General features: G+C 70.1%; 42 protein-coding genes and 2 tRNA genes (1 of these 44 only partly in view). 38 read left to right on the forward strand and 6 right to left on the reverse strand.

Annotated elements, in window-relative coordinates; translation table 11 throughout:
- From ACFYXM_RS14745 to ACFYXM_RS14775, 7 genes are all read left to right on the forward strand, one after another.
- The coding region (locus ACFYXM_RS14745) for an Rne/Rng family ribonuclease (protein WP_389289491.1) at nucleotides 1-3,718 on the forward strand (3,718 nt) is incomplete at its 5' end.
- A 398-nt stretch (nucleotides 3,719-4,116) separates the two neighbouring features.
- Entirely contained in the window at nucleotides 4,117-5,235 is a 1,119-nt protein-coding gene (locus tag ACFYXM_RS14750; protein WP_389289377.1) for a DegT/DnrJ/EryC1/StrS family aminotransferase, read from the forward strand.
- Nucleotides 5,232-6,245, forward strand: a complete 1,014-nt coding sequence (locus ACFYXM_RS14755) for a Gfo/Idh/MocA family protein (protein ID WP_389289378.1) — start codon at nucleotides 5,232-5,234, stop codon at nucleotides 6,243-6,245. The genes ACFYXM_RS14750 and ACFYXM_RS14755 overlap by 4 nt, the downstream gene beginning before the upstream one ends.
- A gap of 105 nt (nucleotides 6,246-6,350) precedes the next feature.
- A complete protein-coding gene (locus tag ACFYXM_RS14760; RefSeq protein ID WP_389289379.1) occupies nucleotides 6,351-8,939 on the forward strand; it encodes a glycosyltransferase family 4 protein in 2,589 nt (862 codons plus the stop codon).
- Between the two features lie 23 nt (nucleotides 8,940-8,962).
- Nucleotides 8,963-10,549, forward strand: coding sequence for a glycosyltransferase family 4 protein (locus ACFYXM_RS14765; protein WP_389289380.1), 1,587 nt, complete (start codon nucleotides 8,963-8,965; stop codon nucleotides 10,547-10,549).
- A complete protein-coding gene (locus tag ACFYXM_RS14770; protein ID WP_389289381.1) occupies nucleotides 10,546-12,180 on the forward strand; it encodes a glycosyltransferase family 2 protein in 1,635 nt (544 codons plus the stop codon). Before ACFYXM_RS14765 ends, ACFYXM_RS14770 begins: the two co-directional genes overlap by 4 nt.
- A 2-nt stretch (nucleotides 12,181-12,182) precedes the next feature.
- Nucleotides 12,183-13,466, forward strand: a complete 1,284-nt coding sequence (locus tag ACFYXM_RS14775; RefSeq protein ID WP_389289382.1) for a nucleotide sugar dehydrogenase — start codon at nucleotides 12,183-12,185, stop codon at nucleotides 13,464-13,466.
- 183 nt (nucleotides 13,467-13,649) lie between these two features.
- On the opposite strand, the gene ACFYXM_RS14780 is transcribed toward ACFYXM_RS14775, so the two are convergent.
- Both ACFYXM_RS14780 and ACFYXM_RS14785 read right to left on the reverse strand, forming a co-directional pair.
- Complete coding sequence (locus ACFYXM_RS14780; RefSeq protein ID WP_389289383.1) at nucleotides 13,650-14,804, reverse strand: acyltransferase family protein; 1,155 nt, start codon at nucleotides 14,802-14,804, stop codon at nucleotides 13,650-13,652.
- 463 nt (nucleotides 14,805-15,267) lie between these two features.
- Nucleotides 15,268-15,870 carry an acyltransferase gene (locus tag ACFYXM_RS14785; RefSeq protein WP_389289384.1) on the reverse strand — a complete coding sequence of 201 codons (603 nt, stop codon included), beginning with the start codon at nucleotides 15,868-15,870 and terminating at the stop codon, nucleotides 15,268-15,270.
- Between the two features lie 1,225 nt (nucleotides 15,871-17,095).
- On the opposite strand from ACFYXM_RS14785, the gene rplU reads away from it, so the two are divergent.
- From rplU to ACFYXM_RS14835, 10 genes are all read left to right on the forward strand, one after another.
- Nucleotides 17,096-17,416 (forward strand): 50S ribosomal protein L21, encoded by a 321-nt coding sequence (gene rplU / locus ACFYXM_RS14790; protein WP_045947825.1) that lies wholly within the window; start codon nucleotides 17,096-17,098, stop codon nucleotides 17,414-17,416.
- Between the two features lie 14 nt (nucleotides 17,417-17,430).
- On the forward strand, nucleotides 17,431-17,688 hold the full coding sequence (gene rpmA / locus ACFYXM_RS14795; RefSeq protein WP_073782955.1) for a 50S ribosomal protein L27: 258 nt from the start codon (nucleotides 17,431-17,433) through the stop codon (nucleotides 17,686-17,688).
- Nucleotides 17,689-17,849: 161 nt separating this feature from the next.
- A complete protein-coding gene (gene obgE, locus ACFYXM_RS14800; protein ID WP_389289385.1) occupies nucleotides 17,850-19,286 on the forward strand; it encodes a GTPase ObgE in 1,437 nt (478 codons plus the stop codon).
- 644 nt (nucleotides 19,287-19,930) lie between these two features.
- Nucleotides 19,931-21,430 carry a D-ribitol-5-phosphate cytidylyltransferase gene (locus tag ACFYXM_RS14805; RefSeq protein ID WP_389289386.1) on the forward strand — a complete coding sequence of 500 codons (1,500 nt, stop codon included), beginning with the start codon at nucleotides 19,931-19,933 and terminating at the stop codon, nucleotides 21,428-21,430.
- Between the two features lie 148 nt (nucleotides 21,431-21,578).
- The gene (locus tag ACFYXM_RS14810; RefSeq protein WP_389289493.1) at nucleotides 21,579-23,609 is read left to right on the forward strand and encodes a hypothetical protein; all 2,031 of its coding nucleotides are present in this window, start codon (nucleotides 21,579-21,581) and stop codon (nucleotides 23,607-23,609) included.
- 149 nt (nucleotides 23,610-23,758) lie between these two features.
- A complete protein-coding gene (locus ACFYXM_RS14815; RefSeq protein ID WP_389289387.1) occupies nucleotides 23,759-24,976 on the forward strand; it encodes a glycosyltransferase family 2 protein in 1,218 nt (405 codons plus the stop codon).
- 278 nt (nucleotides 24,977-25,254) lie between these two features.
- On the forward strand, nucleotides 25,255-26,325 hold the full coding sequence (locus ACFYXM_RS14820) for a glucose-1-phosphate thymidylyltransferase (protein WP_389289388.1): 1,071 nt from the start codon (nucleotides 25,255-25,257) through the stop codon (nucleotides 26,323-26,325).
- The gene (gene rfbB / locus ACFYXM_RS14825) at nucleotides 26,322-27,305 is read left to right on the forward strand and encodes a dTDP-glucose 4,6-dehydratase (RefSeq protein WP_389289389.1); all 984 of its coding nucleotides are present in this window, start codon (nucleotides 26,322-26,324) and stop codon (nucleotides 27,303-27,305) included. The genes ACFYXM_RS14820 and rfbB overlap by 4 nt, the downstream gene beginning before the upstream one ends.
- Before the next feature lie 32 nt (nucleotides 27,306-27,337).
- Entirely contained in the window at nucleotides 27,338-28,186 is an 849-nt protein-coding gene (gene rfbD, locus ACFYXM_RS14830) for a dTDP-4-dehydrorhamnose reductase (protein ID WP_389289494.1), read from the forward strand.
- A 191-nt stretch (nucleotides 28,187-28,377) separates the two neighbouring features.
- The gene (locus ACFYXM_RS14835; protein WP_389289390.1) at nucleotides 28,378-29,181 is read left to right on the forward strand and encodes a class I SAM-dependent methyltransferase; all 804 of its coding nucleotides are present in this window, start codon (nucleotides 28,378-28,380) and stop codon (nucleotides 29,179-29,181) included.
- A gap of 198 nt (nucleotides 29,182-29,379) precedes the next feature.
- Here the strand turns inward: ACFYXM_RS14835 and ACFYXM_RS14840 are convergent, their stop codons facing one another.
- Together ACFYXM_RS14840 and ACFYXM_RS14845 are read right to left on the reverse strand one after the other, a co-directional pair.
- A complete protein-coding gene (locus ACFYXM_RS14840; RefSeq protein WP_389289391.1) occupies nucleotides 29,380-29,979 on the reverse strand; it encodes a dTDP-4-dehydrorhamnose 3,5-epimerase family protein in 600 nt (199 codons plus the stop codon).
- Nucleotides 29,980-30,122: 143 nt separating this feature from the next.
- Entirely contained in the window at nucleotides 30,123-32,165 is a 2,043-nt protein-coding gene (locus ACFYXM_RS14845; RefSeq protein WP_389289392.1) for a glycosyltransferase family 2 protein, read from the reverse strand.
- A gap of 561 nt (nucleotides 32,166-32,726) precedes the next feature.
- On the opposite strand from ACFYXM_RS14845, the gene proB reads away from it, so the two are divergent.
- From proB to ACFYXM_RS14870, 5 genes are all read left to right on the forward strand, one after another.
- A complete protein-coding gene (proB, locus tag ACFYXM_RS14850; protein WP_389289393.1) occupies nucleotides 32,727-33,860 on the forward strand; it encodes a glutamate 5-kinase in 1,134 nt (377 codons plus the stop codon).
- A 144-nt stretch (nucleotides 33,861-34,004) separates the two neighbouring features.
- Nucleotides 34,005-34,532 (forward strand): hypothetical protein, encoded by a 528-nt coding sequence (locus ACFYXM_RS14855; RefSeq protein ID WP_389289394.1) that lies wholly within the window; start codon nucleotides 34,005-34,007, stop codon nucleotides 34,530-34,532.
- 299 nt (nucleotides 34,533-34,831) lie between these two features.
- A complete protein-coding gene (locus tag ACFYXM_RS14860) occupies nucleotides 34,832-36,115 on the forward strand; it encodes a glutamate-5-semialdehyde dehydrogenase (protein WP_389289395.1) in 1,284 nt (427 codons plus the stop codon).
- Between the two features lie 77 nt (nucleotides 36,116-36,192).
- Nucleotides 36,193-36,789 carry a hypothetical protein gene (locus tag ACFYXM_RS14865; RefSeq protein ID WP_389289396.1) on the forward strand — a complete coding sequence of 199 codons (597 nt, stop codon included), beginning with the start codon at nucleotides 36,193-36,195 and terminating at the stop codon, nucleotides 36,787-36,789.
- A gap of 561 nt (nucleotides 36,790-37,350) precedes the next feature.
- The gene (locus ACFYXM_RS14870; protein WP_389289397.1) at nucleotides 37,351-38,481 is read left to right on the forward strand and encodes a hypothetical protein; all 1,131 of its coding nucleotides are present in this window, start codon (nucleotides 37,351-37,353) and stop codon (nucleotides 38,479-38,481) included.
- Here the strand turns inward: ACFYXM_RS14870 and ACFYXM_RS14875 are convergent.
- Nucleotides 38,405-39,538, reverse strand: a complete 1,134-nt coding sequence (locus ACFYXM_RS14875; RefSeq protein ID WP_389289398.1) for a M48 family metallopeptidase — start codon at nucleotides 39,536-39,538, stop codon at nucleotides 38,405-38,407. The two genes, ACFYXM_RS14870 and ACFYXM_RS14875, sit on opposite strands and share 77 nt — an antisense overlap.
- A 110-nt stretch (nucleotides 39,539-39,648) precedes the next feature.
- On the opposite strand from ACFYXM_RS14875, the gene ACFYXM_RS14880 reads away from it, so the two are divergent.
- The 15 genes from ACFYXM_RS14880 (at nucleotide 39,649) to ACFYXM_RS14950 (ending at nucleotide 56,261) form a co-directional block, all read left to right on the forward strand.
- The gene (locus ACFYXM_RS14880; RefSeq protein WP_389289399.1) at nucleotides 39,649-39,810 is read left to right on the forward strand and encodes a hypothetical protein; all 162 of its coding nucleotides are present in this window, start codon (nucleotides 39,649-39,651) and stop codon (nucleotides 39,808-39,810) included.
- Between the two features lie 83 nt (nucleotides 39,811-39,893).
- Nucleotides 39,894-40,058 carry a hypothetical protein gene (locus ACFYXM_RS14885; RefSeq protein ID WP_389289400.1) on the forward strand — a complete coding sequence of 55 codons (165 nt, stop codon included), beginning with the start codon at nucleotides 39,894-39,896 and terminating at the stop codon, nucleotides 40,056-40,058.
- Nucleotides 40,059-40,096: 38 nt separating this feature from the next.
- On the forward strand, nucleotides 40,097-40,714 hold the full coding sequence (gene nadD, locus ACFYXM_RS14890) for a nicotinate-nucleotide adenylyltransferase (RefSeq protein WP_351519841.1): 618 nt from the start codon (nucleotides 40,097-40,099) through the stop codon (nucleotides 40,712-40,714).
- A 15-nt stretch (nucleotides 40,715-40,729) separates the two neighbouring features.
- Entirely contained in the window at nucleotides 40,730-42,640 is a 1,911-nt protein-coding gene (locus tag ACFYXM_RS14895; RefSeq protein WP_389289401.1) for an LCP family protein, read from the forward strand.
- Between the two features lie 386 nt (nucleotides 42,641-43,026).
- The gene (gene rsfS / locus ACFYXM_RS14900; protein WP_073783528.1) at nucleotides 43,027-43,458 is read left to right on the forward strand and encodes a ribosome silencing factor; all 432 of its coding nucleotides are present in this window, start codon (nucleotides 43,027-43,029) and stop codon (nucleotides 43,456-43,458) included.
- Nucleotides 43,455-44,108 (forward strand): histidine phosphatase family protein, encoded by a 654-nt coding sequence (locus ACFYXM_RS14905; protein ID WP_389289496.1) that lies wholly within the window; start codon nucleotides 43,455-43,457, stop codon nucleotides 44,106-44,108. The genes rsfS and ACFYXM_RS14905 overlap by 4 nt, the downstream gene beginning before the upstream one ends.
- 172 nt (nucleotides 44,109-44,280) lie before the next feature.
- Nucleotides 44,281-44,353, forward strand: a tRNA-Ala gene (locus ACFYXM_RS14910).
- 715 nt (nucleotides 44,354-45,068) lie between these two features.
- On the forward strand, nucleotides 45,069-45,302 hold the full coding sequence (locus tag ACFYXM_RS14915; protein WP_026277450.1) for a hypothetical protein: 234 nt from the start codon (nucleotides 45,069-45,071) through the stop codon (nucleotides 45,300-45,302).
- 135 nt (nucleotides 45,303-45,437) lie between these two features.
- Nucleotides 45,438-45,510 (forward strand) — tRNA-Ala (locus tag ACFYXM_RS14920).
- A 516-nt stretch (nucleotides 45,511-46,026) separates the two neighbouring features.
- Nucleotides 46,027-48,894, forward strand: a complete 2,868-nt coding sequence (gene leuS, locus ACFYXM_RS14925) for a leucine--tRNA ligase (RefSeq protein WP_389289402.1) — start codon at nucleotides 46,027-46,029, stop codon at nucleotides 48,892-48,894.
- Nucleotides 48,895-49,065: 171 nt separating this feature from the next.
- Entirely contained in the window at nucleotides 49,066-49,851 is a 786-nt protein-coding gene (locus tag ACFYXM_RS14930; RefSeq protein ID WP_389289403.1) for a hypothetical protein, read from the forward strand.
- Between the two features lie 108 nt (nucleotides 49,852-49,959).
- Complete coding sequence (locus tag ACFYXM_RS14935) at nucleotides 49,960-50,805, forward strand: DegV family protein (RefSeq protein ID WP_389289404.1); 846 nt, start codon at nucleotides 49,960-49,962, stop codon at nucleotides 50,803-50,805.
- 661 nt (nucleotides 50,806-51,466) lie between these two features.
- Entirely contained in the window at nucleotides 51,467-52,228 is a 762-nt protein-coding gene (locus ACFYXM_RS14940) for a helix-hairpin-helix domain-containing protein (protein ID WP_389289405.1), read from the forward strand.
- Nucleotides 52,225-54,822, forward strand: coding sequence for a ComEC/Rec2 family competence protein (locus ACFYXM_RS14945; RefSeq protein ID WP_389289406.1), 2,598 nt, complete (start codon nucleotides 52,225-52,227; stop codon nucleotides 54,820-54,822). Before ACFYXM_RS14940 ends, ACFYXM_RS14945 begins: the two co-directional genes overlap by 4 nt.
- Before the next feature lie 542 nt (nucleotides 54,823-55,364).
- On the forward strand, nucleotides 55,365-56,261 hold the full coding sequence (locus ACFYXM_RS14950) for a YceI family protein (RefSeq protein WP_389289407.1): 897 nt from the start codon (nucleotides 55,365-55,367) through the stop codon (nucleotides 56,259-56,261).
- Nucleotides 56,262-56,287: 26 nt separating this feature from the next.
- On the opposite strand, the gene ACFYXM_RS14955 is transcribed toward ACFYXM_RS14950, so the two are convergent.
- Nucleotides 56,288-56,533 (reverse strand): hypothetical protein, encoded by a 246-nt coding sequence (locus ACFYXM_RS14955; protein ID WP_389289408.1) that lies wholly within the window; start codon nucleotides 56,531-56,533, stop codon nucleotides 56,288-56,290.
- A gap of 267 nt (nucleotides 56,534-56,800) precedes the next feature.
- On the opposite strand from ACFYXM_RS14955, the gene holA reads away from it, so the two are divergent.
- Nucleotides 56,801-57,671, forward strand: partial view of a DNA polymerase III subunit delta gene (gene holA, locus ACFYXM_RS14960; RefSeq protein WP_389289409.1) — the 5' portion only. The gene runs 116 nt beyond the window's last position; 871 of the gene's 987 nt are visible here — the first part of the coding sequence; the start codon lies at nucleotides 56,801-56,803; its stop codon lies beyond the right edge, outside the window.

The following is a 57,671-nucleotide window of genomic DNA, read 5'->3' on the forward strand; positions in this document are numbered from 1 at the left end:
GAAGGCGGTCGAGCCTGTCGAGATCGTCGAGCCCGTGGAGAACGGCGAGAGCATCGAGGAGGCGGCGCCCGAGGCGGTGGCCGAGCCCGAGCCCGCCGCCGCGCCGCGGGGACGTACTCGCCGCAGGGCGTCGGCTCCGGCCGGTTCCCCGCAGACCGCCCAGGCCGTCGCGGAGCCCGTATCCGTGGAGGAGCCCGTCGGGGTCACCGCCACGACCTCGGCCGACAACGTTCCGGGGGCGGAGGAGGAAGCGGAGACCGAGCCGCAGGCCGAGGCCGCGCCGCCCGCGCGCACCCGCCGTCGTGCCGTCCGCAAGGCGACCGCCCCGGCGGGCGCGCCGAAGGCCACCGGGCCCGCCGCCGGCACCGCCGAGAGCCTGTCCGAGCCCGTGGCCGCGACCTCGGCGGCCGAGAGCGCCGCCCAGGCCGAGCCCGCGGCCGAGGCACCGGCCGCCGAGGACGCCGCGCCGCTCGGCCGCCGTCGCCGCCGCGTCACTGCTTCCGCCGGCCGGCCCGAGTTCACGGGCAAGGACGAGGAGCCCGTACGCAAGAGCCGTCGCGCGACGCGTCCCGCCGTGGCCGTGTTCCAGGCCCCGGTCTTCACCGAGCCCATGTTCCAGACCCCGGAGACCGCGGCCGCCGCCGCTGCCGCTTCGCGCCACGTGGAGATCGAGGCCGAGGAGGAGGCCGCGACGGCCGAGGAGCAGCCCGCCACCGAGGCCGCGCCGTCGGCCGGTTCGCGCCGCCGTCGCCGCCGTCGCGGCGAGGCCGTCGAGCCCGAGCAGACCGCCCCCGCGGCGGAGGAGCCCGTCGAGGACGAGCACGAGCCGCAGGACGCGGGCGACGAAGAGCACGAGGCCGAGGCCGAGGGCGAGGAGACGGACGAGTACGGTGACCGGCCCACGCGCCGCCGCCGTCGCGGGGGCCGACGTCGTCGTCGTGGTGAGAACCACGAGGGCGAGGAGACCCCCGAGCAGCACGGCGAGGAGGCCGCTGCGGCCGACCAGGCCGAGGACGAGCGGGAACACGCCCAGGAGACCGAGGCTGAGGAGGAGGAGCACGAGGCGGCCGCCTCCGGCACGAGCAGCAGCCGCCGCCGTCGGCGCCGTCGCCGTCGCAGCGGGGACCTCGCCGCCGACGTCGAGGTCGGCGCGGACGACCCGGAGCGTACGGTCGTCAAGGTCCGCGAGCCCCGCAAGAAGGAGGAGCGGGAGCCGGGCACGGGCTTCGACGAGGTCCAGTCCATCAAGGGCTCGACCCGTATGGAGGCGAAGAAGCAGCGCCGCCGTGAGGGCCGTGAGCAGGGCCGCCGCCGCGTCCCGATCATCACCGAGGCCGAGTTCCTGGCCCGCCGTGAGGCCGTCGAGCGCGTGATGGTCGTCCGCCAGAACGGCGAGCGCACCCAGATCGGCGTCCTCGAGGACAACGTGCTCGTCGAGCACTACGTCAACAAGGAGCAGGCCACCAGCTACGTCGGCAACGTCTACCTGGGCAAGGTGCAGAATGTACTGCCGTCCATGGAGGCCGCCTTCGTCGACATCGGCAAGGGCCGCAACGCCGTCCTGTACGCCGGTGAGGTGAACTTCGAGGCACTCGGCATGGCTCACGGGCCGCGCCGCATCGAGACCGCGCTGAAGTCCGGTCAGTCCGTCCTCGTCCAGGTGACCAAGGACCCGATCGGTCACAAGGGCGCCCGCCTGACCAGCCAGGTCTCGCTGCCCGGCCGCTACCTGGTCTACGTGCCCGAGGGCTCGATGACCGGCATCAGCCGCAAGCTGCCCGACACCGAGCGGGCCCGGCTGAAGACCATTCTCAAGAAGATCGTCCCCGAGGACGCGGGCGTCATCGTCCGTACCGCCGCGGAGGGCGCGAGCGAGGACGAGCTGCGCCGCGACGTCGAACGGCTGCAGCAGCAGTGGGACGACATCCAGAAGAAGGCCAAGGGCACCAGCGGCTCCAACGCGCCGACGCTGCTCTACGGCGAGCCGGACATGACCGTCCGGGTCGTCCGCGACATCTTCAACGAGGACTTCTCCAAGGTCATCGTCAGCGGTGACGACGCGTGGGAGACCATCCACGGCTACGTCTCCCAGGTGGCGCCGGACCTGACGGAGCGCCTGTCGCGGTGGACCTCCGAGGTCGACATCTTCGCGACCTACCGGATCGACGAGCAGCTGATGAAGGCGCTGGACCGGAAGGTCTATCTGCCGAGCGGCGGCTCGCTGGTGATCGACAAGACCGAGGCGATGGTCGTGGTCGACGTCAACACCGGCAAGTTCACCGGTCAGGGCGGCAACCTCGAGGAGACCGTCACCAAGAACAACCTGGAGGCGGCCGAGGAGATCGTGCGCCAGCTGCGGCTGCGCGACCTCGGCGGCATCGTCGTCGTCGACTTCATCGACATGGTGCTGGAGTCCAACCGGGACCTGGTGCTGCGGCGCCTGCTGGAGTGCCTGGGACGCGACCGTACGAAGCACCAGGTCGCCGAGGTGACCTCGCTGGGCCTGGTCCAGATGACCCGCAAGCGGGTGGGACAGGGACTGCTGGAGTCGTTCTCCGAGTCCTGCGTCCACTGCAACGGGCGCGGTGTGATCGTGCACATGCCGCAGCCGGCCTCGATCGGCGGCGGCAACGGCAAGCGCTCCAAGAAGCGCGGTCGCGGCGGCGTGGGCCATGACCACGAGCACGGTCCCGAGCACGTCACGGAGGCACCGGCCGAAGCCGCGGCCGAGGCCGCCGTCGGGACCGGGACGGCGGCGGAGACCGAGACCGTTGCCGAGGTCGCTGCCGAGGTGGCCGCTCCCATGGCGCTGCCCGAGCCGGAGTTCGCCCCGGACGAGGAGCTGTACAGCAGCGCCGCCGAGGCCGAGGCGGCCGCGGCGCGCGGCCGAGGCCGGCGCCGTACGACCCGCAAGGCGACGGCACCGGCCGGGGCCCCGAAGGCCGCGAAGCTTCCCGTCGCCCCGGTGGCCGAGCCGGAACCGGAGCCGGTCGTGGTCGTGGAGGCCGGACCGGTGGCGGAGCCCGAGCCCGTCGCCGAGGCCCTGGTGGCGGCGGAGGCTCCCGCGGCCGAGGCCCCGAAGGGCCGTACGCGCCGACGGGCGACCCGTAAGGCGACCTCTCCGGCGGGCTCGCCGGCCTCGGCCGAGCCGGTCGAGGAAGTCGTGACTGTGGTCACCCCGGTCGATGCCGAGGCATCGGCGGCCGAGGCGGCACAGCCCGAGGCCGTAGTGGTGGAGACTGCCGTCGAGCCTGCTCCGCCGCGCGCCCGTCGCCGCGTGACCCGCAAGGTCACCGCCCCCGCGGGCTCGCCCGCGGGAGCGGACGCGGCGGAGGTCGTCGTGGTGACGGGCAGCGTCGTGGTGGAGCCCGAGGCCGTGCCGGCCGTGTCAGAGGAGCCCGCGACCGTGCCGGCCGAGGCACCGGAGAGCGTCGCCGAGACCTCGGACGGCGAGGCCCCGGAGGCCGAGGCTCCGGCCAGGAAGACGGCCCGCAAGGCGGTCAAGAAGGCCACGGCCAAGAAGGCGGCCACCAAGAAGACGGCTGCCAAGAAGACCACCACGGCCAAGAAGACCGCCGCGAAGAAGACGGTGGCCAAGAAGACGGTGGCCAAGAAGACGACGGCCAAGAAGACGACGGCGAAGAAGGCGGCGGCCAAGAAGACCGTCGCGGCCGAGCAGTCCTCGCAGCCGTCGGTGTCGGCCGACACGGAGAGCTGACCGTCGGACGAGCCGACCGTCGGATGACGCCGAAGAGGCGCGACCCCCTCACGAGGGCCGTGCCTCTTCGGCGCGTCCCGGCTCGGTGCGGATCACATGGACCGTGTCTCGAAAGCCCCAGCCTGAGCGAAACGCGGTATGAAAAGCCTGATAATGTGACGCGGCTGACGCCAGATATGTCATTCCTGAGAATGCTCATCGGCGCGTCGGTCAACTTCCGGCAGGACAGACCACCCTCCGAACCCCAAGTGCGCTGCCCTCGGGGGAAAGGGGTGATTTGAGCGCAATATATTGTCAACGAATCGGCCGTGCGCCGAGGCGGCGGAGCCTCAGCCGGCATTCGCGTGCCCTCGAACCTTCGCCGGTCACAGCTCTTGCGGTGTTCAAGGAGGATGTCCATGTCGAGCGACAACAGGGAGACCATCCCTGCTGCCCGACCGGCGATCGGTGACGAAGAGATCGAGGCCGTGGTACGCGTACTGCGCAGCGGTCGCGTCGTGCAGGGTCCGGAGGTCGCGGCCTTCGAGGAAGGCTTCTCCGAGCTGGTCGCCGGACGCCACTGCGTGGCGGTCAACTCCGGGACCTCCGCGCTCCATCTGTTGCTGCTCGCCCTCGGTATCGGCCCGGGCGACGAGGTCATCGTCCCGTCGTTCTCCTTCGCCGCCTCCGCCAACGCCGTCCGGCTGACCGGTGCCGACGCGGTCTTCGCCGACATCGAGCCCGGCAGCTTCGGCCTGGACCCGGCCGCCGTCGAGGCCGCCGTCACGCCGCGCACGGCGGCGATCATGCCGGTGCACCTGTACGGTCACCCGGCCGCGATGGACAAGCTCATGCCCATCGCGGAGAAGCACAAGCTCGCCGTGGTCGAGGACGCCTGCCAGGCGCACGCCGCGTCCCTGAACGGCACTCCGGTCGGCGCCTTCGGCTCCGGCGGCACATTCAGCTTCTACCCGACCAAGAACATGCACTCCCTCGAGGGCGGCATGATCACCACGGCCGACGCCGAAGTCGCGCGCACGCTCAGGCTGCTGCGCAACCAGGGCATGGAGCAGCGGTACGCCAACGAGATCGTCGGCGCCAACATGCGCATGACGGACGTGGCCGCCGCCGTAGGCCGCGTCCAGCTGACCAAGCTGGCCGGCTGGACCGAGCAGCGCCGCGCCAACGCCGCCTACCTCGACGCCCACATCACCGCCCCGAGCGTCACGACGCCGCCGGTCTCCGAGGGCGCCCGGCACGTCTACCACCAGTACACGATCCGGGTGCGGGGCGACCGCGACGCAGCGATGGCGAAGCTCACCGAGGCGGGCATCGGCAACGCCGTCTACTACCCGACCCCGATCCACCGGCTCAAGCCGTACTGGGAGCCGGACCAGAAGGCCGGCCGCACCTGGGACCTGCCGGAGACCGAGCGGGCCGCGGCCGAGGTCGTCTCGCTGCCCGTGCACCCGTCCCTCGGGGCGGACGACCTGGAGCGCATCGTCGCCGCCGTGAACGCGCTGGGGGAGAACCTGTGACCGCCGCGACACTGAGGGCCGGACTCATCGGCCTGGGCTCCATGGGCCGCCACCACGCACGCGTCCTCGCCGGACTCGAAGGCGTGGAGCTGGTCGGCGTCGTCGACCCGATGGGGGACAAGAACGGCTGGGCGCAGGGCGCCCCCGTGCTCTCCTCGGTCGACGAACTGATCGAGCTCGGAATCGACTACGCGGTCGTGGCCTGCCCGACCGCCCTGCACGAACCGGTCGGCCTCCAGCTCGCCGAGGCCGGGGTCTGCGCGCTGATCGAGAAGCCGGTCGCCGACACCGTCGAGGGCGCCCGCCGCCTCGTCGAGGCGTTCGAGACGCGCGGCCTGGTCGCCGGCGTCGGCCACATCGAACGCTGCAACCCGGCGCTCCGCTCGATGCGCGCCCGTCTGGAGGCCGGCGAGCTCGGCGACGTGTACCAGGTCGTCACCCGCCGTCAGGGCCCGTTCCCGCACCGCATCGCCGACGTCGGCGTGGTGAAGGACCTGGCCACCCACGACATCGACCTGACCGGCTGGGTGACCGGCCGCACCTACACGTCGATCGCCGCCCACACCGTCTCGAAGTCCGGCCGCCCGCACGAGGACATGGTCTCCGCCGTGGGCCGGCTCTCCGACGGCACCATGGTCAATCACCTGGTCAACTGGCTCAGCCCGCTCAAGGAACGCTTCACCTCCGTCACCGGCGAACGAGGCACCTTCATCGCCGACACCCTCACCGCGGACCTCACCTTCCACTCGAACGCGGCGGTGGCCACCGAATGGGAGGCCCTCCAGGCGTTCCGCGGGGTCTCCGAGGGCGACATGATCCGTTACGCCATACCGAAGCGTGAGCCGCTGCTCGTCGAGCACGAACTCTTCAGTGACGCCGTACGGGGCGTCTCCAAGGACATCTGTACCCTGCGGCAAGGGCTGCGGACCGTCGAGGTGGCGGCCGCGGTGCTGGAATCGGCCGCGAGCGGGGCGACCGTCAGCCTGGACACCAACAGCGCGATGAGCTGAATCCCCGGCAGCGGGCATACCGCTCATCTGATCGGACCGGCTTCGTGCTCCCAGGAACGCGAAGCCGGTACCGGCTCGTTTGTCTTGCACCGGAGGAAGAACAAAATGAAATCCCCTGCCCGTCGACCGCGGCTTGCCGTGATCGTCGCCAACGGCATCACGGGCGACTCGCGGGTCCAGAAGACAGCTGTGGCCGCTGCGCGTGACGGCTGGGACGTCACGCTGATCGGCAGGAGCGACACCAAGCGTGTCCAGCGGTCGAGGCTGGGTCCGATCGAGGTGATCCGTGTCCCCGTGGCCAAGGAGTACCTGAAGTCGGTGAAGTCGCGCAGGGCACATCCGCTGCGCGGCACCATGACCCAGTTCCGTCTCCAGGACCAGGCGGCGCTGGGCCGCTACCGTGTCTCCTACCAAGCATGGGTACGCCGGACGTCTGCGCAGACGACCTGGTCCGGGACGCCCCGGCGGGTGTCACTGAAGGCTGTGCTGCGTGCCCGCCGTGTCGTCTACAAGCTGCGGGTGCGTGCCTTCAAGTGGGAACAGCGGCGGACGCCGAAGAACACCGTTCCGGTCCGTGACTGGCGCCAGGACTGGCCGCAGCTGGTCGATCTGGACCTGGCGTTCGGCCCGGTGATCGAGGAACTCAAGCCGGACGTCATCCACGCCAACGACGCGACCACGATCGTGACGGCTGCGTGCAGTGCGGCGAGACTCCGGGGAAGCGGCCACCGGTGCGTCTGGCTCTACGACGCGCACGAGTACATTCGCGGCGTCGAATGGCCCAGCCCAAGGCAGGCGTACGCCCTTCCCGCGGCGGAGGCCGAGCACATCGGCAGGGCGGACGCGGTCGTCACTGTGTCTCCGCAGCTTGCCGAGCTGCTGAGAGACGACCATGGGCTCTCCGGCCTTCCTCTGGTTGTGGGCAACTCCCCGGTCCGTGAGGTGATCGGTTCCGGCTCGGTGCGAGCGTCCGTCCGCGAGGTGTGCGGACTCGGACCCGAAGTTCCGCTCATGGTGTACTCGGGATGGCTGGGACCGGAACGTGGCGTGGACGCCGTGATCAACGCTCTCCCCGAACTGCCTGGAGTGCACCTCGCGCTGGTCTGCAGCCGGACGACGCCGCTGCTCGAGCAACTGCTGGCGACCGCCGAGAGGCTCGGTGTCCGTGACCGCATCCATCTGGCGCCCTACGTGCCGCAGCACGAGGTCGCCGACTACCTGTCCTCGGCGGATATCGGCCTGACCCCGTTCCGGAGGGTGCCCAACTGCGAGGTCTCCCTGCCGACGAAGGTCTCCGAGTATCTGCAGGCGGGGCTCCCGCTGGTCACCAGTGACGTGCGTGTGATCAAGGAGTACGTGGAGGAGAAGGAGATCGGGGAGGTCTTCACCTGGGACGATCCGGCCACCTTCGCTGCCGCCGCCTCCCGCGCTCTGAAGCGGCGCACCGAACTCGCCGCGCACATCTCCGAGGATGTACTCAAGGAGCTGTCCTGGGAGCACCAGAGTGCCGGGCTGCTCAAGCTGTACCGCACCCTGTCGAAGAAGACCCCGCCGGTGCCGTCCACCGTCGTGCCCTGGGACGTCCAGGAGACGCCCGGGGCCGCACCGATCGGTGCGAGCAGCGGGAAGCCCGGTGCCCCGGTCTGGACGGAGCTCGGCTCCACTCCGGTCAAGCTGGGCATCGGGCCGGCCAACTACGCCGGTCAGGGCGCGGCCTTCGCTCAAGCGTTGTCGCAGGCGAACCCCGACGTGTCCGTCGAGGTCGTCATGAACAAGCGAGCCGAGAGCTTCGACTACCCGGCTGATGTCTACGTCGACGCCGAGCGGTTGGGCGACCTCGATGTCCAGTTGCAGCAGGTGCAGCGGATCGTCGGCCGTTACAGCCACCTGATCGTCGACGCCTTCATGCCGGTCTTCGGACGGCTCAATGGCGACACGATCGCGGGAGACCTGGCCGCACTGAGCAAGGCCCGTATCAAGGTGGCACTTCTGTCGCACGGCAGTGACATCCGTCACCCCGCCCGGCATCTGGAGCGTCACGAGTACTCGCTGTTCAGGGACGCCCCTGAGGGGATCGCCGAGAGGCTCCAGGTCAAGGCCGAGGTCAACCGGCGGATCGCCGACGAATCCGGCCTGCCGGTCTTCGTCACCACTCCCGATCTGCTGGACGACCTGCCGATGGCCAAGTGGACCCCGCTCGTGGTGGACGTCGAATCGTGGGCGGCCGACCGTCCGGTGATGGAGCGGAAGCGGCCCATCGTGCTGCACGCGCCGTCCAAGCGCTGGACGAAGGGGACGGACCGCGTGATGCCGGTCCTCACCGACCTGCACGACAAGGGCGTGATCGACTTCAGGCTCGTCGAAGGTATCCCCTGGGCCGAGATGCAGGCGCTGGTCAAGGAGAGCGACCTGGTCCTGGACCAGGTCACCACTGGCAGCTACGGCACGTTCGCGGTGGAGGCGATGGCCGCGGGCAAGCCGGTGATCGCCCACATCAGTGACTCGGTGAAGGCCGCTGCGAACGGTGACCTGCCGGTCGTCAGCGCCACGCCGGACACCCTGCGCGAGGTATTGGGCGGCTTGATCGACGATCGGGACGGGACTGCGGCCATCGGCCGTGCTTCGGCGGAATTCGCTCGTACTTATCACGACGGACGTTGGACCGCACAAGTACTGAGCGGTTTCCTCAAGTGACGCGTCCGGGGGAAGGGTTGTTGATGGAGACGCAGGAACTCGGCACCGAGCGGCCCGCCAGGGGCCGGGTCGTGATGCTGGTCGACAACAAGGTCGAGGGCGATTCACGGGTCCAGAAGGCCGCCGAGTCCATGGCAGCGGCCGGCTGGGACGTGACGCTTCTGGGCCTGGTGCGCACCGGCAAGGGCCGCAGCTGGAAACTGGGCGACGCCGAAGTGCGGCTGCTTCCGTTGAAGGCGCCGCTGGCCAAGCGGCACGCGGAGCGTCACCGCTCGCCGCTGCGCCGTCCCCTGGCGTACCCGCCGGGCCCGCTCGCCGCGTACCGCAGGCAGTGGGCCAAGGCGTGGCGTGCCGATGTCGCCACGCGTCGGGCCGCGCTTCGAGTGGCACCGCAGGCGGTGGGATCGTCGGCCTTCCGGAAAGTGGAGCAGGCCCGACTCGTGGTGGCCGGGCCGACGTCGAAGGTGATGCAGCGCTGGATCGAATTCCGTTCGCGGCAGTCCACCGAGGCGCAGCAGGCGGGCCGGCGGCTGCGAGGTCCGCTGGACAGGGCGTTCACCGCAGTTTGGAAGACCGCCAAGGGGAAGCGCGCCTGGCGTCGGCTCGAGCCCGCGCTGTGGGACTACGAGCTGACGTACGGCAAGGTGATCGACGGCCTCAAGCCGGATCTGATCCACGCCAACGACTTCCGGATGCTCGGTGTCGGCGCTCGTGCCGCTGTGCGTGCCAGGGCTGCGGGCCGTCAGGTCAAGCTGGTCTGGGACGCGCACGAGTTTCTGCCGGGGGTTCGCCCATGGGAGGACAACGCGCACTGGATCCCCGGCAACACGGCGCACGAGAGCGAATTCGCCCCCTACGCCGATGCGGTGGTGACCGTTTCCGAAGGGCTCGCGGATCTGCTTCGTGAGCGCCACTCCCTGGCCGGACAGCCCACGGTCGTGCTCAACGCCCCCGACCGGCCGGTCGAGCCGGTTGGCGGGGAAGACGCCGAACCGATGCCGGATCTGCGAGAACAGTGCGGCATCGGTCCGGACGTCCCGCTCGTGGTCTACAGCGGTTCTCCGGGGCCGCAGCGCGGCCTCGGAGAGATGGTGGAGGCGCTGCCGTACCTGGAAGGCGTGCACATCGCCCTCGTCGTGCCCAACCCGGCCGCCGGGTACATCAAGGGTCTGCTCGCCCGGGCGGAGGAGCTGGGCGCGGGGGACCGGATGCATGCGGTGCCGTATGTACCCCACTGGCAGGTGGTTCCGTTCCTGTCCGCCGCGAACGTCGGCTGCATTCCGATCCACCACTGGCCGAACCACGAGATCGCACTGATCACCAAGTTCTTCGAGTACTCGCACGCCCGGCTGCCGTTGGTCGTCAGCGATGTGAAGACCATGTCCGAGATGACCCGTTCGACGGGGCAGGGCGAGGTGTGTGCCGCTGAGGACGTCTCCGATCTGGTCCGTGCGATCAAGCAGGTGCTGGCGGATCCGGATCGCTACCGCGCCGCCTACGACAAGCCCGGACTGCTGGACAACTGGACCTGGGAAGCGCAGGCCGAGGTTCTCGACGGTCTCTACACCAGTCTGCTCTCCGACGGCGAGAAGGCGGCGAGGAGACGATGACAACGGTTCCCGACGTCAGCGTGGTGGTCGCCGTCTACAACACCATGCCCTATCTCACCGAGTGCCTGAACTCTCTGGTGGGGCAGTCCATCGGCCTCGACCGGCTGGAGGTCGTGGCGGTCGACGACGGTTCGACGGACGACAGCGGCGCCGAGCTCGACCGGTTCGCCGCCCGTTACCCCGGTACGGTCAAGGTCGTCCACCAGCCCAACTCCGGTGGCCCCGCGATGCCGAGCAACCGGGCGCTGGAGCTCGCCACCGGCCGGTACGTCTACTTCATCGGCTCCGACGACTACCTCGGCGAGGAGGCGCTGGAGCGGATGGTGTCCTGCGCCGACACCAATGGTTCGGACGTCGTCATAGGGAAGATGGTCGGCACCAACGGACGGTACGTGCGCCAGTCGCTGTACAAGGCCAACGACCCCGACGTCAGCCTCTACGGCCCCGAGCTGCCGTTCGCCCTCGCCAACACCAAGCTCTTCCGCCGCGACCTCGTCGAGAAGCACAAACTGCGCTTCCCCGAGGACATGCCGGTCGGCAGCGACCAGCCCTTCACCATCGAGGCGTGCGTCCGGGCCCGCAGAATATCCGTGGTCGCCGACTACACCTGCTACTACGCGGTGAAGCGCGGGGACGCCAGCAACATCACCTACCGCGCGAACCACCTGTCCCGGCTGCGCTGCACCGCCGCGATCATGGACCATGCGGCCCGGCTGATCGAGGCGGGGCCGAACCGGGACGCCGTCCTCAAGCGCCACTTCACCTGGGAGCTCTCCAAGCTGATCCAGGACGACTTCGTGGCGCTGGACGACGAGACGAAGCGCGACATCTGCGTCGGCATCACCCGGCTCGCGGACACCTATCTGACGGACCCGCTGAGCGACGGACTCCCGGTCAAGCTGCGCGCCAGGCTCCGGCTCGCGCAACGCGGCGCGGTCGACGAACTCTGCCGTGCGATCAGCGAGGAGGCCGAGCACGGGGCGCCCCCCTTCCACCTGGAGGACGGCCGGGCCTTCGCCCGCTACCCCGGGTTTCGCGACGCGGGTCTGGATCTCCCGGACCGCTGCTTCGAACTCGTCGGGGAGATCGTGCCCGGACGTCTGGCCGCCAAGACCCGGCTGATCGAGTCGGAGTGGGTGCAGACCGGCGACGAGCTCGCGCTCGCGCTGACGGTCCGTGTCGGTGTCGTCGGAGAGACCGGCTCCGCCGTGGTCCGTCTCGTCGAGGGCGCCATGCCCAAGAGCGCCGACAAGGCACGTGCCCGCCGACTGCCGGACGGGTGCGAACTGGCTCCGGTCCAGGGGAAGTTCACCCGCGAAGTCGCGCCCGACGGCGATGCCACCCTGGTGCGGGCCGTGATCCCGCTGGAGCCGCGCAGGATCAAGCGCGGGGTGCGCGTCTTCGTGGACGTGGCCGGAGAGACGTACGAGATCCCCGTGCGCGGGGACGGCCGGCCCATGCCGCTGGCCCGTCGCTGGCACGGTGAGAAGGACCCGTACCGGGCCGCGGCACAGCTCAACTCCAAGGGGCGTGTGGTGATCAGCACGGGCCCGCTCCATCCGCCCAAGAAGTCGCTGGGCTCGCGGCTGCGATCCCGGCTGACCCGCGCCACGCGTTCCAAGAGGAAGTGACCATGAACATCTGTGTAGTCGCCCTGGGCAAGATCGGGCTGCCGCTCGCCGTGCAGTTCGCGGCCAAGGGCCACCGGGTGACCGGCGCCGACGTCAACGAGAAGGTCGTGGAGCTGGTCAACGCCGGTGTCGAGCCGTTCCCCGGCGAGCACGACCTGGACGTCAAGCTCAAGGAGACCGTCGAGGCGGGGCTGCTGACCGCCACCACGGACACGGCCGCCGCCGTGGCCGAGTCCGAGGCCGTCGTGGTCGTCGTCCCCCTTTTCGTGGACGCCGAGGGCACCCCCGACTTCGGCTGGATGGACTCCGCGACCCGGGCGATCGCCGCCGGGCTCAAGCCGGGCACCCTCGTCAGCTACGAGACCACGCTGCCGGTCGGCACCACCCGCACCCGCTGGGCGCCGATGCTCGAAGAAGGCTCCGGCCTCAAGGCCGGCGAGGACTTTCACCTGGTGTTCTCCCCGGAACGGGTGCTCACCGGCCGGGTCTTCGCGGACCTGCGCCGCTACCCGAAGCTGGTCGGCGGCATAGACGAGGCGTCGACCGCGCACGGCGTCTCGTTCTACGAGTCGGTTCTGGACTTCGACGAGCGCACGGACCTGCCCCGCCCCAACGGCGTCTGGGACCTGGGCACCTCCGAGGCGTCCGAGCTGGCCAAGCTCGCCGAGACGACCTACCGGGACGTCAACATCGGCCTGGCCAACCAGTTCGCCCGCTTCGCCGACCAGCAGAACATCGATGTCCTCAAGGTCATCGAGGCCTGCAACTCCCAGCCCTACAGCCACATCCACCGGCCGGGCATCGCCGTCGGCGGCCACTGCATCCCGATCTACCCGCGGATGTACCTGTGGAACGACCCCTCGGCGACCGTGGTCCGTTCGGCGCGCGAGGCCAACGCCGCCATGCCCGAGTACGCGGTCGACCTGCTCGCCGCCGCCTACGGCGACTTGGACGGGGTCGGCGTGCTGGTGCTGGGCGCGGCGTACCGCGGCGGCGTGAAGGAGACGGCCTTCTCCGGCGTCTTCCCGACCGTCGAGGCCCTGAAGGCGCGCGGCGCGGTTCCATTCGTCTCGGACCCGATGTACACGGCCGAGGAGCTGGCCGCGCACGGTCTGGTCCCGCACGAGGGCCAGACCGTCACCGCCGCGATCCTCCAGGCCGACCACGCCGAGTACCGCGAGCTGTCCGCCGCCGACCTGCCGGACGTCCGCGTCCTGGTCGACGGCCGTCGCACCACGGACCCGGCCCGCTGGGAGGGCGTCCGCCGCGTCGTCATCGGTGGCTGAGCCCTTGCGACCTGGGGAGCAATAGGGAGCGGGCTCCCGACGCCCTGCGACTCCGCTCGCTGATCCACTCCCTGTTGCTCCCCAGGTCGTTACTGGTCCGCTGACATCGTGAAGGGGTCCTCCCGGCACTGCCGGGAGGACCCCTTCACGACGTCCGTCGTCGGCCCTCGTAAACCTGTGGGACTACTTGGTCGGCAACTCCGGCGGATTGCTGGATTCCCGGGCCAGGGCGGCGCGTAGCCACTTCTGCGAAGGCCGCTCCACGAACCGGTGCATCAGCCAGGCAAGAGCGATCAGGGCACCCGTGGTCACCCCCAGTGTGGGCCATGCGCCCAGGTGCCCGTAGAGCTTGCGGATCATGGCCCAGCCCAGTTCTTCATGAAGGAGGTACAACGGGTAGACCAGGGCGCCCGCAGTGGACAGCCACTTCCAGTCGAGCCAGTCCGTCCTGCGTAATGCGACGGCCAGCACGAGCAGGTAGAAGACGGTGACCACGGCCAGCGCGAGGTACGGATCCCGGTCCATACCCTTGGTGTGCTGCAGATTGTCGGCGTGTTCTACCAGATCGCTCTGCATCACCAGCCAGCTTGCGCCCAGCAGGCCCCACAGCTTCAGGTCGGGGCCGAAACGGTACATCAGATACATGGCGATACCGGCGACGAACAGCGCGGTGTTCAGCGGCTGGGCGAAGATCCCGAGCAGCGGTACGTCCGTGTCCTGCTGAGCCAGGACGCTCGCCAGCAGCCATAACCAGCAAAAGACCGACACACGTTGGTAGTCGAGACCTTTCCAGAGAACCACCAGGAAGATCAGGTAGAAGGTCAGTTCCACCCAGAGTGTCCAGTAGGCGCCGACCAGGTGCTGCGCGGACAGTGGTACCTGGAGCATCGTGAGATTGGTCAGCGAGTCGCTGATACTGGGAACGGAACGCTGACCGTCCGGCAGCAAGCGCCAAACGAGGAAAGCGACGACGGCCGAGAACCAGTAGGCGGGAAAGAGCCGCAGAAAACGGGCACGCGCGAACTGTCCGGGGGTCCGGCTCCAGGCCGACAGGCAGATGACGAAGCCGCTGATGATGAAAAAGAGCTGGACACCGTACGAACCGTATGACGTGACGGGGAAGAGCCAGGGAAAAAGCTTCTCGGGGTTTACCGCCCAATTGGCTTTGGTCGCTGCGTCGACTCCGGTGAAGTGGAAGAGCAGAACGGAGAGAGCGGCCAGGACACGCAGGGCGTCGAGCGCGTAGAGACGAGGCGGGGGCACCTTCTCGGGGGATCGCGCACCGCTCGTGGCGCTCGTACTCGGGTGGTCGGATATCTGGACACCGGTCTGGGACATGTAGGCCTCACTTGGCGGGCGCCGGTGAATCCGGTCACCATGTGTGCTCGGATCGATGTGCCGAACGAAGGGGGACCGGTCGCCGACCCGGGGGCGGCGAACCGGTATGCATTCGTGTTGCCACGGGTCCAATCGATGGCCGACCGAAGCGACCACGTGTCTCGGGGCAGGTCCACGCGTGGCGGAGGGGCTCGAACGGTGGTGTCGGACGGGTCACGGCAGGCCGTCCACCGGGGACTGGCGCGATCGAGGCAGTCCCCGGCGGAGCGCCTCCCGCTGTTGCCGGAGCGGCTGGCTGCCTAAGGGCTGTCCCGTAATCCCTGGCGGGCGCGCGACGACGGCTGCGGCACCTCGCCGCGTTGTCGGAACACCCGCATACATTCGGTATGCGGACGCCCCTCCGCCTTGCGATGCACCACATCCGACGCCGCACACTGATCCACCATGGATTACGGGACAGCCCTTATGCGGTGCGCTCGGTCAGGACGCCGGCCTTCTCCTCGTACATGGCGCCGGTCTGCGGGCACTCCCAGAGACCCGGCTGTCCCGCGCGCTCCACGAGCTTGACGCCCGCCCGGCCGACCCAGCCGACCTGCCGGGCGGGTACCCCGACGACCAGTGCGTAATCCGGGACGTCCTTGGTGACCACGGCGCCGGCGGCGACCATCGCCCAGCGGCCGACGCGGACCGGGGCGACGCACACGGACCGCGCGCCGAGCGAGGCACCCTCGGCGACCTTCACTCCGACCGCTTCCCAGTCGCCGCCGCGCTTCTGCTTGCCCTCGGGGTCGACGGAGCGCGGGTTGTGGTCGTTGGTGAGCACCACGGCCGGGCCGACGAACACGCCGTCGCCGAGCTCGGCAGGCTCGTACACCAGGGCGTAGTTCTGCAGCTTGACGTTGTCACCGATCCGCACACCGGTGCCCACGTAGGCGCCGCGTCCCACCACGCAGCCTTCGCCGAGCCGGGCCCCCTCGCGGATCTGAGCGAGTTCCCAGATGCTGCTGCCGTCGCCGATCTCGGCAGAGTCGTCGACCTGGGCGGTGGGCTGGACCCTGTAGTTCACGTCGTGCGCCTTCCGTTGAGCGGATTTACCGCAAAGCATAAGAGCACCCACTGGCGGCTCCTCTGCCTGCGCGTCCGCCGATGCCGCTCGCCGGGGAGGGGCGTCGACGTCGCTCGCCCTTGCGCAGTGCCCCAAAACGGGTTCCAGGGGTGCATTCATGAACATTTCTTGCAGGGTGCAGCGGTCGAAATGCGCGATTCGCTCGTCCGCACGTTCAATGCTTTCGTGGAGATCGGTCCGAGGGGTGACGGTGGTCGGGATGACCGCTACGGATTTCCTGTTGGCGGCGAGTCCGGCTGCGGCCGTGCTCCACTGGTAGAAATGGGAGCCTCTGTCGGACCATCGGTGCGGACCCGGCACGCATCACCAAAAATCCGTCAATATTCTTCTTCGGGCATGCATCGTCCACGGGAGCGGAAGGAATGCGCAATCCGTTCTCCCGGCGAGTGGAAATGCCGGTGCGGAAATCCAGGTATATGGGCGAATCCGTGCCGGTCGGAATCCGAATGAGTACTCCTGCTGTCATGGCAGCGATCTCTCCGCAGGTGCCCTCACTGCTTGCTGCGGAAAGAGTTCGTCAGGGAAGTCCGATAACAGCTACGGACGGGGCGAGCTGTGCATGAATGGAGTGGATGGAGGCCCGAGTCGGACGGTCGGCGCCAACTGCCGGTCGTAGCCCGACCTCGACCGGCTCGCACCTCCTTCGGCGGTGGGTCGTTGGAGCCTTGATCCCGCCCGTCGGTCGTGGTGGGCCGGATCTCCTCACGGTACGGCGCCCGCTCCGGAATCCGGGGCGAGCGCATGCGTGCGCGGGAACTCGGTGGTCGATGTGCCCGGGGTGGATGCTCCGGGCGCCCCAGGGCGGACCGCTTCCTCCGCGGCAGGGTCGGACGGGGGTATGGATGTGATCGACTGTTTCGTCCTGCTTTCGACGCCGTCCGGTTCGGGCCTGCGGCGATACGGGGCCGCGACGCTTTCTCGTGCCGCGTCCGCACCGCTCGACCGCGTGGCGCGAAGAGGTGGCAGGGCCCGGTTTGACCCCCTGCCCGGGCGACCGTAATCTTGACCCTCGGCGTGTTTCCATGCGCGCCCACCCCCTGAGCACATTCCTCCCGGTGGACCCGTCCGGCGGGAGAGGCCGTTCGTCCTTCCGGATCGTCGTGGGCTTCCGCCCGCGCGAGCGGCTGGCATCAGGGGATCCGTTCCGAGCGAGAGAGAGATCCGCGTGTACGCCATCGTGCGCAGCGGTGGCCGTCAGCACAAGGTTGCTGTCGGTGACATCGTTGAGGTTGACAAGATTTCCACTGCCAAGGTTGGCGACACGGTCGAGCTCTCGACCCTGCTCGTGGTCGACGGCGACGCCGTGACCAGCGACCCGTGGGTGCTGGCCGGGATCAAGGTCCAGGCCGAGGTCGTGGACCACCACAAGGGCGCGAAGATCGACATCCTTCGCTACAAGAACAAGACCGGCTACCGCCGTCGCCAGGGTCACCGTCAGCAGTACACGGCGATCAAGGTCACCGGTATCCCCACGGCTGCGAAGTAAGGGACTGAGGAGACATGGCACACAAGAAGGGCGCATCGTCCACCCGGAACGGTCGCGATTCCAATGCTCAGCGGCTCGGTGTGAAGCGCTTCGGCGGCCAGGCCGTCAACGCCGGTGAGATCCTGGTCCGTCAGCGCGGCACCCACTTCCACCCGGGCACGGGTGTCGGTCGCGGTGGCGACGACACGCTGTTCGCGCTGACCGCCGGTGCGGTCCAGTTCGGCACGCACCGTGGCCGCAAGGTCGTGAACATCGTTCCGATCGCCGCCTGATTCACGGCGCTCGTCGAGCGATTTCTGCGGAGGCGGACCTCACTTCCCCCACGGGAAGCGGGTCCGCCTTTCGCGTGTTTCTCCCATGAGAGACGGCCTTCTCCTGCGCGGGACGGCACGAGTGAGACATTTCTGTACGTATGTAACTGGAGGTTCCCACCATGACCACCTTCGTGGACCGCGTCGAGCTGTATGTCGCCGCGGGTAACGGAGGCCACGGCTGCGCCTCCGTACACCGTGAGAAATTCAAGCCGCTGGGCGGGCCGGACGGCGGCAACGGCGGGCGCGGCGGCGACGTGACCCTGGTCGTCGACCAGTCGATCACCACGCTCCTCGAGTATCACCACCGCCCGCACCGCAAGGCCACCAACGGGCAGCCCGGCGAGGGCGGCCACCGTTCCGGCAAGGACGGCCAGGACCTGGTCCTGCCGGTGCCCGACGGCACGGTCGTGCTCGACAAGCACGGCAACGTCCTGGCGGACCTCGTCGGCCAGGGCACCACGTTCGTGGCGGGCCAGGGCGGTCGCGGGGGCCTGGGCAACGCCGCGCTGGCCTCCGCCCGGCGCAAGGCCCCCGGTTTCGCGCTGCTCGGCGAGCCCGGCGAGGCGCGGGACATCGTCCTGGAGCTCAAGACCGTCGCCGATGTCGCGCTGGTGGGCTACCCGAGCGCGGGCAAGTCCTCGCTCATCTCCGTCCTGTCGGCGGCCAAGCCCAAGATCGCCGACTACCCGTTCACGACGCTCGTGCCGAACCTCGGCGTGGTCACCGCGGGCAGCACCGTCTACACCATCGCCGACGTCCCTGGTCTGATCCCGGGCGCCAGCCAGGGTCGCGGCCTCGGCCTGGAGTTCCTGCGGCACGTGGAGCGCTGCTCGGTCCTCGTGCACGTCCTGGACACCGCGACGCTGGAGTCCGACCGCGACCCGGTCTCCGACCTCGACGTGATCGAGGAGGAACTGAAGCAGTACGGCGGTCTGGACGACCGGCCCCGCATCGTCGTCCTCAACAAGATCGACATCCCGGACGGCAAGGACCTCGCGGACATGATCCGCCCGGACCTGGAGGCGCGCGGTTACCGCGTCTTCGAGGTGTCGGCCGTCGCCCGTACCGGGCTGAAGGAGCTCTCCTACGCGCTCGCGGGCGTCATCGAGGAGGCGCGTGCGGCCCGGCCCGTGGAGGCGGCGACCCGTATCGTCATCCGCCCGAAGGCCGTCGACGACGCCGGTTTCACCGTCACCAAGGAGGAGGACGGCCTCTACCGGGTGCGCGGCGGCAAGCCGGAGCGCTGGGTGCGGCAGACCGACTTCAACAACGACGAGGCCGTGGGCTATCTGGCCGACCGGCTCAACCGCCTCGGTGTCGAGGACGAGTTGATGAAGGCCGGTGCCCGCGCGGGCGACGGTGTGGCCATCGGCGCCGAGGACGACGCGGTCGTCTTCGACTGGGAACCGACCATGGCGTCCGGCGCGGAGATGCTCGGCCGGCGCGGCGAGGACCACCGCTTCGAGGCACCCCGTCCGGCCGCCCAGCGCCGCCGTGACCGCGAGGCCGAACGCGACGAGGCGCAGCGGGAGTTCGACGACTTCGACCCGTTCTAGTGCCGCTCCTTACGGGCAAACCTTGCCGGTCACGGCACTAAGGGCTGTCCCGTAATCCGTGGTGGATCAGCGTGCGGCGTCGGATGTGGTGCATCGCAAGGCGGAGGGGCGTCCGCATACCGGATGTATGCGGACGTTCCGACAACGCGGCGAGGTGCCGCAGCTGTCGTCGCGCCCGCCGGGGATTACGGGACAGCCCTTAGACGATCCGGGCTCCCGGCCCCGGCGCCCGGCCTGGTCCCGAACGGTTCCCTCCGGGCCGTTTCCGGAAGGGCCGGCCCGGCCCGGTCCCAGGTTCCGTCCCGAACCCGGGACCGTCTCGACCCGGCCGCACGGTCCCGGGCCGTTCCGTCACGTGCCGTTCCGTCACGTGCCGAACGGGCCTGTTCTGTACGACCGTCCGATGGCCCGGTGAGTACTCCGCGTCAGTCGGCCGACGAACGGAACGCGCTCAAGGGTGATTCATGCCGCTCGACCGTGTGGCGTCGATCACCCGTCAAGGAAGCGTGAATCCCGGTGTTTTCCCTGATCGCAAGGCAACGCAAGGTTGCGGCGCGGCGTGCGGTGGCCTGCGTCCACCTTGCGAGACGGTAACGGAGAGTGCAACCATCGCTGTATCTCCCAGCCCTCAAGGTAGGTCGTCCGTGTCTGCTCAGCACATAGCCAAAGCCCGAACCACAGCAGTCGTGCTCGCCGGAGGAACCGGCCAGCGCGTGGGTCTTTCGATCCCGAAGCAGCTGCTGAAGATCGCGGGCAAGGCGGTCATCGAGCACACGCTGTCGATCTTCGAGCAGGCCGACTCCATCGACGACATCATCGTGCTGATGGCCCCCGGGTACGTGCCCGACGTGGAGAAGATCGTCGCCAAGGCCGGGCTCGGCAAGGTCGTCAAGGTGATCGAGGGCGGTTCCACCCGCAACGAGACCACCGAGCGTGCCATCGCGGCCCTCGGCGAGGGCCTCGCCGAGGGCGAGGACCGCAACGTCCTGTTCCATGACGCCGTGCGCCCGCTGCTCTCGCAGCGGGTCATCAAGGACTGCGTCGACGCCCTCGACCGTTACGAGGCCGTCGACGTCGCCATCCCGTCCGCGGACACGATCATCGTGACGCGTACCCACGGTGGCGACGGCGAGTTCATCACCGATGTGCCCGACCGTTCCCGGCTGCGTCGTGGCCAGACGCCGCAGGCGTTCAAGCTGTCCACGATCCGCAGGGCGTACGAGATCGCGGCGGGCGACCCGAACTTCCAGGCCACCGACGACTGTTCGGTGGTCCTGAAGTACCTCCCCGACGTGCCGATCTACGTGGTCGCGGGCGACGAGTACAACATGAAGGTCACCCAGCCGGTCGACGTCTTCATCGCGGACAAGCTCTTCCAGCTGGCCTCCACGGCCGTTCCGCAGCCGACGGACGACGCCGCCTACCGCGAGCTGCTGTCCGGCAAGACCCTGGTCGTCTTCGGCGGCTCGTACGGCATCGGCGCGGACATCGCGTCGCTCGCCGAGTCCTACGGCGCCACCGTCTACGCCCTGGGCCGCTCCACCACCGGCACGCACGTGGAGAACCCGGAGCACATCGACGACGCGCTCTCCAAGGCCTACGCCGACACCGGCCGCATCGACTACGTGGTCAACACCGCGGGCGTGCTCCGCATCGGCAAGCTGGCCGAGACGGACAACACGACCATCCAGGAAGCGCTGAACGTCAACTACCTGGCACCGGTCCAGATCGCCCGCGCCTCCCACAAGTACCTCGCCGAGACCAAGGGCCAGTTGCTCCTCTACACCTCCAGCAGCTACACCCGGGGCCGCGCGGAGTACAGCCTCTACTCGTCCACCAAGGCCGCCATGGTCAACCTGACCCAGGCCCTCGCGGACGAGTGGGCGAACGAGGGCGTGCGGGTGAACTGCGTGAACCCCGAGCGCACCGCCACGCCGATGCGCACCAAGGCGTTCGGCGAGGAGCCCGCGGGTACCCTGCTCTCCTCCGAGGCGGTCGCGAGGACCTCCCTCGACGTCCTGCTTTCCGAGATGACCGGCCATGTCATCGACGTACGGCAGCAGGACCCGACCCGCGGTGCCTCCGAGGCATCGGGCTTCGAACAGGCGCTGGCCGCCGTCCTGGACCGACAGGCCGATGTGTAATACTGCTTGACAATCCACCATTCGGACCCCTGAAGTCGCCCGCGTGCGAATTCCAGGGGTCCGAATTCGTGAAGCTCCGGCTTCACAATTTCCTCGCAAGGCAACCAGTCGGCACCCTCGGGAGCGGTACTTCGTGATTTCGAAAGCCATGCGCTTGGCCAGGGTGGGCAGCGGTTCGGAGCTGGCCGCAGCTCTTCTCATGGCTCTGGGTTTCCCATGCATAATGCTCGCGGCCCTGCTCCCCGATCTCTGGTTCTTCGCCGGCGCCGCCGCGGTGACCTATCTGGCCGACCGGTACCTGCACCGGCGCGGCAGCTATCTGATCAACCGGCTGTCCGCGGTCCGCGCGGGGCTCTCGATCCGCTTCCTGGTCCGTCAGCTCCTGCTCATCCTGCTGCTCACCCGCATGGGGTACGGCGAGGCGACGCTGTTCTACACGACCGTTGCCTGCCTGCTGGCCTTCTACGCCCTCCAGGCACCGCAGAGCGCCATAGTGGCGTTGATCAAGAACCGTCGCAGGCTCCCGGTCGTCACGCGCAACATCGACCTGGAGCGGGTGCGGATCCCCGACGCCCCGCGGCCGCTGCTGATGAACCGGGCCGCGGAGAAGATGCTCCACCTGGACGTCTTCGCGATGGTGGGCGTCCTGGTCGCGGTGGGGACCGGCGTGCACGTCATCGCCTACGCGGGCCTGGCCGTGACCCTGGTGCTCGCGGCCTGCTACCTGGCGGCGCTGGTCCCGTACCTCCGGCCGAAGCGGATCGTGGGGCCCGACGCCAAGGTGCTCGGCGCGGTGAGCACCTGGCTGCGTGAGTACCAGCCGACCGTGGTGCTCTACTTCTCCGGTTCCAAGGACTCGGCCTACCAGGTCAACATGTGGCTGGAGACCATGGCGCAGGTCGAGGGCCGCCCGCTGATCCTGCTGCGCGAGCGCTTCATCGTGCCCCAGCTGAACACGACATCGGTGCCGGTGCTCTGCGTGCCCGGCGGCGTGCACCTGATGAACCTGGACCTCTCGTCGGTGCGGGTCGCGCTGTACGCGGCCAACGTCGGCAAGAACATCCACCTGCTCCGGGTGCCGACGATGAAGCACGTCTTCATCGGCCACGGCGACAGCGACAAGATCGCCAGTGTCAACCCGTACAGCAAGGCGTACGACGAGGTGTGGACCGCGGGCCGGGCCGGCCGCGACCGCTACGCACTGGCGGACGTCGGGGTGCGCGACGAGGACATCGTCGAGGTGGGCCGCCCGCAGCTGGCCCCCATCCGGCCGTGGTCCGGCGCGCCGAAGAACCCGATCCCGACCGTGCTGTACGCCCCCACCTGGGAGGGCTGGGACGACAACCCGGGCAACACCTCGCTGCTGCTGGCCGGCGAGAACATCGTCCGGCGTCTGCTGAACGCCGAGAAGCCGGTCCGGCTGCTCTACAAGCCGCACCCCTTCACGGGCACCCGCAGCGCCAAGGCCAGGGCCGCGCACCAGCGGATCACCGCGCTGATCGAGAAGGCCGCCGCCGAGCGCGCCACCGACCCCCGTTGGGCGGACGAGGCCGCGGCGTTCCGGTCGGCACAGACCGAGGCGCGGGCCGAACTGACCCGTATCGAGGCGCGCCTCGACGTGCTGACGAGCGGCGGGCAGACCTCCGGGGACGAGGCCGAACTGTCCCGCGACTCGCTGGCCGACCCGGCGCGCGAGGCCGAGATCGCACGGCTCAGGGACGAGTGGAACGCGGCGTCCTGGCGCGCGCTCGGCTGGTGGGAGCACAAGGTCGTCACGGGCGCCCGGATGCGGCTGTACGACTGCTTCAACGAGTCGGACGCCATGGTCTCGGACATCTCCAGCGTGGTGTCGGACTTCATCGCCAGCGGGAAGCCGTACGCGGTCACCGACTCGGCGGCTCTGGGCGAGGACGAGTTCCGGCGGCAGAACACCGCAGTGCGTGCCGCGGTCATCCTGTCCAACGAGGCGACCGAGGTGGACGCCCTGCTCGCGGCGGTTTCGGACCCCGCGACGGACACCCTGGCCACCGACCGGCGCGAGCTGAAGGAATACCTCCTCGGTCCGGACGAGCCCACCTCGATCGTGCAGTTCAACAGGGCTGTCGAGGCGCTCGCGGCCAGGTCGGCGGCCCGGAACGCTCGGGTGGCGAGGAACGTCGGCGAGCCCGTGAGTGGCTGAAAACGGCGTGTCTCAATAACACACATCATCATGCCCGGCATAGCCCGAAAAGGGTTGTGCCGGGCTTTTGTGATGAGCGCCACACTTTGGGGGGAGGGTGTGACGCAACCAACGCGTGATGTCGCCTGTCTTCTGTTGATGTGAACGACATGCCAACCCCTGACGTGACCGTGGTCGTCGGTGCCTACGAGGCCATGCCCTACCTCGTGCGCTGCCTCGAATCGGTGGAGGCGCAGACCATCGGCGCCCACCGGATCGAGATCGTGGCGGTCGACGACGGCTCGACCGACGGCACCGGTGAGTACCTGGAGGAGTTCGCGGCCCGGTCCGCGGTGCCGACCCGGGTGGTCAGACAGGCGAATTCCGGCGGTCCCAGCGGGCCGCGCAACGTGGGCCTCGGGCTGGCCCGCGGCCGTTACGTCTTCTTCCTCGACGCCGACGACTATTTCGGCGAGGAGGCCCTGGAGCGCATGGTCGCGATGGCCGACCGGGCGGGCACCGATGTGGTGCTGGGCAAGGTCGTCGGTGTGAACAGAGGCGCGCCGAAGTCGATGTGGACGGCCACCAAGGAACGTGTCGACGTCTACAACTCCAAGGTCATATACACGCTCAGTGCGCAGAAACTTTTCCGGCGTGCATTGCTGGAGCGTCTCGGTCTGAGATTCGACGAGGGACTCAAGACGGGCGAGGATGCGCTTTTCACCATGGAGACGTATCTGCGGGGCGCCGGAATTTCCGTCGTCTCCGATTACACCTGTTATTACCTCGTCGGCCGGGACGACGGAAAGCATGTCACCAAGAGCGGCACCTACGAATGGCGTTTCGATTCCATGCGCGCCATGATGCGGCTCATCCACCGTCTCGAACCCGCCGGGCCGAAGCGCGATTTCCTGATGGTCCGCCCCTTCACGGTCGGGATGCTGCAGCAGTTCGGCCCGGTCTTCCTCCGTGACTCGGAGGAGGTCCGGCGGCACAAACTGGAGCTCGCCGCCCCGCTCATGGACGCCTACTGGGACGCCGGGGTGGCGCGCCTGATCAAGGTCGCCGAGCGGCTGCGGCTCGCCGCCGTGGCGCACGGCAGGTCCGACGTCCTGACGGATGTGCTGACCTTCGTGCGGGACAAGTCCGTTCCGGATGTGGTGCGTTCGCGTAAGGGGGACAAGCTCTTCCTGGCGTACCCGCACTTCCGGGACCGGTCGAGCGGGCTCTCCGACGCGGACTTCGAGGTCACCGTGCCCGACTGGCACGACGGCAAGCGCATCGAGCGGCCCGCGGCGGCGGCGCGCAGGGCGTCGCTGTCCCGGCGCCTCGCCCGACGCGTGCGGCGGGACGTACGGCGCTGGAAGTCGCGGATCGTCGCGCGCTGAGCGATGGCCGGTCCGGTCCGCACGTGCGTCCGACCCGAATCCGGCGATGCGTCCGGCCCGGTCCCGGGCGGCCATTCCGACCTCGGGCATATGACAGTTCCGACCCCGGACATATGGCCGATTCGATTCCGGGCGCGTTTTCTGTATCTCGTTCATGAAGTTGACGGATTTTGTTCATGAAGTTGACGCATCGGGAAGCGCGCGGCGATTCTCAGTAAAGTCGCTCACTGGGTCGCGGCCGCGGCACGTCGGATATCCCAACCGTGAGGACTGGTCACGTGAAGGCTCTCGTACTGTCCGGAGGGGCCGGCACACGCCTGCGTCCCATCACGCACACCTCGGCCAAACAGCTGGTGCCGGTGGCGAACAAGCCCGTGCTGTTCTACGGCCTGGAAGCCATCGCGGAAGCGGGCATCACCGAGGTCGGCATCATCGTCGGCGAGACCGCGGACGAGATCCGTGAGGCGGTCGGCGACGGCTCCCGGCTCGGCGCCGACGTCACGTACATCCCGCAGGAACAGCCGCTCGGCCTCGCCCACGCGGTGCTGATCGCCCGCGACTTCCTGGGGGACGACGACTTCGTCATGTACCTCGGCGACAACTTCATCGTCGGCGGGATCACCGGTCTGGTGGACGGCTTCCGAAAGGAGCGGCCCGACGCGCAGATCCTGCTGACCCGGGTGCCCGACCCGACCTCCTTCGGCGTCGCGGAACTCGACGCCGAGGGCCGGGTGGTGGGCCTGGAGGAGAAGCCGAGGGAGCCCAAGAGCGACCTGGCGCTCGTCGGCGTCTACCTGTTCACCCCCGCCATCCACGAGGCGGTCCGTTCGATCGAGCCCTCCTGGCGGGGCGAGCTGGAGATCACCCACGCCATCCAGTGGCTGATCGACCAGGAGCGCGACGTCCGCTCCACCACGATCCGCGGGTACTGGAAGGACACCGGCAACGTCACCGACATGCTGGAGGTCAACCGCACGGTCCTGGAGACCGTCGAGCCCGCCCAGGAGGGGGCCGAGGTCGACGACGACACCGAGATCATCGGCCGGGTGCGGATCGAACCCGGCGCCAAGGTCAGCGGCAGCCGCATCGTCGGCCCGGCGATCATCGGCGCGCGCTCGGTGATCAGCGGCGCGTACGTGGGCCCGTTCACCTCGATCTCGGAGGACGTCCGGATCGAGGACAGCGAGATCGAGTACTCCATCGTCCTGCGGGGCGCCTCCGTCGCGGGCGTCCGCCGCGTCGAGGCGTCGCTCATCGGCCGCGATGTCGAGGTGACCCCCGCGCCCCGTTCTCCCTCCGCCCACCGACTCGTGCTCGGCGACCACAGCAAGGTGCAGATCTCCTCATGACCACCCACATCCTGGTGACCGGCGGCGCCGGATTCATCGGCTCGCACTACGTCCGTACGGTGCTCGGACCCGAAGGCCCCGGTGACGTCGCCGTCACCGTGCTCGACAAGCTCACCTACGCGGGCAATCCCGCCAATCTCGACGAGGTGCGCGACCATCCCGGCTTCCGGTTCGTGCGGGGCGACATCTGCGACGCCGAGCTGGTCGCCGGACTGATGGCCGAGCACGACCAGGTGGTGCACTTCGCCGCCGAGTCCCATGTGGACCGCTCCATCGACGGCGGCGCCGAGTTCGTCCGTACGAACGTCGTGGGCACCCACACCCTGATCCACGCCGCGCACCTGGCCGGCGTCAGGACCTTCGTGCACATCTCCACGGACGAGGTCTACGGCTCGATCGACGAGGGCTCCTGGCCCGAGACCGACCCGCTCGCGCCCAACTCGCCGTACTCCGCCGCCAAGGCGTCCAGCGATCTGATCGCGCTCTCGTACCACCGCACCCACGGCCTCGACGTGCGCGTGACCCGCTGCTCCAACAACTACGGGCACCACCACTTCCCCGAGAAGGTCATCCCGCTCTTCGTCACCAACCTGTTGGACGGCGGGACGGTCCCGCTCTACGGCGACGGAGGCAACGTTCGCGACTGGCTGCACATCGACGACCACGTCCAGGGCATCGAACTGGTCCGTACGAAGGGCCGCGCAGGCGAGATCTACAACATCGGCGGCGGCACGGAGCTGTCCAACAAGGAGCTGACCGCCCTGCTGCTGGAGGCATGCAGCGCCGACTGGAGCAGCGTCACCTTTGTCGAGGACCGCAAGGGCCACGACCGCCGGTACTCGGTCGACTGCACCAAGATCCGCGAGGAGCTGGGCTACGAGCCCCGCAAGGACTTCCGTACCGGTCTCGCCGAGACCGTGCGGTGGTACCGCGACAACCGTGCCTGGTGGGAGCCGCTGAAGGAGAGGGCCGCCCTGTGAGCGCCGTCTGGCTGGTCACCGGAGCCGCCGGGATGCTGGGCCGGGACCTCCTGGCCCGGCTCGCCGACGAGGACGTCACCGTGGTCGCCGCGGACCGGAAGGTCGTCGACGTCGCCGACCCCGGATCGGTGCGGGCGGCCTTCGAGAAGCACCGCCCGGCCGTCGTGGTGAACTGCGCCGCCTGGACCGCGGTCGACGACGCCGAGACCATGGAGTGCTCCGCACTGCTGGTCAACGGCACGGGGCCCGAGATCCTCGCCGCGGCCTGCCGCGAGCACGGCGCCGTTCTTCTCCAGGTCTCCACGGACTACGTCTTCGCCGGCGACGCCGAGAAGCCGTACGCCGAGGACGACCCCACCGGGCCGCGCAGCGCCTACGGCCGCACGAAGCTGGCCGGTGAGCGGGCCGTGCTCGGCACCCTGCCGGACACCGGCTACGTGGTTCGCACCGCCTGGCTGTACGGCGCGGGGGGCGGCAACTTCGTCCGGACCATGATCAGGCTGGAGGGGGTGAAGGACACCCTCGACGTGGTGGACGACCAGCGCGGACAGCCCACCTGGACCGTCGATCTGGCCGACCGGCTGGTCCGGCTCGGGCAGGCGGCTCTCGCGGGCACCGCCCCCGCAGGCGTCTACCACGGCACCGGCGGCGGCGAGACCACGTGGTTCGGCCTCACCCGCGAGATCTTCCGGCTGCTCGGCGCCGATCCGGAGCGCGTCCGTCCCACGACCAGTGCCGCCTTCGCACGGCCGGCCCCGCGGCCCGCGTACAGCGTGCTGGGGCACGATTGCTGGTCGGTGGCCGGAATCGAACCGATCCGGGACTGGCGGGAGGCGCTGGAGGCGGCCTTTCCTGCACTCGTCGCGGCGGAGAGGCCGTGAGGAGCCCCGAACGGACTTCGCGTGAGCTTTCAGGCGAGTTTCGGATGCGTGTTCCGATGGTCTAATTCCGGCCGAATTTCAAATGCGTGAAAACAAGTGTTTGAAACGGGGAAACGCTTACGGCGCAGTACGTTCATACGCTAATTTCACCGGGACTGGACCCATAGGTGCCTCCGAAGGGCTGCTCCCACGTGAACCGCCATGACTTTCTGCGTCATTTGCACCGCATCTGCCGTCCCCGGAACTATCTGGAAATCGGGGTCAACGATGGCAGGAGTCTGGCTCTTTCACGAGTGCCTTCCGTCGCCGTCGACCCCGCTTTCCGGGTGATCACGGACATCAGCTGCGATGTTCACCTGGTCAAGGCGACGAGCGACAAGTTCTTCGCCCGTAAGGACCCGCTCCTGCACCTGCGCAACGGCCGCAATCCGTTCCGCGCCCTCGCCCGCCGCGATCCGCTCAATCTGTTCGGCGGGGACCCGAAGCTGGAACTCTCCTTCATCGACGGCATGCACCTTTTCGAGTACGCCCTGCGCGACTTCATGAACGTCGAGAAGCACTCCCGCTGGTCGAGCCTGATCGTGCTGGACGACATGCTGCCGCGCGACGTCGACGAGGCGGCCCGCGACCGCCACACCAAGTTCTGGACCGGTGACGTCTACAAGGTGGTGCAGGTGCTCCGCCGCTTCCGACCCGACCTGGTCGTCGTGGAGGTGGACACGGCCCCGACCGGCGTGGTCGTCGTGTTCGGTGCCGACCCGGAGAACCGGATCCTGAAGAACGAGTACGACCGGATCATCGAGGAGTACGTCGTACCCGATCCGCAGGACGTGCCCGACGAGGTGCTGATACGGAAGAACGCCGTCCAGCCCGAGGCGCTGCTGCGCGCAGACTTCTGGCCCGCTCTGGTGCGTGCCCGCAACCTGCGCCGCCCGCGCTCGGCGTTCGCGCCCCTGCGCCGGAGCATCGAGTCCGTGACCGGCACGCGGCGGTGACCGGCACGCGGCATTGCCGGCGTGCGACTTCGACAGGTGTGCTGCCCTGACCGCCGCCGCGCTGTTCCCGCGACAGGTCCGCAACGGAGCACGGCCGTGACGGACCCGTCCCGCCAGGACAGTGGAGGGGGACAGGCCGTGCGAAAGCCCCGTGATCCAAGGGGGCGGATCACGAGGCTTTCGCCGTTCCCGCCAGGTTCAGCCCCGGGCGCGCAGCTCCGCGTAGTACGCCTCGCACGCGGCGTACGACGGCAGCAGCCCCTGCTTCTCGGCCTCGGCCAGTGAGGGGGCCGCGGCGTCCTTGTCGGACAGCAGGGGCGTGATGCCCTCCGGCCACTCGATGCCCAGCTCCGGATCGAGCGGGTCGACGCCGTGCTCTCGGGTGGGCGCGTAGCCCTCGGAGCACAGGTACACCACCGACGCGTCGTCGGTCAGGGCCATGAAGGCGTGACCGAGCCCCTCGGAGACGTAGACGGCGTGATGGTCCACGTCGTCGAGCCGGACGGCCTCCCACCGCTTGTACGTGGGGGAGCCGACCCGGATGTCCACGATGACGTCCAGCACCGCGCCGCGCACGCACTTGACGTACTTCGCCTGGCTCGGCGGCACGTCGGCGAAGTGGACACCGCGCAGTGTTCCGCGACCGGAGACGGAGAAGTTGGCCTGCGCGAGGCTCAGCGTGTGCCCGACGGCCTCGCCGAGGTCCGCGGCCTTGAACCACTCGTGGAAGCTGCCGCGGCCGTCCGGAAAGACCTTGGGTTCGTGAACCCAGGCCCCTGCGATGGAGAGCTGCCGCATGCGATCACGTCCTTGTTCCGTGCGTTCTGGTGCTTCTGGTGATTCTCATGGTGCGGTGGTGATGGGGGCCCGACCGGTAGGTGTCGACCGGCCCCGGGGGGATCGGCCGACGGCGCCCACCGGCGTGCGGGGCGGCCGAGGGGTCAGCCGGCGAGGAGCCGCTCGGCGAGGCGGCGCGCCCGCTTCCGGCCCTGCGGAGGGAGCCTGCGCACGACGGGGCCGCCGATGGTGCGCAGCGCCCGCCGCAGTGTCGCCTTCCGGCGCTGTGCGGCGACGCCCGCCATGACGGAGGCCGGGGCCTCGGCCAGTTCCGGGGCCAGCTGGATCCGCCCGCCCGCTCCGATCGTGACGGAACACAGGGGAAGCGCGGGGTTCTTCTCCCCGTCCAGCCGGACGGAGAGGTTCCAGTCGCCCGCCGCGAGGCCGGGCGCGCGGTCCGGGAGGACGAGGTGGGCCCGGCCCTTCGTCGGGTGCAGCGTGGTGCGCAGCGTGTGCGCGGACGTGCCGTTCCCGTCGGCCGGGGTCAGGACCAGGCAGGCCTCGGACGTCGCGGTGGTATCGGTGGTGAAGAGGTCCAGCCGGAGTTCGGTCCGGCGGCCCGGGGCCCGCAGCACCGGACGCCCGTCCAGATAGGCGGCGAGCTTCTTGCCGCGGCGGCTCACATCGAGCGTGAGATTGCCGTGCGGGTCGGTGAAGTACGGGATGACGGCGCGCGCCGGTGAACCGAGCGACGCGGGCAGGCATGCGGCGTCCACCTCCGGCGCGCGGTCGGCGCCGAGCCGTGCCTTGCGGACCAGACCGAGGCCGCGCAGCGGTACCCAGATGTCCCAGAAGCCGCGGGAGACCCGGCCGCGGCCCTTGACGGCCTCCGAGGAGACATGGCCGCCGCCTCGCAGCACGACCTCGCAGACGCCGTCGCCGAGATCGTCGATCTCGGTGGTGAACGAGGCGGGGCAGGGCCATTCGACGGCCGTCTCGCGGTTGCGCAGCGACAGTTCGGCGGAGAAGCCGTCGATGTCGTCGGTGACGTCCAGCGGTTCGTCGCACGGGAGCAGACCATTCCCGGTGTCCGGGTGCAGGAAGTAGCGGCCGTCGCGGCGCAGCAGTCTCACCGGCTCCTGGCCGTCGCCCTGGACCAGCCGGGCGGTCACGGTGACGGCGACACGGCCGTCCGGCTGCCAGGCGAACTCCTCCAGCCGGGCCGCCGCCTTGACGCCGCCGGCGAACCGGGCGATCCGGAGCAGGCCCTCCCGGTCGTCCTTGCGCAGGAACGTCGACCGCACCCGCAGCAGCGGGCCGAGGCCGTCGTGCACGCCGTCGCCCATGAAGTCGAGCGCCAGGGGCCTGATCGCGTCGACCATCTCCTGGAAGAAGTCGGGCTGGTACTTGACGACCGCGGGTTCGCTCAGCCGGCTCAGCATCTCGACCCGGTAGAAGCGGCGGAGCAGCAGATCCCGGAAGGGGCCGGGCTCGGTGTTGGCCACGACGACGTCCAGGACCTCACGGAGGTTCCCGTAGTACTGGGACGGGACGATCTTGGCGGATCCCGCGTTCTTGCCGTCGTCGCGCCGGGAGTAGTAGTAGCAGGTGTAGCTCCCGAGGATCGAGACGGCCTTCGCGGGGAAGTACGCCTGCATCATGTAGAGCTGGTCCTCCAGCCGGCGCCTGCCCTCGGGATAGGCGATGCCGTTCTCGCGGAGGAACGCCGTACGGAACATCTTGTGCGGCGTGAGGCTGTCGTACAGGGGCGCGTCGTGGAGCGTGCACTTCTCACGGTCCTTCTTGAACACGCCGTGCGGCACACCGCGGAAGTTGCTGGCCACCTTGCCGATGACGATGTCCGAGCCGTTGCGGTGCCCCATCTCGTACAGACGGCGCAGGGCGTCCGAGGCGAGGTGGTCGTCCTGGTCGACGAACTGGACGTACTCGCCCTTCGCCTCGTCCACGCCGATGTTGCGGGGCTTTCCCGGCCAGCCGGAATTGGGGATGGTGATCAGCCGGAAATGGGGGTGCTCCGCCGAAAGTTTCTCCAGTCGCGCAGGGGTGTCGTCCGTCGACCCGTCGTTCACGAACAGAACTTCGAATTCCTCCGGGGGCAATGACTGCCGCAGGAGCGATTCGATGCAGGGGTCGATGTACTTGCCCGGGTTGTACACCGGAATGACGACACTAACTTTGACTGGCATCGCTGCTGTCCCATGTCTGGTAGGTCTCTGGAGATGGCGGCGGATGCGGGGCCGACACTGCCACTGCCGAAGCGAACGGGGGAGGGCCGCCGCATTGCACCCTATCGGCTCTTGGATGAACGAAGTGACCCGATGGTTGCGCGGATTTTGGCATGCGTCGGCATTCTTCCGTTCCCCCTCGGCTCGGACGCACGCCGCCGGGAGGATGGCCGTTCCGAATGCGTTTCCGCAGTTCCGTACGGGCATCGGGCAAAGCGCACAGGTGTGCGGGCGGGGGTGCGCGCATGCGGAGGAAAGGGCCCATGGCGCCGGGGGTGATGATGTAAGGGCGCGGGGCGGGGCGACAGGGCTACGACATCCGTAGGGGGTACGGCGGCCTGTTCCGGGATGGTCGCACTGTGTGCGTACCGACATATGTACGAACGACGTATACGCGAATGCGCTGGGATCGTTCGGAAACGGGAGAACCAGGGCCTGTGCGTCCACGGGGCGAAACGCGTGGGCGCCCGTTCCCCTCTCTCACGTAGATTGCGGGGGCTGGGCGAGGTCGAATCATTGGGGATGGACGTGTCAGGGGCAAGGCAGGGCGTCACAGAGGCCCGCAGGATCGTGGTCAAGGTCGGTTCCTCCTCGCTCACCACGGCGGCGGGCGGTCTCGACGCCGACCGGGTCGACGCGCTCGTCGACGTGCTCGCCAAGGTGCGCAGCGGCGGGGAGCGCGAGATCGTGCTCGTCTCCAGCGGCGCCATCGCCGCCGGGCTCGCCCCGCTCGGCCTGCACCGGCGGCCCAAGGACCTGGCCAGGCAGCAGGCCGCGGCCAGCGTCGGGCAGGGGCTGCTCGTAGCCCGCTACACCGCCTCCTTCGCGCGGTACGGCGTACGCGTCGGGCAGGTGCTGCTGACCAGCAACGACACCAGCCGCCGCGCCCACTACCGCAACGCCTGCCGCACCCTCGACCAACTCCTGGACATGGGCGCGTTCCCGATCGTCAACGAGAACGACACCGTGGCCACGGACGAGATCCGGTTCGGCGACAACGACCGGCTCGCGGCCCTCGTCGCCCACCTGGTCCGCGCCGACCTGCTGGTCCTCCTCTCGGACGTGGACGGTCTCTACGACGGCGATCCGAGCATCCCGGGCGCCTCGCGCGTCGCCGAGGTGGCCGGTCCCGAGGATCTGGCGGGGGTCGTCATCGGCAGCGCGGGGAAGGCGGGTGTCGGCACCGGCGGCATGGTCACCAAGGTCGAGGCCGCCCGGATCGCCACCGCCGCCGGAGTCCCCGTCGTCCTCACCTCGGCGAGCCGGGCCGCAGACGCCTTGGCCGGACGCGACACCGGCACGTACTTCCACCGCACCGGGCGGCGGTCCGCCGACCGGCACCTCTGGCTCGCCCACGCCTCCACCCCGCAGGGCTCGCTGACCATCGACGACGGGGCAGTCCGCGCGCTCGTCGAGCGGCACGGCTCGCTGCTGCCCGCCGGGATCGTGGCGGTCGAGGGCGAGTTCAACGCCGGTGATCCGGTGGAACTGCGCGATGCCGAAGGGCGTCCCGTGGCCCGCGGGCTCGTCAACTTCGACGCGAAGGAGATCCCGCAACTGCTCGGCCGCTCCACCCGCGACCTGGCACGGGAACTCGGTCCGGCGTACGAGCGCGAGATCGTACACAGGGACGATCTTGTCGTTCTGCACCGCTGACAGACCCCCTGAAACGGTTGAAAGTCCCGTCCCAGGACGGAGACCTTCATGAAAACCACCCCATCCCCGGCCGCGGACTGGTCAACTTTGTAATGGGGACACAGCGGGGTACCGCACAGTAAACGCATACACAGGAGGCCGCCGGTGAGACGAGCGCGCCCGGGGGCGCCGCCCCGAGGAACGGGTGGCCGGGCCCTGACCAGTGTCGGAGCAGGTGCCGACTTCGACGGGAGCCGGTCCGCGGACCGTACGGACGACCGGACCACCGGGTTCGGGCCCGCAGCGGTGAGACCGGGGCCGATGGCCGAGGGGCGTGCCCCGGAGCGCACCCCGTCGAGGCTCTGGCACGTCACGTTGAGCGTCTCGGGCGTCGAGATCCCGCTCAGGGAGGTCAGACGCGGCCTCGAACAGCTCGCGCACGACCATCCCTTCCTGCTGACCAGCCGGTATGCCAACGACCACGCGGAGATCCGCTACTGGGAGGAGGCCCGCGACCTGCACGACGCCGCGGCTGTCGCGCTGCGGCTCTGGGGAGAGCACCGCTCCACCGCCGGGCTTCCGCCCTGGGAGATCGTCGGTCTGGAGGTCATCGACCGCGAGACGTATCACCAGCGCGTCGCCGAAGGATACGGGCCGCCCCCGGCGGCCCCGGTCGGAGTGCACCCCTTCTGAGCACCCGTCCCACCGGCCAAGGGCCCCGGGCGCGACTGCCCGGGGCCCCGGCACGATGGGCCGGGGGCGTCGGCACGCATCCCCGGGCGCGGCCGGTCACGGGTGTTCGGCACGGGTCCCGCGCGCGGCCGGTCACGGGTTCGCGCACGGAGCGTCGCGCGGGTGCGCGGTACGGATTCCGCGGATGCCCCGCCACGGGCGATCCGGCACGGGTTCCGGGCACGACCGGCCGCGGGGCAGTTGTCTCGCATCACGGGATACGTGGCGGATGCCCGCAGTGTGCGCACTACGCTGCGGGCATGACCACGTTCTCGCCGTACGACAACATGTCCCCGGTCGCCCAGGCCGCCTACCGGGCGCGCGCCGCCGCCGCCGACATCGCGCCTTCGCCGCGCGCGGCGAAGGACGACGCGCTGCTCGCGATCGCGGACGCGCTGGAGGTGCGGACGGGCGAGATCGTCGAGGCCAACGCCGAGGATGTCGCCCGCGCCCGCGAAGCCGGGACCAGCGAGGCGATCGTCGACCGCCTCACCCTCACTCCGGAGCGGATCCGCGCCATCGCCACCGACGTACGCGACGTGGCGGCGCTGCCCGACCCGGTCGGCGAGGTCGTCCGGGGCTCCACCCTGCCCAACGGCATCGATCTGCGGCAGGTCCGGGTGCCGCTCGGAGTGGTCGGCATCATCTACGAGGCCCGCCCGAACGTCACGGTCGACGCCGCCGCGCTCTGCCTCAAGTCCGGCAACGCCGTGCTGTTGCGCGGCTCGTCCTCGGCATACGCGTCCAACGCCGCACTCGTACGGGTGATCCGCGACGCGGTCGGCGGCTCGGGCCTCCCGGCCGACGCGGTGCAGCTGGTGCCGGGCGAGAGCCGCGACTCGGTGCGCGAGCTGATGCGGGCCCGCGGTCTCGTCGACGTCCTCATCCCGCGCGGCGGCGCCTCGCTGATCCGCACGGTGGTCGAGGAGTCCACCGTTCCGGTCATCGAGACCGGCACCGGCAACTGCCACGTCTACGTGGACGCGCGGACCGACATCGACATGGCCGTCGACATCCTGGTCAACTCCAAGGCACAGCGCCCGAGCGTCTGCAACGCCGCCGAGACCCTCCTGGTACACAAGGACGTGGCCGCGGAGTTCCTGCCGCGTGCCCTGGACGCGCTGGCCGAGGCCGGGGTGACCGTGCACGGCGACGAGCGGGTTCTCGAACACGCCGCCGGTTCCAAGGCCACCGTGGTGCCGGCGACCCCGGAGGACTGGGAGACCGAGTACCTCTCCTACGACATCGCCGCGGCAGTCGTGGACTCCCTGGACGCGGCCGTCGCACACATCCGGCTCTGGTCCTCCGGCCACACCGAGGCGATCGTGACCACGTCCCAGGCCGCCGCACGCCGCTTCACCCAACTGGTCGACTCCACGACGGTGGCCGTGAACGCCTCGACGCGCTTCACCGACGGCGGGCAGTTCGGCTTCGGCGCCGAGATCGGCATCTCCACACAGAAGCTGCACGCCAGGGGCCCGATGGGGCTGCCCGAGCTGACCTCGACGAAGTACATCGTCACGGGCGACGGCCACGTGCGGTGACCGGACGACCGTCCGGGTTCGGTGAATGTCACGCGGGCTCCCTGCCCAGAACGACCCGCCGGGGCTAGTCTGGAGCTGTGCCGGACGACGTGGGGGGCAGGCCGTCCCCGGACGGCTGGGAGCCCGACGACGACCGCGGGGGCGCGGACGAGGACTTCGCCTCCGTGGTGTTCGACGAGGACTTCGTACGGGCCGCCGAGATCCATGAACCCACTGCCGTGGAACGGCTGCTCGCGGCCGCGCAGGCACGGGCGGAGGCCGAGGCGACCCGCTCCAGGGCGGGCGGCGGCCCGCTGGACGACGACGACTTCTCCGGCGAGGGATACGGCCACGGCCGCGGCGGCCCGTACGGCGGCGAGGGCGTCTCCTACGACCCGCTCGATCCCGACGGCGACCCCTACGGCCGCCACGGAGGGGCGCTGCGCCCCTACCGTGGGTCGGCGCGCTGGCACCGGCCCGTGGCCTGGATCCTCGCCGTGCTGATGGGCATCGGCATGGTCGCGCTGGCCTTCGGGGCGGTCTACCGCAATGCGTCGGGCAACCGGCAGAACCCCGTCCCGCCACCCGCCACCACGGGCGTGGACACGGCCCCCGGGCCGGCCCCCACCGCCCTGCCTTCGGCACCGGTCGGCCAGCCGCGCCTCACAGCCTCCGCGATCCCCAGCAGCGGCTAACCCGCCGGACCACCGGCCGAGCCCCCTCGGGGCTCGCTGCCCGCGCCCCGGGCCGTCCTCCGCACCGCTCGGCCAACGCCCTCCGTACCCCGTGCTGCTCTCCCGGTGCTGCTCTCCCCGTTCGGCTCGGGCCTTCCTCCCCGGCTCCGGATCGCTTCCCGCGCGGCCCGGTCCTCGCTCACCGCGCCCGGTTCGTGTGCCGGACCTTCCCGGGCCGCTCCCGGCCCCTGTCCGGCTTCGTGGGGCGGGCCCCGTGCCGCGCTCGGGTCGTGTGCCCGGGGCCGTCCCCGGGCCGCTCCCGGGTCCGGGCCTTACCGGGCTGCCCGGACGGCCCCCTCACGCCCCGGGGCGGCTCTCTCTCGCCTCTGCGTTTACCGCGGCCGCAATCGACCTACCCTGAAGGTGTGACCCCTCTCTCCGAGGGGGCTTCTCACTCGTCCGCACACGGGTGGTCATGGGGCACCGATACGCGCCATGACGGGCGGGCCCTGTCCGAAGCCATCGGCCGAGACAGAGCGATGCGTTTCGACCTCGGTCGGTGACGTGGAGTCGGGAGAAGTCATGGCACACCGCGGAGAACCACCGGAAGGCCCGTCCGAGAACACACCGGGCGGCAGTGAGGACGAGTACAGGTCACTCGTCTTCGACGAGTCGTTCGTTCGGGCTGCCCGGCTGAAGGAATTCTCCGCACAGGAACGCATCGCCGATCACACTCCTGCCGTGCGCAGTCTCCCTCCCCGAAGATTCAAGGCCGGTTCCCGCGCCGCCATCGCCCTGGTCCTCCTGATCGCGCTGGCCTTCGGAACGGCCGTTTACATGGGCCTTCGCCACCCCTACCAGATGCCCGTCGGCCGAAAGGCCGAAGTGCTGAGATCGACTGTCGTCCCGCTGGCCCCGCGCGAGCCCGTACCCGGCGGAACGGCCTCCGGCCTCCTCTCCCGGAGCCCCGCCGCACAGTTCGCGAAGGGCGCGGCGGGCATCAACTCGCCGCCGGTCAGGGCCACCGACAACTTCTCGGACAACCAGGTGGCGACGGCGCTGGCCACCGTCAAGGACTACCTGGTCGCGTCCTCGCTCGACCCCGACGTCCTCACCGGGCACGCGCTGCGGCCGGTGGAGATGCTGCTCGACCCCGACCAGATGGCTCAGTTCGAGCGCAGCATGCACCGGCCGGAAGACGACGGGCAGCACGCACCCGCCGGCTGGCTGGTCCGCTTCGACCCGGCGAAGGTGGCCCTGGCCAGTCCCGACATCCGGGTCCGGGGCACGTTGAGCTACAGCGAGGCGGGGGCCGACACGCTGGAGGTGGTGTCGGACCACACCTTCACGTACACGCTCCGCCCCGCCGCCTCCGGACCCCAGCGAATGGGCGGTGCCTCGCTCTTCACCGTGCGGCGCGAGCTGCACTTCCGCTTCGACCGTGAGGACCTGCGCCTGCACCGGCTGGAGCTGCGCACCAGCTACGTCCAGGCCGGGCCGCAGACGTGCCCGTCGGACACCACGGGTGTCCTGCGGCCCCTGCTCGCCGGTGAGCGCGCCGCCTCCCGCGGTCCCGCGGGCACCGACCCGTACGACACGGGCCGGCCCACAGGGGCGCTCTGCGGAACGCTCGTGGTCAGTTCCCCGTCGGCTCCGGCCCCTCGGGGTCCCGGGGCTCATCCGGCCGCGCCGAGCCCGGGGAGTCACCCGTAGCACCGCCCTTCCCGGCCGCGCCCCCGCCCTGACCGGTGAACTTGTCGCGGAGCCTTCCCCCCAGGTCCCCGGCACCGCCCGCTATGTCGCCGACGAGCTTCATCAGCGGATCCTTGCTGGTCCGCACCGCGTCCGCGTAGTGCGCCGCGGACTGCCGGAAGGAATCCGTGACCGAGGTGTCCTTGTCCTCGTCCCGCCGCGGGTAGTGACCGTCCATGATCCGCTGGTAGTCGCGGCTCTCGGACCACTTCTTCAGCTCGGCCGCGCGCACGGTGGTGAACGGGTGTGAGCGGGGCAGCAGGTTGAGGATCTTGAGCACGGAGTCGCGCAGGTCGCCGCCCTTCTCGTACTCGTCGGCCTGCGCGAGGAAGGCGTCCACGTTCATCTCGTGGAGATGGTTGCCGCCCGCGATCTTCATCAGTCCGCGCATCGACGCGCGCAGATCCTGTCCGACCAGCAGCCCCGCGCGGTCGGCGGACAGCTCCGACTTGCGGAACCACTCGCGCAGTGCCGTCACGATCGCCATGATCGCCACATTGCCGAGCGGGATCCAGGCGACCTTCAGCGCGATGTTCGTGAGGAACAGCAGAATCGTGCGGTACACGGCATGGCCGGAGAGGGCGTGCCCCACCTCGTGGCCGATGACGGCCCGCATCTCCTCCTCGTCGAGCAGCTCCACCAGCCCCGTGGTCACCACGATGATCGGCTCGTCGAGACCGATGCACATGGCATTGGGCTGCGGATCCTGGCTGACGTACATCGGCGGGACCTTCTCCAGGTCCAGGATGTAACAGGCGTCCCGCAGCATGTCATTGAGATGGACGAACTGCGCGTCGCTCACCCGGACGGAGTCGGAGAGGAAGAGCAGTCGCAGGCTGCGCTCGGGCAGCAGACCGCTCAGTGTCCTGAAGACGGTGTCGAAACCGCTCAGCTTGCGCAGGGCCACCAGGGCCGAGCGGTCCGCCGGGTGTTCGTAGGCCCGGGACGAGATCCCCGCGAAGCGCCGGCGCTGCCTGCTCGGCACGTTCTCGCCGCTCTCATAGTTGTGTTCGGTCATGAATGGGCCCCCTGTTCGTACGAGACGTCGCCCGCCCCCTGACGGATCCCAGCGTAGGCGCTGGGGCTACGGTGTGCGGGGGGCTGTGGACAACTGAGGAGACGCCCGAGATGCCATACACCGTTGCCCTGCTCGCCGCCGCTTCCGAGGACCAGGGGCTCGGCGGCACGTTCCGTCTCGTGCTGCTCGCCGCGCTCGTCGGAGCCGTGCTGCTCGCCTGGTTCCTGCTCCGCGGGTACCGCGGCAACGGTGATGACGGCGACAACGACTGAGTCGGCGTGAGCACGCCGGGGGCGCCCGCATACGATGTGCGCGACATCCTGCTTCCGACCCCCGATCGAAGGTCCTGTCGAAGATGAGCCTCACGAGCGCCGCGCACCAGCTGGTCACCCTTGCCGCCGAGGGCGGCGAGCACGGTGGCAACCATCCGAGCCTCAACCCGTACATCGTCGGCGGCGGCGCGTTCATCGGGTTGATGCTCCTGCTGTGGATCACCACCCGCTTCAACCGCGACCGCTGAAGCGAAGGCGAACAACTGTGCCAGTAGGCTCTGCACGCATGGAAGAGCAGGAAATGCCTACCGGCAGCGGAAAGCGCCGTATCGGCGTGATGGGCGGGACGTTCGACCCGATCCATCATGGACACCTGGTGGCGGCCAGCGAAGTGGCCGCCCAGTTCCGCCTCGACGAGGTGATCTTCGTTCCGACCGGGCAGCCCTGGCAGAAGAGCCACAAGCGCGTCTCCCCGGCCGAGGACCGCTATCTGATGACGGTCATCGCGACGGCTTCCAACCCGCAGTTCTCGGTCAGCCGGAGCGACATCGACCGCAGCGGACCGACGTACACCATCGACACGCTGCGGGATCTGCGCGCGATCCACGGCGACGCGGATCTCTTCTTCATCACCGGTGCCGACGCGCTCGCCCAGATCCTCACCTGGCGGGACGCCGACGAACTCTTCTCGCTCGCCCACTTCATCGGTGTGACACGACCGGGCCACACGCTCACCGACCCCGGACTGCCGGAGGGCGGCGTCTCCCTCGTGGAGGTGCCCGCGCTCGCGATCTCGTCCACGGACTGCCGCGAGAGGGTCGCGCAGGGGGAACCGGTCTGGTACCTGGTGCCGGACGGCGTGGTTCGCTACATCGACAAGCGCCAGCTGTACCGCGGCGAATGAGCCAGAGGGGCACCGGTGAACGACCGACAGAACCCGTACGACCCGTATTACCAGCAGCCGCAGATCGTCGGCTACGACGAGTACGGGCAGCCGGTGTACCAGCAGGCCGGACCGCAGGCGTACGACACATACGACCCGTACGCGTCCCAGCACATTCAGCACCCGCAGCAGCCCCAGCAGCACTCGTACCCGGCCGACCAGGGTGGCTACGGAACCGGCGAGATCGGCAACGGCACTGATCAGAGCGGCTACGGAACGGGTCAGGTGTACGGATACGACCCCTACGCTCAGCCCCAGCAGGCGCATCCGGCTCAGCCGCAGACGTACGACCCGTATGCCGCCCAGGCGCCCCAGCAGGCACATCAGACCCAATCCCACCAGCAGCAGCCTGAACAGCAGGCGTACGGCGGCTACGACGGCTACGGTTACGACACCGGTCGGCAGCCCGCCGCCGTCGACACCGCGCAGCAGTGGAACATCCCGCAACAGGCGGCGGCTCCCCCGCAGGAGGCCGAGGCATATCCGCAGCAGCGGTCCGCCGCGCAAGCGGTGCCGTCCGCGGCCTCGGCGCCGACCGCGCCAGGGACACCGGCTCCCGACCGGGCCGAGCCGGAACAGCGGTCGGAGTCCGGGGCCGAATCGGATTCGACGGTTCCGGGGCAGCGCCGTCCGGACTACCGCACCGAGCAGTTCTCCTTCATCGAGGAGCCCGACGAGGACTCCGAAGACGTCATCGACTGGCTCAAGTTCACCGAGAGCCGCAGCGAGCGGCGCGAGGAGGCGCGACGCCGCGGCCGCAACCGCATGGTCGCGCTGATAGTCGTGGCGGCTCTCGTGATCGTCGGCGGTGTCGGCTATCTGTGGTCCGCCGGGATGCTCCCCGGCCTCTCCGACTCGGAGAAGGGCAGCACCGCGGCGACGGGCCCGCAGCAGCGGGACGTCATCGTGGTCCACCTCCACGACACCAAGAAGGGCGGTACCTCCACGGCGCTGCTCGTCGACAACGTGACGACCAAGAAGGGGAGCACCGTCCTGCTCCCCAACTCCCTCGCGGTCGCCGACGACGAGGGGGCCATGACCACCCTCGGCAAGTCCGTCGAGGACGACGGCACCACTGGCACCCGAGAGTCGATCGACACGCTGCTCGGCACCAGGATCAGCGGCACCTGGCGGCTCGACACTCCTTACCTGGAGACCCTCGTCGATCTCGTCGGCAACATCGACATCGACACCGACACCGACGTGCCCGACACGAAGAAGGACGCCTCTCCATTGGTGAAGAAGGGGGAGGCGCAGACCCTGAGCGGCCGGATGGCCGTCGCGTACGCCACCTACCGGGCGCCCGGCGAGGACGAGGCGAAGCAGCTCATGCGGTTCGGCGAGGTGCTGCGGGGCGTGCTGCGGAAGATCTCGGACGACCCGAAGGCCGCCACCGTGACCGTGCAGACCCTGGCGCAGATCCTCGATCCCTCGCTCCCCGAGAAGGACCTCGGCGCCTCCCTGGCGAAGCTCGCCCGGCACGCCAAGATGGGTGACTACAAGACGACGCTGCTGGCGGCGCAGGCCGACGGCACGCTCAGTGACACAGCCGCCGAGGGTGTCGTCGAGGACATCCTGGGCGGCACGGTGAAGGCCCCGGAGGCCGGTGCGGCGGTGCGTGTCGCCATCAAGAACGCCACCGGTGACAAGGACAGTTCGGAGTCCGCCCGGATCAAGCTGGTCAACGGCGGGTACGTCTTCGCCGGCAGCAGTGCGACCGAGACCGCGGCGTCGTCCGAGGTGATCTACAAGAAGCCCGAGGACAAGGAGACGGCGACGCAGGTCGCCAAGACCCTGGGGCTGCCGACGAGCGCGGTCAAGCAGGGGAACCCCTTCTCCAACGCGGTCGTGTCCGTCCTGCTCGGGCAGGACTACCCGGCCAAATGACCTGAGCCGGGCCCCGGGCCCCGGTGTCGGACCTCGGCCACTCGGCCAGGGTTCCGGGACCGGGGCCCGGCCGGTCCCGGAACCGGGCCGGGCGGGCCCACCCCCGCCGATGCCGGAAGCTCTCCGAACGTTTGTTGTGTGGGCTGTCGGTGGTCCGTGAGACCCTAGGAGGGTGCTGAAGATCTCGGCCGGGCCTCCGACGCCCGGCGCGTGCGTCTGCGGCGCCGCCGAAACGGCCCGACTGCTCCGCCAGGAGGCCGCCCCGGGGGACCGCAGTCGTGCGTACCGGACGGCCGCGTGCCGACACGGCCGGGACGAGCAGCAGCCTCCGGGAGGTTCTCAGCGACCCCCGCGAGGGTGAACCGACCGCCGACGAAAGCCTGCTTGTGACCGCCACGGACCGCTCCATCGAGCTCATCAACACCGCCGCCCAGGCGGCCGCCGACCGGCTCGCGCACGACATCATCGCGTACGACGTCAGCGATGTGCTGTCGATCACGGACGCCTTCCTGCTGGCCTCGGCGCCCAACGACCGCCAGGTCAAGTCCATCGTCGACGAGATCGAGGAGCGGCTCCTGAAGGAGCTCGGCGCCAAGCCGGTGCGCCGCGAGGGCGACCGCGACGCCCGCTGGATCCTCCTCGACTACGTCGACATCGTCATCCACGTCCAGCACAACGAGGAGCGGGTCTTCTACGCGCTGGAGCGCCTCTGGAAGGACTGCCCCGAGATCGAGCTCCCCGAGGACGCCGTCAAGACCCGGGGCAAGGCCGAGGAGCACGCCCAGCTCACCGGCGGCACGGAAGGCGAGCGGAGCTGAACGGCAGCAGGAGCGGCAGGGGCCGCAAAATCGTCCTCTGGCGACACGGCCAGACAGCGTGGAACCTGGAACACCGGTTTCAGGGCTCCACGGACATCCCGCTCACCGAGACGGGCGTCGGACAGGCCCGACGGGCCGCCCGGCTGCTCGCCTCGCTGAATCCGCACGCGATCGTCGCGTCCGATCTGCGCCGGGCGACCGCCACGGCCGCCGAGCTCGCCGTGCTCGCCGGCATGGAGGTCGCGCACGACGCGGGACTGCGCGAGACCTATGCCGGCGCCTGGCAGGGGCTCACCCACGAGGAGATCGTCGGACGGTACGGCGAGGAGTACGCCGCGTGGAAGCGCGGCGAGCCGGTGCGACGCGGCGGCGGCGAGTTGGAGACCGAGGTCGCCGACCGGGCCGCCCCGGTCGTACTCGAACACGCCGACAAGCTGCCCGACAGCGGCACACTCGTCGTGGTCAGCCACGGCGGCACCATCCGCACCACCATCGGTCGGCTGCTGGGCCTGGAGTCGCACCACTGGGAAGGGCTCGGTGGGCTCTCCAACTGCTGCTGGTCGGTGCTCGGCGAGGGCGCGCGCGGCTGGCGACTGCTGGAGCACAACGCGGGCACGCTCCCCGAGCCGGTGCTGGGCGACGACACATAGCCGGGCTCTCGTGGCAGGGCTCTCGCCGGGGTCGGCGCCGTAAGAAGGTCCCTGCGGAGCCCCAGGAGGGTCTCCCGTGGGGCGGCAGCTGCCGGATTTCACTTTCTGGCTGGTCACAGGCTAGAGTTCTTCTTGTTCGCGGGGCGGAAACGCAAGAAACAAAGCGAACAGCGGGGCTATAGCTCAGTTGGTAGAGCGCCTGCATGGCATGCAGGAGGTCAGGAGTTCAATTCTCCTTAGCTCCACAATCAAGGATCCCGTCCCTGTCAGGGGGCGGGATCCTTGCGTTCCCGTCGATAAAGGAGTCCTTGGCTCCGTACGGCTGCGCTGCTCAGCCGCTCGGCGCCAGGTTCTGCGGCATCCGTCGCGACGACGGCCGCCCGTTCTCTTCTGTCCCTCGTTCCTCTGCCGGTGCCGTCCGGGGGGCGAGACGCCTTTGGTGTCGGTCCTGTTGACGTGCCGTCACCGTCCACGTTCCTCGTCATCGGTGGTCCTCCAAGGGAGTTGGCGCCGCGTGGCCGCTCACTCCCGTTCCGGCCGGGCCGCTCCGTGCGGCGCGGCCGTGTCGCTCGACGGTGGTCCGGGCGGGGCGGATCGCGACCCGTGCGATACCAAGAGGCTCTGCTCACCGGTGGATTCGCCCCGGCGGATCCCGGGAGGCGGGGGCTCGGCCGGCGCTTGGGAGGCGGTGGTGACCGGCCGGATCCGCGGTGGGCTGCCCCTCTTGCAGGCTCATGGCAGAATCGGAACGCCGGAGGGGGCTACGGACCGAACGGGAGGGAGCGCGCGATGCCTGCGAGCCGCCACGAGGTCCCGGACCTGCCCCTCGTCCCCGGACTTCGCATCCGTACCCACGGCACGCGTGCCGACCGGCCCGCGGGTGGCCGACCTCACGCGCTCGGCGACGGCGGCCGGAACCTTCACGTGTCCGTCGTCGGCGAGCGAAGCCGGAGCTGACCCATGGGTGCTCACAGGCGGAAGTGCGACTGGTGCGGCAGCGGTACGCCCATCGTCAGGGACATGGACCCGGTCAATCCCGAGTACCAGTACTGGTGCGAGGAGTGCGCGCGGGCGCTGATCATAAAAGGCGACCCCATCGAGACCTACCGGGAGCTGGAGGGGGAGCCGATCTACGGACGGCTGCTGGACGAGCACTGCACACTCAAGCGCTTCTACTCCTTCGCCACCGCCTGAGACCGCGTGACAGGTGCGCTCATGACGCCGACGAAGCAGGTCGGATCCGGTCGGGCGCGAAACGATTTGGTGGAGTGGCGGGGTCACCGGTAATGTTCTCGATGTCGCCACGGGGAACCAGAAGGTGGACAACGCGGGGCTATAGCTCAGTTGGTAGAGCGCCTGCATGGCATGCAGGAGGTCAGGAGTTCAATTCTCCTTAGCTCCACAGTGAAGAACGAGAAGCGGGTCATCCTTCAAGGAGTGACCCGCTTCTCGTATGTGTATGTCGGAAGCGCCGGGCGCGTCGAGTGTGTCGGGCCGGCGCATCGGGCACATCGGCCACCAGAGCCGGGCTTGTGCGCCCCGGTCCGCGCGTCGGCTCACGCGCGGGGCGGTCGATCCGGCGCATCGGCCCGGGCGAGTCGGTCGGCGCCGTGCGCGGAAGCGCGTCCCGAAGCGGGCTCTCCCGGGCGGTGGGAGGCGAGCTGTGCGGAGCAGGCCCTGCCACTTGTCCGAGGGCCGGTCACGCCCGGACCGGTTCCGGGACCGTGCGGTACCCTGGCGCCATGCGTGCCGTACGCCTTCTGCTTAGCGAGCCGCGCTGATCAGTCCCGACCGGTGAGAATGCCTGGTCGGAATCGGCGCGGCGTCCCCTCCTGTGCGAGGGGATTTTTCGTTTCCGTAGACGCGTGTCCGTAGACATGGGCGCCGGCAGATGACGATCGATGGAGCTTTGAGGACCATGAGCGAGACGAATTCCGCAGCCGAGGCGGCTGCGCCGCACCGCTACACGGCGGCGCTGGCCGCCGACATCGAGGCACGCTGGCAGGACTTCTGGGACGCCGAGGGCACCTACGAGGCGCCGAACCCGACCGGTGACCTGGCGGGCGACTCGGAGCTGGCCGCCAAACCGAAAAAGTTCATCATGGACATGTTCCCGTACCCCTCGGGTGCGGGGCTGCACGTCGGACACCCCCTGGGCTACATCGCCACCGACGTCTTCGCGCGTCACCAGCGGATGACCGGGCACAACGTGCTGCACACCCTGGGTTTCGACGCCTTCGGCCTGCCCGCGGAGCAGTACGCCGTGCAGACCGGCACACACCCGCGGGTCTCCACCGAGGCCAACATCGAGAACATGACGGCCCAGCTGCGACGGCTGGGTCTGGGCCACGACAAGCGCCGCTCGTTCGCCACGATCGAGTCGGAGTACTACAAGTGGACCCAGTGGATCTTCCTGCAGATCTTCAACTCCTGGTACGACACCGAGGCCGACCGGGCCCGTCCGATCGACGAGCTGGTCGCACAGTTCGAGAGCGGTGCCCGCCCCACCCCGGACGGCCGTGACTGGAGCGTGCTGAGCGCCGTCGAGCGCGCGGACATCCTGAGCGAGTACCGCCTGGCGTACGCCTCCGACGCGCCGGTCAACTGGTCGCCCGGCCTGGGCACCGTGCTGGCCAACGAGGAGGTGACGGCCGACGGGCGCTCCGAGCGCGGGAACTTCCCGGTCTTCAAGGCCAAGCTGCGCCAGTGGAACATGCGTATCACGGCCTACGCCGACCGGCTGCTGAACGATCTGGACGGGCTGGACTGGCCCGAGGCCATCAAGCTGCAGCAGCGCAACTGGATCGGGCGTTCCGAAGGCGCGCGGGTCGACTTCCCGGTCGACGGCGCGGACGCCATCACCGTCTTCACCACCCGGCAGGACACCCTGTTCGGGGCCACCTACATGGTGCTGGCGCCGGAGCACGAGCTGGTGGAGCGGATCGTTCCGGACGCCTGGCCGGAGGGCACCCACCCGGTATGGACCGGTGGACACGCCACCCCGGCCGAGGCCGTCGCCGCGTACCGCAAGCTGGCCGCCGCCAAGTCCGACGTGGAGCGGCAGGCCGAGGCCAAGGACAAGACCGGCGTCTTCACCGGCGCGTACGCGACCAACCCGGTCAGCGGCGAGAAGGTCCCGGTCTTCATCGCCGACTACGTCCTGATGGGGTACGGCACCGGCGCGATCATGGCCGTTCCGGCGCACGACGCGCGCGACTTCGCCTTCGCGCGCGCCTTCGAGCTGCCGATGCGCTGTGTCGTCGAGCCGTCGGACGACCGCGGCACGGACCCCTCGACCTGGGACGACGCCTTCGCCTCGTACGACGCGAAGCTGGTCAACTCCGCCAGCGACGAGATCTCGCTGGACGGGCTGGGTGTCGTCGACGCCAAGGCGGAGATCACCGAGTGGCTGAAGGAGCACGGCGTCGGCGAGGGCACCGTCAATTTCCGACTGCGCGACTGGCTGTTCAGCCGGCAGCGCTACTGGGGCGAGCCGTTCCCCATCGTCTACGACGAGGACGGCGTGGCCCACGCGCTGCCCGAGTCGATGCTGCCCCTGGAGCTGCCGGAGGTCGACGACTACTCGCCGCGCACCTTCGACCCCGACGACGCGGACACCCAGCCCGAGACGCCGCTGTCCCGGAACGCCGAGTGGGTCAACGTCACCCTGGACCTGGGCGACGGCCCCAAGAAGTACCGCCGCGAGACCAACACCATGCCCAACTGGGCGGGCTCCTGCTGGTACGAGCTGCGCTATCTGGACCCGAACAACGACTCGAAGCTGGTCGACCCGGCGATCGAGCAGTACTGGATGGGCCCGCGCGAGGGGCAGCCGACCGGGGGCGTCGACCTGTACGTCGGCGGCCAGGAGCACGCCGTGCTGCACCTGCTGTACGCCCGCTTCTGGTCCAAGGTGCTGCACGACCTGGGGCACATCTCGTCCTCCGAGCCGTTCCACAAGCTGTACAACCAGGGCATGATCCAGGCGTACGTCTACCGGGACAGCCGCGGCATCGCGGTCCCGGCGGCCGAGGTCGAGGAGCGGGACGGGAAGTTCTTCCACCAGGGCGAGAAGGTCAGCCGCGTCCTGGGCAAGATGGGCAAGTCCCTGAAGAACGCCGTCACGCCGGACGAGATCTGCGCCGAGTACGGGGCGGACACGCTGCGCCTGTACGAGATGGCCATGGGCCCCCTGGACGTGTCGCGGCCGTGGGACACGCGCGCGGTCGTCGGCCAGTTCCGACTGCTGCAGCGGCTGTGGCGCAACATCGTCGACGAGGAGACCGGCGCGGTCACGGTCGTCGCCGCGGACCCGGACGAGGAGACGCTGCGCGCGCTGCACAAGGCGATCGACGGGGTCGGCCGGGACATGGCCGGCATGCGTTTCAACACCGCCATCGCCAAGGTCACCGAGCTGAACAACCACCTGACGAAGGCGGGCGGCCCGGTGTCCCGGAGCGTCGCCGAGTCGCTGGTGCTGCTGGTGGCGCCGCTGGCCCCGCACATCGCGGAGGAGCTGTGGCGGCGTCTGGGCCACACCGGGTCCGTGGTGCACCAGGACTTCCCCGTCGCCGACCCCGCGTACGTCGTGGACGAGACCGTGACCTGTGTGGTGCAGGTCAAGGGCAAGGTCAAGGCGCGCCTGGAGATCCCGCCGACGATCTCGGACGAGGACCTGGAGGCCCAGGCCCTGGCGGACCCGGCCGTGGTCGCCGCCCTGGGCGGTGCGGGCATCCGGAAGGTGATCGTCCGAGCGCCGAAGCTGGTCAACATCGTTCCCGCGTGAACGGCGGTGATCGTCCCCGCGTGAGGGGCACGGACGGGCGACCGGCAGGCCGCCCCGTGTGACCGGGGGCGTTCCCCTACGGGCAGGTTGGGGGTTCCGAAGGAACCCTTGGCCTGCCCGTAGCGTTTACGGTGGAGTGGCCGGCATCGATACGACACCCGAGGGGCGCTCATGGAAGCCGTGATCCTGATCCTGGGATTGCTCTTTTTCGCGTTCATCGCCCTGGGGGTGTACGCGAGCGTCAAGGCCATCGGCGCGGCGAAGCGGGGTGTGGACCGGACGATCGTCCAGGCACGCCGCGCGGTCGAGGACACCACGCTGCGAGCGAAGAGCTACGGCCAGACGGGCGTGGGCGGAGAGCTCGCGCAGCTGCGCCTCTCGCTGCGCACGTCGATGCGGGCCACGCAGGAGGCGCTGCGGGCGGGAGCCGTCGAGGACGCCTCGCTCTCGGAGTCACTGGACCTCTTCCGGCGGCTCAGTGTGCACGGACGCGAGCTCGACGAGGATCTGAGGAGGCTGGAGCGCGAGCCCGACCGGGCGACGGTCGCCGCGCTGCTGCCGGAGCTGAAGGAGCGCACGGAGCGGATCACGCACTCGGCGGACTCGCTGCGCTGGGCCGCCCGGGACCGGGCACGGCGGTTCGTCGACGACGATCTGGAGGCGCTGAACGCGCAGATCGACATGGAGGCCGGAGCGTTGCGGCACTGGACGGTCGAGCCGAACGAGCCCGTCCGGGAGCGGAGCCACGACCCGCGGCCCGACGCTCACACACAGGCCGACGGTCGCGCACGGGCAGAGGACCGGGGGCAGGCCGACCGCGGTGGGCAGGGGGAGGGGAACCAGCGGCAGGAGCGCGGGACGGCCGACGGCCGGGAGCGGGCCATACCGGCTCCGGACCACCGTATCCAGCCCGAATACCCGTGGCAGAAGACAGCTCGGCCGGAAACGACCACCTGAACCGTTCGGTGGCCGAAAGCGCCAGGATGTGGCCCGAAGTGAGCGGGAGCGGTCCAGCGGTCGGGGTCGGACTGCCGAGTGGCGGGCCCGCCAGGTAACCTCCCGCTCATGTCCCGCCATGTCGCGATCGTCACCGATTCCACGGCCTATCTGCCGCCCGAGGCGATGGAGCGGCACGGCATCACCGCGGTGCCTCTGACCGTCGTCCTCGGCGATCAGGCCCTGGAGGACGGCACGGAGCTCTCCGCCCGCGAGCTCGCCTCGGCGCTCCAGAAGCGCCGCCCCGTGACGACGTCCCGGCCCGGCCCGGAGGTCTTCTCGGCCGCGTACCGGGCGGCGGCCGACGCCGGGGCCTCCGGCATCGTCTCGCTCCACCTCTCCGCCGAGATGTCGGGCACCTACGACGCCGCGCTGCTCGCGTCGAAGGACGCGCCGGTTCCGGTACGTGTGGTGGACACCGGAATGGTCGCCATGGCCCTCGGGTTCTGCGCGCTGGAGGCGGCGGAGACGGTGGAGGAGGGCGGAAGTCTTGACGAGGCCGTCGCGGCTGCGGAGAAGCGGGCCGCGGGCACGTCCGCATACTTCTACGTCGACACGCTGGACTATCTGCGCCGGGGCGGCCGTATCGGCGCCGCTCAGGCGCTGTTGGGATCGGCGCTCGCGGTGAAGCCGCTGCTCCGGCTGGAGAGCGGCCGTATCGAACCGCTGGAGAAGGTACGGACGGCGTCGAAGGCGATCGCGCGTCTGGAGGAGATCGTCGCGGAGGCGGCGGGCAGCACGCGGGTGGATGTCGCCGTGCACCACCTGGCGGCGTCGGAGCGGGCAGAACGGCTCGCCGAACGGTTGCGCGAGCGGGTGCCCGGCCTGGTCGATCTGCACGTCAGCGAGGTGGGTGCGGTGATCGGCGCGCACACCGGACCCGGTCTGCTCGGAGCGGTTGTCTCGCCACGCTGAAGCCGGACCGCTCCCGGCCTTCGACCCCGGGCCCGCACCCGTTGGCACTGGGCCCGCCCCCCCGTCGGCTTTCGGCCCTCGGCCCTTGGATCCCGCCTTCGGCTCGGAGTCGCGGTCCGCGGATCCTGTCTTCGGCTCGGAGCCGCAGCCCTCGGGTTCGATGTCCGGCTCGTGGTCTGCGACCGGTGGGCCTCGGGACCTCCGGCCCGCGTTCCGGCAGGTCCCCGGATTTCACTCCTCGGTGTGGCCGAGTTATTCACAACTGGCCCGTTGTCCACCGAAATCGGGTCGGCTCAGCAGGTTCGGGTGAATGTGCCTACCGTCGTGAGGCATGACTCTGCGAACACTCCGTACGACCAGCACACTTCACGCGACCGATGGCGGCAGCGGCAGCGGCAGTGGCAGCGGACCGGGGCGTGGTCGTGGCGGCTCCGGTCTCGGCCCCGGACGACGGCGAGCGTCGCGTGGGAGCAGGGACAGTGTGGCTGCGGCCGCGCGCCGTCGCGCGGACGCGCTCATAGGAGGGGCGGACGGCGTGCCGGGCACGCGGTCCGTGCCTGGGGCGCCCACTGGTCCGGACCCCGACCCGCTCGTGGCGCCGGGCCCGTTACCGGCGACGGCACCGGACGCCGCCCCCACACCGCCCCCTCGCTCGAGCACGATGCCCCCACCGGCCCCGGGGAACGGCTCCGCCCTGCCGGGCCTGGGGGCGCGGCTGGGGCCCGCGCTGCGGGAGCGGATTCCGGTATGGCTTCAGCTCAGATGCGGGGTGGAGCCCAAGACCCTTGCCGCACTGGCCGTTGTCCTTGTCGTGGCCGTGGGCTTCGCGGCGGCACATTTCTGGTCGGCACGTCCGCATTCCGTGCGGCCCCCCGACCTGGTCGGCGAGGCCGCACGGGCCGGGGCGGCGCGCCCGGCGCCCGGTGACGCCGCGGTCCCCGGGCCGTCGCCCGGAGCAAAGCCCGTCGCAGAGGAGGCCGCTCACGTCGTCGTGGACGTGAGCGGGAAGGTGCGGCGGCCGGGGATCCAGCGACTGCCGTCCGGTGCCAGGGTCGCCGACGCGCTACGGGCAGCAGGCGGAGCCCGGTCGGGCGTCGACCTCACCGGGCTCAATCGGGCACGGGTTCTCGTGGACGGGGAGCAGATCGTGGTGGGTGTCCCGCCGGGCACTCCCGTCGTCGACGGCGGGGCATCCGTCGGCGGCACGGGTGGCGGTTCCGGCTCCGCGACCGGGCCGGTCAGTCTCAACAGCGCGACCGTCGAGCAACTCGACGCACTGCCGGGCGTCGGACCGGTGCTCGCTCAGCACATCATCGACTACCGCATGCGGCACGGCGGCTTCCGGTCGGTCGACGAGCTCCGCGAGGTCAACGGCATCGGCGACCGGCGGTTCGCCGACCTGCGGCCATTGGTGGGGCCATGAATCCGGCGCAGACCCACGCGGTGCCGGACAGTCGGCCGGTGTCGAGCGGTCGGCCCGGGGCGTCAGACCCTCGGCGGGAGGGGCCGGCGGATCTGAGGCTGGTCCCACCGGCGATCGCGGCGTGGGCCGGGGCGGCACTCGCACTGAGCGCGCCCGGGTGGTGGACGGCGACAGGCGCGATGCTCTGTGTCGGCACGGCCCTGATGCTCCTGGCGCTGCCGAGGGCCTCGACGCCCGGTGGGCCCCGCGGGCCCGGAGCCGGCACCGGGGGAGAGGTGGCCGACGGCGGGAGCACGGCGGGCGGACGGCGGCCGTACACCACCGCGACCGCCATCGCGGCGGCGCTGCTCTGTGCCGCCGTCGGTGCCGCGTCGGCCGGACTGCACAGCGCGGACGTGCGGAAGGGGCCGGTGCACGACCTGGCGCAGCGCTTCGAGAACGTCGAGGCGGAGGTGACCGTGACCTCCGACGCACGGCGGACCGTGCCGCGGGTGCGCGGGGACCACAGCACACCCGTCTCGCTCCTCATCGACGCCGAGATCACGCGGCTGACCGGGCCCGACGGCGCGGTCACGCGGCTGAGCACGCCGGTGCTGCTGATCGTCCCGCCCGGCGGATCGACGGCCCGGTGGGAGCAGTTGCTCCCCTCCACCCGACTGCGCATCGGCGGCCGGCTGGCGCCGCCCCTGCACGAGGGGGAGCGCAGCGCCGCCGTGCTGCGGCCGGAGGGCAAGGGCCCACCCCGCATCATCGGGCCGCCCTCCTTCGTCCAGCGCACGGCGGGTGCGCTGCGGGGCGGCCTGCGGCGGGCGACCGAGCGGCTCGGTCCCGACGCCCGGGCGCTGCTGCCCGCCCTGGTGGTCGGCGACACGTCCCGGATCTCGCCGGAACTGCACGAGGCCTTCCGGGCGACCGATCTCACCCACCTGATGGCGGTCTCGGGTGCCAACCTGGCCATTCTGCTGGCCCTCCTGATCGGGCCGCCGGGCACCGCGCTGCGCGCAGAACGTCGTGGCCTGGCTCCCCGGTTGGGCATCCCGCTGCGGCTGACAGCGTTGCTCGGCGGAGGGCTCACGCTCGCCTTCGTCATCGTCTGCCGGCCCGAGCCGAGCGTGCTGCGGGCCGCGGCCTGCGGACTGATCACCCTGCTCGCCATCGGCACGGGTCGCCGCAGATCGCTGATCCCGGCGCTGGCCGCAGCGGTTCTGCTGCTCGTGCTGTACGACCCGTGGATGGCGCGCAGTTACGGCTTCGTCCTCTCCGTGCTCGCCACCGGAGCCCTGCTCACCATCGCGCCCCACTGGAGCGGCGCGCTGCGGCGGCGCGGATTCCCGCCCCGGGTCTCCGAGGCGCTGGCCGCGGCCGCAGCTGCGCAGGCGGTGTGCGCGCCGGTCGTCGTGCTGCTCGCCTCGCGGGTCAGTTTGGTGGCGGTCCCGTGCAATCTGCTGGCCGAGTTCGCGGTGGCCCCGGCCACAATCCTGGGGTTCGCCGCGCTCGCCGTCGCGCCGGTGGCCATGCCAGTGGCAGAGGGGCTCGCCCGGGTCGCCGGATGGCCCGCCGGGTGGATCGGCTCGGTGGCCCGCACCGGGGCGGCGCTGCCCGGTGCGGCGATCGACTGGCCCGACGGCGGGAAGGGGGCGCTGCTGCTCGCCGCGCTGACGGTCCTGGTCGTGCTGTTCATGCGTCGTGCTGTGCGCCACCCATGGGTCTGTGCGGCGGCCGCGCTGCTGCTGGTCCTCGCGGTGCTCCGCCCGGTGCCGCTCACCCGGGTGCTGACCGGATGGCCGTCTCCCGACTGGGCGTTCGCGATGTGCGACGTGGGGCAGGGGGATGCGCTGGTGCTGGCCGCGGGGGGTGCCAGGGGCGTGGTCGTCGACACCGGGCCCGACCCGGGGCTCGTCGACCGGTGTTTGGACGACCTGAGCATCTCCGAGGTGCCGCTCCTGGTGCTCACACACTTCCACGCGGACCACGTCCGGGGACTGCCGGGGGTACTCCGCGGCAGAGCGGTGGGGGCGATCCAGACGACGAGTCTGGACGAACCTCCGGACCAGGCCGCGTTCGTACGGAGAACGGCCGCCGCCTCGGGCGTACCCCTGATCCGGGCCGTCCCCGGTGAACGGCGACGGCTCGGCCCGCTCGACTGGCAGGTTCTCTGGCCTGCGGGTGGTGCGGGGCCGGGCGGAGCGGCGGGCGGTGCCTCCGTGCTGCCGGGGGAGTTCCTGCCGAGGGAGCCCAACAACTCCAGCATCACGCTGTACGTCCGGACCGGCGGGCCGACGCTGTTGCTCCTCGGCGACCTCGAACCCCCGGCCCAGCAGGGGCTGTTGCGAAGACACCCGCAGCTGCCGCACGTGGACGTGCTCAAGGTCGCCCATCATGGTTCCGCTCATCAGGACCCCGCTCTGATACGCGGCGTGCGCCCGAGGCTCGCCCTGGTGAGCGTGGGCAGGGACAACCCGTACGGGCACCCCTCCCCACGCACCGTCGACGCGCTCAGGGCGGGCGGCGCGGTGGTGCTGCGCACGGATACGGACGGCGCGGTCGCCGTGTCGGGAGCCGGGGCGGGACTGCGGGCGGTCGGCCGCTCGTGAACGCCACCGCGACGTACCGTCATGCGGATTGCCCGCATGGGCATGTCGTCGTGGCCGCGATCGGCCGCGATCGTGGCCGTGGACCGCTCCGTGGCCACGGCCACGCGGACGGCCGTCGGGCTGCCTCGGACCGCCGCCGGCCGCCGCGGACCGCTCTGTGGCCACGGCCACGCGGACCGCCGCCGGCCGCCGCGGACGGCTGGCGGCGGTCCGTGGCGGTCCGTCGTCCTGGCGAGAGCGGCGTCGGGCGCGGGTGGGGGTGGTTGCGGGGCACCCGGGCGGTGTGACAGCGACTGCAGGGAGCGGTGGGCCGGGCAGTTCGTCAGCGGGGAGCCGGTGTGCCGCGCCGCCGACCGCGGCGTAGACGGAACGGCCAATTCGGACCTTCGGTAACACCTCTACGCAAGCACCTGCGAGCTGCTCCGTTTGCCTCGAACGCCACAAGAGTGGTCGAATGCATGCTCGTCAGTGGGCCGGTGCTCCGACGCGTATGTCCAGTCGTCAGGCCCCAAGGTGATTCACCCCGAGGGGGTAGGCAAGAGATGTTCGGTCGCTGGCTGCGAAGCAGGGAAACGGCGAACGTTCCGCGTGGCAACGCCCTCACCGGGCTGGATGTGCCGCATACCGCCGGAGTGCTCAGCTGCCGCGTACTCGACCCGGTCGACGACGCCGTCCAGCAGGCCGAGTTCGTCGTCACGGACAGCGCGGGCCGGAAGGTCGTCGGCGGTGAGACGGATCCGTACGGCAACATCCTCGCCACCGTCCCGGCCGGTGAGTACCGACTGGCCGTCACGGCCGAGGGCTTCACCCCGTTCCACGGCGCGACCACGGTCGTCGAGGGCGGCCACACGCGACTGGGCGACATCACCCTGCAGATCGTCGCGCCCCCGCAGCTCCCCGCACCGGGCGAGTGGGAGGTGGAACCGACGCATTCGCAGATCGGCTTCACGGTCCGGCACATCGGCATGGCGCGCATCCACGGCCGGTTCAACACCTTCGCGGGTGCCGTCCGGATCGCCGACCGCATGGAGGAATCCGCCATGCACGTCGTCATCGACGCCGCGTCGATCGACACGAACGTCCAGATGCGTGACAACCACCTGCGGTCCAACGACTTCCTGGACATCGGCCGCTACCCGACGATGGAGTTCTACAGTGAACGCTTCGTCCACCGCGGCGGCACCCGCTGGGGCGTGACCGGTGCCCTCACGCTGCACGGCGTCAGCCGCACGATCACCCTGGACACCCAGTACCTCGGCCTGGGCAATGGCCTGGAGGGCGAGACCCGTGCCGCCTGCCGGGCCACCACGGATCTGCACCGCGAGGACTTCACCCTCACCTGGCAGACCATGCTGGCCCGGGGCATCGCCGCCGTCGGCTCCAGCATCTCCATCGACCTGGACATCCAGATCGTCCCCAAGACCGGACAGGGGCGCTGAATCAGGAGGGGCACACCCCACCGCCACTACGGGGTCTCGAGCCAGCCCTCGTGCTCCGCGGCGAGCGCGTCGAGAGCCGAAGCGTCCAGCCGCCCCGAGGGATCTTCCACGACCACCAGCCACTGGGCGTCCTCGGCATCGTCCTCGCCGGCCAGCGCGTCGCGTACGAGCCGGGGTTCCTCGTCCACCTCGAAACGGTCGCCGAGTTCCTCGGTCACTTCTTCCGCGGCGTCGCGATCCGGCAGGACCAGCACATGTCTCACATCACTCACCTGCCCATTCTCCCGTACGGAGTGCGCCACGCTGTCCCGTCCGGCAGCTCCGGCGGGCGGCCCCAACGACCGTTCACGTGTCCTGTGCTTCGTGCCCGGGGCCGGCACGATGTCGTCGCCCGGGTGCGGCAGCCGGGCGAGCGGGACCCGCGCGGGGCGCCTCGCACCCGGGCGCGACGTACACCTCGGAGGCGTGCGTCCGTCGCGCGGCGGCTTCGGGGGAGGGAGGCCGAGCGGTGTCCGTGGTGCGTGGGATGCTGGATGGCGATGGCCACCAGAAGGAATTCCACCGACGACCCGCTCGCTCCCCTCACGCTCGCCGTGGGACAGGAGGACCTGCTCCTCGACCGTGCCGTGCAGCAGGTGGTGTCGGCGGCCCGTGCCGCGGACGCCGACACCGATGTCCGCGACCTCACGCCCGACCAGCTCCAGCCCGGCACTCTCGCCGAGCTGACGAGCCCGTCGCTCTTCGCGGAGCGCAAGGTGGTGATCGTGCGCAACGCGCAGGACCTCTCCGCCGACACGGTCAAGGACGTCAAGGCGTATCTGGGTGATCCGGTCGAGGAGATCACCCTCGTTCTGCTGCACGCGGGCGGAGCCAAGGGCAAGGGCCTGCTGGACGCGGCACGCAAGGCAGGGGCGCGGGAGGTCGCGTGCCCCAGGACGACCAAGCCCGCCGAGCGGCTCTCCTTCGTCCGGTCGGAGTTCCGGACGCTGGGGCGGTCCGCGACCCCCGAGGCGTGCCAGGCGCTGGTCGACTCGATCGGCAGCGATCTGCGGGAGCTGGCCAGCGCGGTCTCGCAGCTCGTCGCGGACGTCGAGGACACGATCGACGAGTCGGTCGTCGCGCGCTACTACACGGGCCGCGCGGAGGCGTCGAGCTTCACCGTCGCCGACCGCGCGGTGGAGGGGCGGGCGGCGGAGGCGCTGGAGGCGTTGCGCTGGTCGCTGTCGACCGGTGTGGCGCCCGTGCTGATCACCAGCGCGCTGGCGCAGGGTGTGCGGGCCATCGGCAAGCTCTCCTCGGCGCGGGGCGGGCGGCCCGCGGACCTCGCCCGTGAGCTGGGCATGCCGCCGTGGAAGATCGACCGGGTGCGCCAGCAGATGCGGGGATGGACGCCGGACGGCGTGGCAGTGG

Source organism: Streptomyces sp. NPDC002476 (genome assembly GCF_042889785.1).
Lineage (GTDB): Bacteria > Actinomycetota > Actinomycetes > Streptomycetales > Streptomycetaceae > Streptomyces.

Coding starts and splice junctions, on each gene's coding strand:
- ACFYXM_RS14780 (WP_389289383.1), bottom strand. CDS start 14,804: ATGTCCCAGACCGGTGTCCAGATATCCGACCACCCGAGTACGAGCGCC.
- ACFYXM_RS14815 (WP_389289387.1), top strand. CDS start 23,759: ATGCCAACCCCTGACGTGACCGTGGTCGTCGGTGCCTACGAGGCCATG.
- ACFYXM_RS14945 (WP_389289406.1), top strand. CDS start 52,225: ATGAATCCGGCGCAGACCCACGCGGTGCCGGACAGTCGGCCGGTGTCG.
- ACFYXM_RS14840 (WP_389289391.1), bottom strand. CDS start 29,979: ATGCGGCAGCTCTCCATCGCAGGGGCCTGGGTTCACGAACCCAAGGTC.
- ACFYXM_RS14885 (WP_389289400.1), top strand. CDS start 39,894: ATGAGCCTCACGAGCGCCGCGCACCAGCTGGTCACCCTTGCCGCCGAG.
- proB (WP_389289393.1), top strand. CDS start 32,727: ATGGACGTGTCAGGGGCAAGGCAGGGCGTCACAGAGGCCCGCAGGATC.
- ACFYXM_RS14950 (WP_389289407.1), top strand. CDS start 55,365: ATGTTCGGTCGCTGGCTGCGAAGCAGGGAAACGGCGAACGTTCCGCGT.
- leuS (WP_389289402.1), top strand. CDS start 46,027: ATGAGCGAGACGAATTCCGCAGCCGAGGCGGCTGCGCCGCACCGCTAC.
- ACFYXM_RS14770 (WP_389289381.1), top strand. CDS start 10,546: ATGACAACGGTTCCCGACGTCAGCGTGGTGGTCGCCGTCTACAACACC.
- rfbB (WP_389289389.1), top strand. CDS start 26,322: ATGACCACCCACATCCTGGTGACCGGCGGCGCCGGATTCATCGGCTCG.
- ACFYXM_RS14860 (WP_389289395.1), top strand. CDS start 34,832: ATGACCACGTTCTCGCCGTACGACAACATGTCCCCGGTCGCCCAGGCC.
- ACFYXM_RS14880 (WP_389289399.1), top strand. CDS start 39,649: ATGCCATACACCGTTGCCCTGCTCGCCGCCGCTTCCGAGGACCAGGGG.
- ACFYXM_RS14750 (WP_389289377.1), top strand. CDS start 4,117: ATGTCGAGCGACAACAGGGAGACCATCCCTGCTGCCCGACCGGCGATC.
- ACFYXM_RS14935 (WP_389289404.1), top strand. CDS start 49,960: ATGTCCCGCCATGTCGCGATCGTCACCGATTCCACGGCCTATCTGCCG.
- obgE (WP_389289385.1), top strand. CDS start 17,850: ATGACCACCTTCGTGGACCGCGTCGAGCTGTATGTCGCCGCGGGTAAC.
- ACFYXM_RS14875 (WP_389289398.1), bottom strand. CDS start 39,538: ATGACCGAACACAACTATGAGAGCGGCGAGAACGTGCCGAGCAGGCAG.
- ACFYXM_RS14775 (WP_389289382.1), top strand. CDS start 12,183: ATGAACATCTGTGTAGTCGCCCTGGGCAAGATCGGGCTGCCGCTCGCC.
- ACFYXM_RS14765 (WP_389289380.1), top strand. CDS start 8,963: ATGGAGACGCAGGAACTCGGCACCGAGCGGCCCGCCAGGGGCCGGGTC.
- rpmA (WP_073782955.1), top strand. CDS start 17,431: ATGGCACACAAGAAGGGCGCATCGTCCACCCGGAACGGTCGCGATTCC.
- ACFYXM_RS14760 (WP_389289379.1), top strand. CDS start 6,351: ATGAAATCCCCTGCCCGTCGACCGCGGCTTGCCGTGATCGTCGCCAAC.
- ACFYXM_RS14930 (WP_389289403.1), top strand. CDS start 49,066: ATGGAAGCCGTGATCCTGATCCTGGGATTGCTCTTTTTCGCGTTCATC.
- ACFYXM_RS14845 (WP_389289392.1), bottom strand. CDS start 32,165: ATGCCAGTCAAAGTTAGTGTCGTCATTCCGGTGTACAACCCGGGCAAG.
- ACFYXM_RS14870 (WP_389289397.1), top strand. CDS start 37,351: ATGGCACACCGCGGAGAACCACCGGAAGGCCCGTCCGAGAACACACCG.
- ACFYXM_RS14940 (WP_389289405.1), top strand. CDS start 51,467: ATGCCCCCACCGGCCCCGGGGAACGGCTCCGCCCTGCCGGGCCTGGGG.
- nadD (WP_351519841.1), top strand. CDS start 40,097: ATGGAAGAGCAGGAAATGCCTACCGGCAGCGGAAAGCGCCGTATCGGC.
- ACFYXM_RS14810 (WP_389289493.1), top strand. CDS start 21,579: ATGCGCTTGGCCAGGGTGGGCAGCGGTTCGGAGCTGGCCGCAGCTCTT.
- ACFYXM_RS14915 (WP_026277450.1), top strand. CDS start 45,069: ATGGGTGCTCACAGGCGGAAGTGCGACTGGTGCGGCAGCGGTACGCCC.
- rfbD (WP_389289494.1), top strand. CDS start 27,338: ATGCTGGGCCGGGACCTCCTGGCCCGGCTCGCCGACGAGGACGTCACC.